Origin of the sequence: Marinobacter halophilus, assembly GCF_003007685.1 — a bacterium.
In the GTDB taxonomy this organism is placed as follows: Bacteria; Pseudomonadota; Gammaproteobacteria; order Pseudomonadales; family Oleiphilaceae; genus Marinobacter; species Marinobacter halophilus.
This window is the reverse complement of the sequence record NZ_PXNN01000011.1, coordinates 114,370-172,040: the sequence shown is the minus strand read 5'-3', so window position 1 is coordinate 172,040 and position 57,671 is coordinate 114,370. Positions and strand designations below refer to the sequence as shown.

Below are 57,671 nucleotides of genomic sequence, written 5' to 3'. Positions count from 1 at the left end.
CAGTTGTTTGGTGGCGACGAAAGCGGGCGCATGGTGCCCGCTCTCGGTGTGGCACTGATCATTGCCGCGTTTCTGATCAACCTGCTTGGCAACCGGATGGTTCAGGGTGTGGCCTCCGTTATCGGCGTTCTGAAAATCGGCGGCATTCTGATCTTCGGGCTCGTGGGCGTCTGGGTTGCTGACAGGGTCTCGGTGGAGGTCTCCAGCCCGGGAGAAGCCGGAACCATGGGCAGTTTTCTGGGTGCAACCGCACTCGGGATACTGGCGTTCAAGGGCTTTACCACCATTACCAACAGCGGCTCCGAAGTAAAAGACCCCAAGCGGAACGTAGGGCGCGCCATTGTTATTTCCATTGCGGTCTGTGTGGTGATTTACACCCTGGTCGGTTTTGCCGTCGCCAGCAATCTGTCGCTTGCCGAGATTATCCAAACCCAGGACTATTCACTTGCCGCTGCCGCGCGTCCGGCACTGGGGGAATATGCTGTCTGGTTCACGATTGCCCTTGCCATGATGGCCACTGCGGGCGGTATTCTTGCCAGCATTTTCGCGGTATCGCGGATGCTGGCCATGCTGACCGAAATGAAACTGGTTCCCCACAGGCACTTTGGCATGCCCGGCAGCATCCAGAAGCACACACTGGTCTACACCGTGGTGCTGGGCATTATCCTGACCGCATTCTTCGACCTCTCGCGGATAGCCGCACTGGGTATCGTGTTCTATCTGATCATGGATATTGCCATTCACTGGGGTGTGCTGCGCTATCTGCGCAAGGACATCAAGGCCAATGTCTGGGTGCCAACTGTGGCTATCCTGCTCGATTTGCTCGCCCTTGGCGGCTTTGTTTGGGTCAAACTGAATACCGATCCTTTTGTTATCGGTGTGGCGGTTGTCACCATGATCGTGATCGCGGTCGCGGAGCAGATCTTTCTGACAAAATCCGGGGAAGCCGCAGGTTCGGATCATGAAGAATCCCATAAACATCATCACTAGTTTCGAGTATCAGACACGGAGGATATGCACATGATGGATGCGAATATGTATGGCCATACGATGTGGGGTGGGCACTGGCTGTGGATGCTGATGATGGCCGTTGTTGTGGTCGTCCCGGTCTGGCGCATATGCCAGCGCGCGGGGTATCCGGGTTGGATGGGCGTTTTGATATTGATTCCCTTTGTAAACCTTTTGCTGCTTTATTTCCTGGCGTTTGCCAACTGGCCGGCAAACAGGATGGGAGATGGTAATGACTGAACATCAACATGATCATCACGACCACGAGCATTCCGGCAAGCACACCGCCAAGGATCCGGTCTGCGGCATGTCGGTGGATCCACATACGGCGGAGCATCGCAGCCAGCACGGTGGTAAAACCTGGTATTTCTGCTCGTCCCGCTGCCAGTCCCGCTTCGACGAGAACCCGGAACAATACCTCGGTGAAGAGCAAAAACGGGAAGAGCCGGTAGCGCCGGGCGCCATGTATACCTGCCCCATGCATCCGGAGATTCGCCAGCAGGGGCCGGGAGACTGCCCCATCTGCGGCATGGCTCTGGAGCCAGAAGAAGTGAGTGTGGATGATGGGCCTTCCGAAGAGCTCACGGACATGACCCGCCGGTTTTGGATTGGCTTGGTTCTGGCCTTGCCGGTATTGATACTTGAAATGGGTGGGCACCTCATCGGGCTCGACCATGTTGTGGCCCCTCAGACCTCCAACTGGATTCAGCTGGTGCTGGCAACGCCAGTGGTTATCTGGTGTGGCTGGCCCTTCTTTGTCCGGGGCTGGAAATCGGTGGTCAGTCGTAATCTGAACATGTTTACGCTGATCTCCATTGGTACCGGGGTAGCGTTGATTTACAGCCTGGTGGCGACGCTCGCACCCCAGATCTTCCCGGATGCCTTCCGGCAGGGCGATGGCTCGGTTGCCGTGTATTTCGAGGCGGCCGCGGTCATCGTGGTACTGGTGTTACTGGGGCAAGTGCTGGAATTGCGCGCCCGTGAGAAAACCTCGGGCGCCATCAAGGCTTTGCTGGATCTGGCGCCTGCGACTGCCCGGAAACTGGACGACGACGGCGGTGAGGCCGATGTGTCGCTGGATCAGGTCAAGGTTGGCGATCGCTTGCGGGTTCGCCCGGGGGACAAAGTGCCGCTGGACGGTGAGGTACTTGAAGGCAGTTCCAATGTGGATGAATCCATGGTGACTGGTGAGCCCCTGGCCATCAGCAAGAAGGCCGGCGACCAGATGATTGGTGGCAGCATCAACCAACAGGGCAGCTTTATCATGCGGGCCGACAAGGTTGGCCGGGATACCATGCTGTCTCAGATCGTGCAGATGGTGGCCAGCGCCCAGCGAAGCCGCGCACCGATTCAGGGCCTGGCAGACAAGGTAGCAGGTTACTTTGTACCGGCCGTGATCCTGATTGCCATTATCGCCTTTATTGTCTGGTCGATCTTCGGGCCAACGCCGCCCATGACATTCGGCCTGATTGCTGCCGTGAGCGTGCTGATTATTGCCTGTCCCTGTGCCCTGGGCCTGGCAACCCCTATGTCGATCATGGTCGGTGTCGGGCGAGGCGCCCAAAGTGGTGTGCTGATCCGCGACGCGGAAGCTCTGGAGCGTATGGAAAAGGTCGACACCGTCGTGGTGGACAAAACCGGCACTCTGACCGAAGGCAAACCCCAGGTAACCAAACTTGTCCCGGCTGAGGGATTCAGCGAGGAAGAGCTGATGCGCTTTGCTGGCGGCCTGGAGAAAGGTAGTGAGCACCCGCTGGCGCACGCCATTTTGGATAAAGCCAAAGTGATGGAGTTGCAACTGCCGGATGCGGAAGGCTTCGATTCCCCCAATGGCAAAGGGGTGACCGGCAAGATAGATGGGCAGCAGGTACTGATTGGCAATCGCCTGCTGATGGAGTCGGAAGAGGTCGATACCGCTGATTTTGAGACTGAAGCAGAGCAGCTTCGCAAGGACGGGGCAACCGTGATTTTCGCAGCTGTCGACGGCAAAATTGCTGGTCTGATCGCCATCGCGGACCCGGTCAAGGAAACCACGGAAGCGGCCATTTCAGCGTTGCAAAAAGAGGGCATCCGGGTGGTCATGTTGACCGGCGATAACCGTACCTCGGCCGAGGCGGTTGCCCGCAAACTGCATATTGATGAAGTGGAAGCGGAAGTCCTGCCGGAAGATAAAGGCAAGATTATCCAACGTCTGAAAGACGAAGGCCGTGTTGTGGTCATGGCGGGCGACGGTGTTAACGATGCGCCGGCCCTGGCAACGGCGGATGTAGGTGTGGCCATGGGTACCGGAACGGATGTCGCTATTGAAAGTGCCGGTATTACATTGTTGCGCGGCGATCTGATGGGGATTGTGGAGGCGCGCCGGTTGTCTCTGGCGACCATGCGCAATATCCGGCAGAACCTGTTTTTTGCCTTTATCTACAATTCCGCCGGCGTTCCCATTGCGGCAGGGGTTTTGTATCCGTTTTTCGGCATACTGCTGTCCCCGATTTTTGCCGCAGCCGCCATGTCGCTGTCCTCAGTCAGCGTGATCGTGAATGCGCTGCGTTTGAGGGTGGTCAAACTCGATCAATAACCATTGAATTTCTGATCATTGGAGAAAACCATGTCATACACGATTAATCGAATTATCAAAGATGCCGATTTTGAGGACGTAGACCAAAGAGCGCGTCAAGCGCTTGCCGACCACGGCTTTGGGGTGCTGACGGAAATTGACGTTAAAACCACCATGAAGAAAAAGCTGGACAAGGACATGCCGGCCTATCGAATTCTTGGCGCCTGTAACCCTGCCATGGCCTGGGAGGCCATCGGTGTTGAGCCGCGTGTGGGTGCCATGCTGCCTTGCAATGTCATTCTTCGCGAGGTGTCGGAAGGCGTAGAGGTCAGCGCGATAGACCCGGTGGTTTCCATGTCCGCCATTGATAATGACGAGCTCAAGCAGGTTGCCGGCAAAGTCAGGGATTCGCTTTCTGACGTTGTTCAGGCGATCTGAAACCTTAAAAACCTCCCGGTTGCTATTGCCGGGAGGTTTTCCACTTCTTAGGCTACAACTCTCCAGTTCAGCGGCCTGCTCAAAGCATCTTTTTCAGCTCACCATAGTCACCACCGGTCCGCAGCACCAGCGTGACGTCGTTGTCGTTCCGGTTGCGAAAGAACCAGCCGTGGTTACCGGTAAATGCGGCTTCCAGTTCGCCCTCATCCTCCGGAACGCCACGGCCCTTCTCGTAGGAGATGGACCGGCCACCGCCGTCGCCGTGAGTGTCGAAGTTGACCGGCCCGCCTTCCGTTGCCCAGGCAAAGCGGGCGACAGCGCCTTGGTTCATCGTAAGCTTGAACTCCGTGCCTTGGCCCGGCGTCAGAACAAAGCGGACTTCGTCCTGCCATTCGGTTTCTGCAGCAGGTGCTGGCACAGGTTCTGTCGGTGTTGGCTCGGCTTCAGCTGCAGGCGCTGCGGCTGTCTCGGTGACAGGTTCAACCGGTTCTGGCGTGCTCACCTCGGCATAGGATTGAACGGGCATCATCTGCGCCGCCGCATCAGCCGCTGCTTCTTCGGCAAGTTGTTCCTTGATTTCACCCATCTCGGTCAAGCCCAGAACGCGGCCTGCGCCGGTGGGATCCAGGGCGTACTCGGCGGGCATCACCACCGTGACCAACAGCACCAGCGCCACGAAGGCGGCGATGATGGTAGATCGGATCAGCCTGGCCGTGCTGGGCAATTCGTTGCGTGTAGGCATATCGGTGTTGTACATAAATATTCTCCAGAATCAGGCGACAAAATAACCAGTGAGCTGATAACCGATGAGCAGGAACCCGGCGCCCATCATGGCCACATTGGCGGTGTAGGCGTGACGGAAGAAGCCATCGGTTTTACGCCAGAAGCTCATCACGATCAGGATCATGGCCAGGGCAATGAGCTGGCCAATTTCCACACCCACGTTGAACGCGAGCAGGTTTGGTGCCAGACCATCCGGCGAGATGTCGTACTCGATGATTTTTGAAGACAGGCCAAAGCCGTGGAAGAAACCGAAAATCAGTGTCGCGGCCTTGGTGTTGGGCTGGAAGCCGAACCAGCGTTGATACGCACCCAGGTTATCGAGCGCCTTGTACACCACCGAGAGACCAATGATGGCATCAATGAGGTAGCTGTTGATGCCGATATTGAAATACACACCCAACAGCATGGTGGTGGAATGCCCCAACGCAAACAGGCTCACGTAAATCGCGATCTGTTGCATGCGGTAGAGGAAAAAGACCACGCCCAGAAGGAACAGCAGATGATCATAGCCGGTGACCATGTGTTTGGCCCCCAGGTAGATAAAGGCAATCAGATTTATCCCGGTGATTTCCTGAATATAGCCTTTGTCGCCCTCGGCAACGGCATGGGCCAGTACCTCGGCGCTCATCCCGAGCAGTCCGAGTGTCAGGAAAATCCAGAAGAGGCGGTGTCCGCCGCCGGCGGCGGTGCGCCCGCGCCGACCGTCATCAAGCAACGTTGAGCACATCGTGACTCCCATTGTTTTATGTTAAAAGCTGCGGTGCGCAGAGATTGCATGGTCGCAGACGATACCCTTCCTCGCGTAGGGATAGAAATTAAATGTGGAAAATGTTCCCAGCCACGATACCTTTAGACTTTGGCTACTCAGCCCCGACCGGGGCCAAAAGGAGAAGACTGCAATGGCATGGCTGATCACCAAATACGCCATCACCGCCGCCCTGGTGGTGCTGATTTCCGAAGTGGCAAAACGCAGCGATAAGCTTGGTGCGTTGATTGCCGCGCTGCCGACCGTGACGGTACTGGCGATGATCTGGATGTACCTGGAGCATCAGTCCGGAGACAAGATTGCCAATCATGCCTGGTACACCTTCTGGTACGTGCTGCCCACGCTGCCCATGTTTCTGGTGTTTCCGTTCCTGTTGCCACGGTTCGGGTTCTGGTGGTCACTGGCGGCCAGCGCGGTGCTGACCATGATCTGTTTCGTCTCGCTTGCGCTGGTCCTGAAGCGTTTCGGCATCGCGTTGATGTAGTGTCAGGGCCGGAATCAGAATGATCGCCTTGAAATGTTGAGGCAGATCAATATTGATCCATTCGAAATAATTCTTTCAGTTAGAGTTCAGTTTGCCTTCCTATGATTCTCCGCATTGTCTGATTCAGCGGAGAATCCATTGTGCGCCACCTTAAATGCCTTTCGAAACCGGTCCTTGCCCTGGTGCTTGCCGCCACCGGTTCGTCCTTGTGGGCCCAGCCGAGGCTGGACCTGGCGTCTGCCCTCGAAACCGCTGTCCGGGATGACCCCTGGCTGCAAGGCAGTGTTTATCTGGAACAGGCCCTGCAGGAGGAAGCCGTGGCCCAAGGCGCCCTGCCAGATCCGCGCCTGACGCTGGGCCTGGCCAACCTGCCGGTCGACACCTTCGATCTCGGCCAGGAGGCCATGACGCAGGCCACCGTCGGTTTTACCCAGCGCTTTCCCCGGGGCGACAGCCGTCAGCTGGCGCAAGACCAGAAATCACAAATGGCGGCAATCCAGCCTTTCCAGCGGGACAATCGTCGGCTCAAAGTAACGGAAACGGTGACCCACCTCTGGCTGGATGTCTGGCGCGCCCAGCAAAGTGTGCAGTTGATTGAGGCAAATCGCAGCTTGTTCGACCAGCTGGCCGATGTCGCCCAAGCGGGCTACCGGTCCGCCACGATGGGCTCAAGGCAGCAGGATGTGATTCGTGCGTCGCTGGAACTGACCCGGCTGGACGATCGGTTAACCGCGCTGAGTGCAGAGCTGACCTCAAGCCGGGAGGCGCTGGCTGAGTGGATTGAGGATCGCTCCGCCCGGAGGCCCGTTGCCGAAGACGTGCCGGCCCATTTAATGGACGCGCTGCCGGACCGCTGGGCCACCACCGAGGCTGAAGTGCTGATTCGCCATCCGCTGGTGCGCGCCACTGATGAGCTGATTGATGCGAGGGCTCTGGATGTGGACCTGGCGCGCCAGGCCTACAAACCGGAGTGGTCGGTGTCCGCGCAATACGGGTACCGGGACCGGGCACCCAACGGCCAGAGCCGGGCCGACATGCTCTCCGTGGGGGTCGGTTTTGATCTTCCGCTTTTTACCGGTAACCGCCAGGACCGAACCCTCAATGCCTCTGTAGCCCGGGTGGAAGCCGGCAAAACAGAGCGCACGCTCCAGCTGCGCCAGCTGCAGGCCCGGGCGCGCAGCGCGCTGGCACGCATTGAGCGGCTGGACGACCGGATCAACCTCTACCGGCAGGCCCTGCTGCCCCAGATGGAGCAGCAGGCCAGTGCCGCCCTGACTGCCTACAACAGCGACGACGGCGATTTTGCCGAAGCCGTGCGCGCGCGCATCTCGGAGCTCAACGCCCGGATCGAACTGATCCAGATGATGGCCGAGCGTGCGAAGTCCCTCGCCAGTTTCCACTACCTCACCGCAGATGCTGGCAACACCGCCCGCTTTTCATTGATTCGCTATCAGGACTGATAATCATGGCCAATTTCGTTCGCCCATTGGGCTTTCTCTTGCTTGGCGGTTTTGCCGGCGCTGGTGCCACCTGGTGGCTGGCCGCCGGCTCTGACCATTCGGTTGAGGCGGCACACTCACAGGCCCGGGAGCCGCTATATTGGGTGGCACCCATGGATCCTGACTTCAGAAGGGATAAACCCGGCAAGTCGCCCATGGGGATGGATCTGGTCCCGGTTTACGAGGAGGGCGGGTCGGCCGATGACCCAGCGGGCACAGTCCGGATATCACCAACCGTGGTGAATAATCTGGGCGTTCGCACAGACGCGGTTATTCAGGGACGACTGCCCGTCAACATCACCACGGTCGGGCACGTTCAATACAACGAAGATGAGATGGCGCACGTGCACCCCCGTGTTGAGGGGTGGATTGAAGCGCTTTATATCAAGGCGGAAGGAGAGCCTGTTGAACGTGGTAAGGCTCTGTATTCACTGTACTCGCCGACGCTGGTAAACGCCCAGGAGGAGCTGGTTCTGGCGTTGAATCGTGGCAATCAGGGCCTGATTCGTGCCGCTGAAGAACGTCTGCTGGCGCTGAAGGTCCCGGCCAGTCTGGTCCGAAGTCTGAAAGATAGCCGTGAAGTGCGCCGGACCATGACGGTGCATGCCCCGGCCTCCGGGGTGATTGAAAGCCTCAATGTGCGGGAGGGCATGTTCATCAAGCCCGGCGATCGGGTGGTGACCATTGCCGCTCTGGATGAGGTCTGGGTTATCGGTGAAATGTTCGAGAGCCAGATCGCCGCGGTAAAACCGGGCGACCGGGTGGTGATGACGCTCGACTACATGCCCGGCCGCCAGTGGCGCGGGCAAGTGGATTATGTGTACCCGGAGATCAACACCGCAACCCGGACGGCCCGGGTCAGGCTGCGCTTTGACAATGCCGACGGCACCTTGCGTCCGGGCATGTTCGCCCGGCTCAACATCCAGGGTGAACGGGGCGACAGGCGTATGTTGGTGCCACGGGAGTCGGTTATCCGCACCGGTCAGAGTGACCGGCTGGTGTTGGCTCTGGAGCAGGGCGCGTTCAAATCCGTCAACGTCAGCGTTGGCCGGGTAGGTGAGCAGTATGTGGAAATTCTTCAGGGGGTAAGGCCAGGCGACACGGTGGTCACCTCCGCCCAGTTTCTGATCGATTCCGAATCCAGCAAGACTTCTGATTTCCTGCGCATGTCGCCCCGATCGCCGGCGCCCGCTGCCACGGAGCACTCGGGCATGAGTCATGAAGGAGGCCACTGATGATTACTGCGCTGATTTACTGGTCAATCCGCAACCGGTTTCTGGTGCTGATGGCCACGGTGTTGCTGACCGGTCTGGGCCTGTATTCCCTGAAAAACACCCCGGTGGATGCATTGCCGGACCTGTCGGATGTTCAAGTGATCATCAAGACCAGCTATCCGGGCCAGGCGCCTCAGGTGGTTGAGGATCAGGTCACCTATCCGCTGACGACGGCGATGCTGTCGGTGCCGGGGGCCCAGACGGTCCGGGGCTATTCCTTTTTTGGCGATTCCTACGTCTATGTGATTTTTGATGAAGACACCGATATGTACTGGGCCCGCTCCCGGGTGCTTGAGTACCTGTCGCAGGTTGCACCGAACCTGCCGGAGCAGGCGCGGCCTCAACTGGGCCCCGATGCCACCGGCGTGGGCTGGGTGTATCTGTACGCGTTGGCGGATCGCACCGGCCAGAACGACCTGAGCCAGCTTCGAAGCCTTCAGGACTGGTTCCTCAAGTACGAACTGCAGACGGTACCCGGCGTCTCCGAGGTGGCAACACTGGGTGGCATGGTCAAGCAGTATCAGGTGCAGGTCAGCCCGGAAAAGCTCCGCACCCTGGGAATTCCCTTGTCGCATATCGAAACCGCCATCAAACGCGGTAATCAGGAGGTGGGCGCCTCGGTGATTGAAATGGCCGAGGCCGAGTACATGGTGCGAGCCTCGGGTTATATCCAGTCACGGGAAGACCTGTTGTCAATTCCGCTGGGGCTGGACGTCAACGGTACGCCGATATTGCTGAAAGATGTGGCCAGTGTCGAGGTGGGTCCGCAAATGCGCCGCGGCATCGCCGAGCTCAATGGCGAAGGTGAGGTAGTCGGCGGCATTGTGGTGATGCGTTTCGGTGAAAACGCGCAGGAAACCATCCAGGGCGTGAAAGCGAAACTTGAATCCTTGCAGGGCAGCCTGCCGGAAGGCGTTGAAGTGGTGACGGTGTACGACCGCTCCGGTTTGATTGAGCGGGCGGTCAACAACCTCTGGAGCAAGCTGCTGCAGGAGCTGCTGGTGGTGGGGTTGGTGTGCGTGATCTTCCTGTTTCACGTGCGCTCATCACTGGTGGTCATGGTCAGTTTGCCGGTCGGCATTCTGACCGCCTTCATTGTGATGTACTGGCAGGGCATCAACGCCAACATCATGTCGTTGGGTGGTATCGCCATTGCCATCGGCACCATGATTGATGGCGCCATCGTGATGATCGAGAACATGCACAAACACATGGAACGCACGCCGCTGACCCGGGAAAACCGCTGGCAGGTGGTGGCGAAGGCGTCCGCCGAGGTGGGGCCGGCGCTGTTCTTCTCATTGCTGATTATCACGGTCAGCTTTGTGCCGGTGTTCGTGCTGGAGGCGCAGGAAGGCCGTATGTTCTCCCCGCTGGCGTACACCAAAACCTACGCCATGGCCGCCAGCGCCGCCCTTGCGGTTACGCTGGTGCCGGTGCTGATGGGCTATTTCGTTCGTGGCAAAGTGCTGGCGGAACACAAAAACCCGGTCAACCGGGTTCTGGTTGCCCTCTACATGCCGCTGCTCAAGGGTGTGCTGAAGTATCCGGCCAGCACCCTGCTGGCGGTGGTGCTGATCCTGGCGATTGGGCTCTGGCCTGCATCTCGCATAGGGAGCGAGTTTATTCCTCCGCTGGATGAGGGCGACCTGATGTACATGCCGACCACCTACCCGGGCATTTCCATCGGTAAGGCCCGGGAGTTGCTGCAGCAAACCGACCGGCTAATTGCCACCCTGCCAGAAGTGCAAACGGTCTTTGGCAAAGTTGGGCGAGCCGAGACAGCCACCGATCCGGCCCCGCTCACCATGATTGAGACCTTTATCCAGCTCAAGCCGCGAGACCAGTGGCGGGAGGGCATGACTACCGAGAAACTCAAAGAGGAACTGAACAGTCTGATCCGGTTTCCCGGGGTCACTAACGCCTGGGTGATGCCCATCATCACCCGTATCGACATGTTGGCGACCGGCATCAAAACCCCCGTTGGCATCAAGGTTTCGGGCCCGGAGCTGTCGACCATCGAGGCCGTGGGCAAACAGCTTGAAACAATCCTGGCGCAGGTGCCTGGCACCGCGTCGGTCTACTCGGAGCGGGTTGCCGGCGGGCGTTATATCCAGGCCGACATCGACCGCGTCCGGGCCGCCCGTTATGGCCTGAACATTGCCGATGTCCAGCAGGTGATCGCTTCTGCGGTGGGCGGGATCAATGTCTCCCAAACTATCGAAGGGCTGGAACGGTACCCGATCAATCTGCGTTACCCCCAGGACTACCGAGATTCGCCGGAGAAGCTCAAGCAGTTGCCGATAGTAACGCCGGCCGGACAGCGAATTGCCTTGTCAGATGTGGCCGACATCCGGATTGAGGATGGGCCGCCGGCGATCAAGAGCGAAAATGCCCGGATTAATGGCTGGACCTTTGTCGATATCGAAGGTGTCGATGTGGGCACCTACGTACAGCAGGCCATGGCCGTGGTGGAGGACCAATTGCAGTTGCCGGCAGGTTACTCGGTCGGCTGGTCCGGACAGTATGAATACATGCTCCGGGCCAAGGAAAAGCTGACCTACGTGGTACCGCTGACTTTGGCGATCATTGTGATCCTGTTGTTCATGAATTTCCGGCGCGTTGCCGAGGTGGCCATTATCCTGGGCACACTGCCGTTCGCGCTGATTGGCGCGGTCTGGTTCATGTACCTGCTGGGTTACAACTTCTCGGTGGCGGTCGGCGTCGGTTTTATTGCCCTGGCCGGTGTGGCGGTGGAGATTGGCGTGATCATGCTGGTGTATCTGAACCAGTCGTACCAGTCCATGCTGGAAAGCTGCCAGGAAAAGGGCCTTAGCCCGCGCCGCGAAACCCTCAGGCACGCGGTGCTGCACGGTGCCGGTTTGCGGGTTCGCCCGATCATGATGACCGGTACTTCGATCATTGTCGGGCTGCTCCCCATCATGCTTGGCGGCGGCACCGGTTCCGAAGTGATGGGTCGTATTGCGGCCCCCATGGTGGGCGGTATGATCAGCGCGATGCTGCTGGCATTGCTGGTGATCCCGGTGCTTTTCTACCTCTGGAGACGGCAGGGACTTGCAAAGGAGTGATCTGAATCAAATCGGGCGCGGTCGGTCTGTTTCAGTTAAACGGGTTTCAGGCTCAGTTCAGTTTTATGGTCTTTACTGTAGAGGGTATCGACAATCATTGAGTAAAGGAGGATCTCATGAACAGATTCACTCGTTTAATCGCCTGTTCCGTTCTCGTATCTAGCCCTCTTCTGGTCTTCGCCCAGGGCAACTCCGGGCAAATGCCTCGAGGCGGCATGATGAATCAGGAACAGTCACAACAGATGCATCAAAACATGTCGCAGATGCAGGAGATGATGCAGGAAATGCGCAATGCAGAGTCGGACGCCGAGCGCCAGCGCATTCGTGAAAAGCACATGGAGTCCATGCAGCAGCACATGCAGATGATGCGTGGTGGCATGATGGGTCAAGGCCAGGGTATGGGGCAGGGCCAAGGCATGATGGGTCAGGGCCAGATGGGAAATGGTCAGGGCATGATGGGCAATCAGTCTCGCGATCAATCTGACGGTGCCGGCCCTCGAACAGGTGGTGCCGGCATGGACCCTGAACAGCGTATGGAGATGATGGAGCAACGCATGCAACAGATGCAGCTGATGATGGAGCAGATGCTGGAGAGCCAGGCGCAAAGCCAAAAAGGGCGTTAGTCGGGCTTACTCCGACGAAAGCGTTTGAGTTTTAAAAGACCCCCCCGGCGGCTTTCTGTTGCCGGGGGGTCTGTCATTGCGCATAGTCGTCATGTCTCCCGGATTGGTGTGGGGCGGACAAAAGAGGCTGTAGTCTCTGGCGTTCTGTTAAGGCTCTGGAGCATACACCGCTGCCTGTCGGGCAGGTTTCCGGCCTCAAGACAGTCTGTGTTAGGCTTTTGGGAACTTTAACAGGGGGTTAGCGAACCAATACTCTGTGTTAACAGCGGAAATGGAGAGCCTATGCAGCCAGCATCACCTGTCGTCACCTTTGTGCTCCGTGGTGCGGCCCTGTTTGTGGTGTGGTGGGCGTTGACCCTTGGCGAGGTGTCTGGCCTGGGTTTTGGTGCTGTTGTTGCGGTTCTGGTGGCCTGGTTGTCCCTGCGCCTGTTCCCGCCGTCCGGTTTTCGTCTCCGACCCCTCGGATTGTTGCTGTTTTTTGGCTATTTTCTCTCCCGATCGGTGGTGGCGGGGCTGGACGTGGCCCGGCGGCTGTTGTCACCGGCCTTGCCGGTGCATCCCGGTGAAATTATCCTGACCCTGCGTTTGCCTGAGGGCAGCCCCCGCTGGCTGCTGGCCAATACCCTGTCTTTGATGCCCGGCACCCTGAGCGCGCTGCTTGAGGGTGACCAACTGACGCTGCATTGCCTGGATACGCGAGATCCGGTGGAGCGTGATGTGCGAGAGACCGAACGCCAGGTAGGCCGGGTTTTCGGTCTGACATTTGATCATGCCAGGGGAGCGGCCCTGTGACCCTGATCCTTAATGCCGTTGCCGCCTTCTTGTTATTGACGCTATTGATTGCCCTGATCCGGATCTGGCGCGGTCCGGCGCCGGCCGATCGGATGCTGGCGTCGCAGTTGTTCGGCACCACCGGCGTCGCCTTGTTACTGCTGCTGGCGCACGCCCAGGCCATGCCAGCGCTGATGGATGTGGCACTGACGCTGGCGGTGTTGTCAGTGCTGGCGATTGTCGCGTTTGTGACCCGGGTGGTGCGCATTGATCGGCCGTCTTCAGGACGCAAGGCGGGTGACCAGCCGGAGACACACCATGATTGAAACCACGGTGTTTGCCATGCAAGTGCTACTGCTGGTTATGGGTTGCCTGTTTTTTGCGGTGGGCACACTGGGCCTGTTCCGATTCTCCGACACCCTGTCCCGCATTCATGCCCTGACCAAGGTCGATAACCTGGGTCTGGGTTTCATCGTGCTGGCGTTGTTGCCGCTGGCGCCGTCTTTGGCCGGTGGCTTAAAAACAGTATTGATCTGGGCCGCGGCGCTGGCGGCCAGTGCCACCTCAGCCCACCTCATTGCCCGCGCGGTTCATGTTCGCCCCGAGCCCCCTGAGGCAAAGGAGTCCGCTGATGATTGAGTGGGCGCTGGACGGTTTGCTGGTGTTGGCGCTGCTGGTGACCGCGGTCGCCACGTTGGCGTCCCGGGATCTGTTCCGGGCGGTGGTGATGTTTATCGCCTTTGGCCTGCTGATGGCGCTGGTATGGGTTCGCCTGCAGGCGCCGGACATTGCCCTGGCCGAGGCCGCCATTGGTGCCGGCCTGACCGGTGTTCTGCTGCTGGATGCGGCCCGCCATCTGGGCTATGGTCGGGCTGATCCTTGCGAAGGTCAGGATAGCGACGATGGTCAGGCAGGGCCGTCACGATGATGCGGTTTTTGGGTGTCGCCATCATGGTGGCCATTTGCCTGGCGTTTGCCGGTGGCCTGGCGCTGACGGTGTGGCAGATCGCCGGCACGCCGGCACCGGTCAACCTTCCGCACTTGCTGGCTGAGAATCTGGACGCCAGCGGGGTAGATCACCCGATTACCGCGGTGCTGCTGAACTTTCGCAGTTACGACACCCTGCTTGAAATAGGCGTGCTGGTCATTGCCGGTATCGCCGGCATTTCCATGGCCAAAACCACCTCGCTCGAAGACCCGGACTTGCGCACCTCGGATTCCTTGTTGTACGCCCTTCAGCGCTGGTTTGTACCGTTGATGCTGGTGCTCGCCGGCTATCTGTTGTGGGCGGGTTCTGATCGCCCCGGTGGTGCCTTTCAGGCCGGGGCGGTATTGGCGGCATCCGGGGTGATGATGCGTCTTGGCGGTATTCCGATGGACTTTTTGCGTCCCGGCATGTTGTTGCGGTTTGGCCTGGCGCTCGGGTTTTCCGTGTTCCTGCTGGTGGCGGTGGCCAGTGCGCTGGCTGGCAGCGCGTTTTTGGCGTATCCGGAGGCCTTCGCCAAGCCGCTGATTCTGATTATCGAAGTCGTGCTGACCTTCTCCATTGCCATGGTGTTGCTGGCACTGTTTGTGTCGGCCCCGGTCAACCGGACAGAAGAGCCGGAGGAGGGCGAAGCCGGATGACACCCTCACTGCTTTATGCGTTTGCGGGCGTCGCCCTGTGCAGTATTGGCCTGTTCGGTTTTGTGCGGATTCGGCACCTGCTGCGCAAGCTGATGGCCTTTAACCTGATCGGCTCCGGGGTGTTCCTGCTCATGGTGGGTCTGGCTCAGCGCGGCGGGCAGCCCGATCCGGTACCCCAGGCTCTGGTGCTGACCGGCATTGTCGTGGCCATCGCGGCCACAGCTTTGGCGGTGGTGCTCATACGCCGCTATTACCATTTGTCGGGTCAGACCACGCTGGCCGAGCCCCGGGCAAAGCGAGCTAAACCGCCGGCTCCGACAGCCAACCGTGAGGGGTCGCCCGAATGACCCTGGGGTTAATGGCCGGTCTGCTGTTCACGCCCCTGGCCTGGGCGGTGCTGACCCTGTTGGTGGATTTCCGTAAGGGCCGGGTGGTGACCTGGCTGGGTATGGCGGTGCAGATGCTGGTGTCACTGGGCTTGTGGGCGGTGGTTGCCAGCGATGGCGGCTTTCTTTACCTGCTCGGCGGCTGGCAGGCCCCGCTCGGCATCGAATTGCGGGTGGATGGCCTGGCCGTCACCTTTGTCTTGCTGACGGCGGTGGTGGCGGCGGCCTGTGGCTGGCACGCCAGTATCTATCTGGACCCGGACAAAGCCTGGCACCGCTATTTCTGGCCCTTGTTCTGGTTTCTCTGGGCCGGGCTGAATGCCGTCTGGCTCGGTGGCGATCTGTTCAACCTGTATGTGGGGCTGGAGTTGATCAGTCTTGCCGCGGTGGGTCTGGTGGCCCTGGGCGGCCAGGCGGACGCGCTCCGGGCGGCGATTCGTTACCTGATGGCCGCATTGCTGGGCTCGCTGGCGTATCTGTTGGGGGTGGCGCTGATCTACGGCCAGTTCGGTACCCTGTCGCTGGCCGGTGTGACGGCACTGCTGAACAGCGCTGAGGTACCGGCAGGCCTGAGCTTTGCTTTGGTGTTGATGCTGCTGGGCCTGGCCCTGAAAACCGCCCTGTTTCCGATGCATGGCTGGCTGCCGCCGGCTCATGGTATTGCCAAATCACCGGTCAGTGCGCTGTTGTCGGCGCTGGTGGTGAAGGCCTCGTTCTATATTGCCGCCCGGCTCTGGCTGGACCTGGGTGGCCATCTTGGTAGTTATGCGTTGGCCCAGTTGATTGGCGCCCTGGGCGGCATCGCGGTGATCTGGGGCAGCTGGCTGGCATTCCGTCAGGTGAAGCTGAAGCAGGTGGTGGCTTACTCGTCGGTGGCGCAGATCGGTTATCTGTTCCTGCTGTTCCCGCTCACCTGGGGGGTAAGCGATGCCATCTCCCTGCAGGCGCAACAGGGCATCACCTTGCAGGTAATCAGTCACGCCCTGGCCAAGGCTGCGATGTTCCTGTCCGCCGGCAATCTGATTATGTCGGTGGGCAGTAATCGGGTGGATGCGCTGGCCGGGGTCAGCCGGTTTCTGCCATTTTCGTTGTTTTCTTTCGGGCTGGCCGGGGTGTCCCTGATGGGTTTGCCGCCGACCGGTGGCTTTGCTGCCAAGTGGTTGTTGCTGCAGGCCAGCCTGGCCAGTGGTCAATGGTGGTGGCTGGGCGTTCTGCTGGCTGGCGGCCTACTCTCTGCCGCGTATGTGTTCCGGGTGTATCAGGCCTCGTTCATCGACGATACCGACATCGATCATTTCTTCCATCCTTCAAGGAGCCTGGAGGTGATCCCGATGATACTGGCGCTACTGTCCCTGGGTCTGGGCCTGATGGCGGAGCCGGTATTGTCGGTGATGTCGCTGCCGTTTGAAGCAGGGAGAGGCCAATGACCCTCAGTACTCTGATGCCGGTGTTCGCGTTGCTGACCTCGTTGCTGGCATCGGTGGTCATCTTTGCGTTGCCAGAACGAGGCTATCGCCTGCGCACTGTGATCAACCTGGCGGCGGCCGGCCTGAAAATCGTGTTGGTTGGCGTGATGATTTGGGGTGTGGCGCAAGGGCGGGAGTACGAGTTTGCCTTCAACATGGTCCCCAGTGCCGAGTTTGTGCTGCGGGCCGATGCGTTGTCGATGCTGTTTGCCGGGCTGTCAGCGCTGTTATGGTTGCTGACCACGATCTATGCCGTCGGCTATCTGGAAGATTCGCCCAACCGCAGCCGGTTTTTTGGTTTTTTCAGTTTGTGCGTGGCCAGTACCATGGGCATTGCACTGGCCGGCAACCTGTTTACTTTTTTCCTGTTCTACGAAATGCTCACCCTCTCCACCTACCCACTGGTGGTGCATCGCGGCACCCCAAAGGCTCTGCGGGCAGGCCGGAACTACCTTGTCTACACGCTCACCGGGGGGGCGGTACTGCTGCTGGCCATTGCCTGGTTGCATGGCCTGGTGGGCGATCTACGCTTTCAGGAGGGCGGCCATTTCGCTGGTGTCGACCCATCGTTGCACGGGCCTTTGACCATCATTTTTGTGTTGCTGATCACCGGTCTGGGTGTAAAGGCGGCGCTGGTGCCTCTGCATGGCTGGCTGCCCCAGGCAATGGTCGCGCCGGCGCCGGTCAGCGCCTTGCTGCACGCAGTGGCGGTGGTCAAAGCCGGTGCCTTTGGCATCATCCGGGTGGTGTTTGAAGTCTATGGCCTGGAAGCCGCCGAGGCCATGGGCCTGCTCACCGGGCTGGCCCTGGTTGCCGCCTTCACCATCATTTATGGCTCGACCCGGGCCCTGTACCAGATTGATCTGAAGCGGCGGCTGGCGTTTTCAACGATCAGTCAGGTTGCCTACATCGTGTTGGGTTTGTGCCTGTTCGGGCCGCTGGGGGTGACCGGTGGCCTGGTACATCTGGTGCACCAGGGCATCATGAAAATCACGCTGTTTTTCTGTGCCGGCAACTACGCCGAAACCTTGGGGGTGCATCGGATCGACGAACTGGACGGCGCCGGTAAACGCATGCCGGGCACGTCGGTGGCGTTTACTCTGGGCGCCTTTGGCATGATCGGGGCGCCACCGTTGGCCGGCTTCATCACCAAGTGGACCATGGGCTCTGGTGCGCTGGCGGTGGGCATGGATTGGGTAGTGGCCGTGCTGGTGCTCAGCAGCCTGCTCAACGCCGCCTATTTTCTGCCGATTGTGCACCGGCTCTGGTTTGCCGAACAGCACCAGGCCTGGCCCCACGAGCGCCGATGGGGCCGCCTTGAAACCAGCGCCTGGTTGCTCTGGCCGCCGCTGATTACCGCGGTGCTGATGGTGCTCGCGGGCATCCTCGCCAATGTGCCCTTCAGTCCGCTCAGCTGGGTTGAACTGATTGTGGCGCGGGAGGCGGCGCTCTGATGTTTGCTTCTGCGCCTTTTGTCTTGTTGGCAGTCCTGCTCCCGCTGGTCTCGGTACTGCTGGCTTTGCGTACCTCCTGGCAGCAAGCCTACCGCTATTGCCTGCCAATATTACCGATGCCGGCACTGTTGGTTGGTCTGTTGGCCGGGTCGGACTGGGGGCTGGAATTACCGGGCCTGCTCCTTGGCGGTTTATGGGGCGTGGATGAGCTGCGGCGCGTCTTCTTGCTGCTGACGGCGGCCCTCTGGCTGACCTGCGGTGTGTTTGCCATCGGCTACCTGAAGGATCATAACCTGCGCCGGTTCTGTGTATTCTGGGCACTGACCCTGGCCGGTAATCTGGGGCTGGTGATGGCGCAGGACGTGGCCAGTTTCTACAGTTTTTTCGCACTGATGACTTTTGCCGGTTATGGCCTGGTGGTGCATGAAGGCACCGAGCAGGCCAACCGCGCCGGCAGGGTGTATCTGGCCATGGCGGTGGTGGGCGAAATGGCCATTCTCGCGGGCCTGCTGATGGCTGTGCAGCTGGCGGGCAGTGGCTTGCTGATGGATCTGCCGGCAGCTATCGCCGTGGCCGACCGGCGCTGGCTGATCATGCTGCTGTTGTTGGCAGGATTCGGGGTGAAGGCCGGTTTGCCGTTGCTGCATTTCTGGCTGCCGCTGGCCCATCCGGTGGCCCCGACCCCGGCCAGTGCTGTGCTCAGTGGTGCCATGATCAAGGCCGGCTTGCTGGGCTGGCTGGTGACCTTGCCGTTCGGGGAAGTGTCGTTGCCGGCCTGGGGTGATGCGCTGGTGATGGTCGGAGCCGTAGGCGCTCTTGGCGGCGCCGCACTGGGTCTGCTACAAGCGCGCCCGAAAGCAGTGTTGGCATATTCCAGCATCAGTCAAATGGGGCTGATGACCCTGATGGTGGCCGCGGCACTGGCCAGTAGTGAACATTCAGTGGTTATCTTTGCGGTCGTAGCCCTGTATGTGCTGCATCACGGCCTGGCCAAGGGCAGCCTGTTCCTGTCAACGGCCATGGCTCTGCCACCCGGGCGCTGGCAACGTTGGGCTATGTGGCTGTTCATTGCTTTGCCTGGTCTGGCGCTGGCGGGGCTGCCGTTTACCAGCGGCGCCATGGCAAAACTGGCGATGAAGGATGTGCTGAAGCCGTCGGGCCTGGGTTTCACGCTGGCAGCTTACTTGCCGGCCCTGATGACCGCCGGTGCCATTGCCACCATGTTGTTGATCTGGCGTTTTCTTTGGGCTTTTGGCGCGGATGCCCGAACCGGCACCAATTCCCCGGGGCTCTGGCTGGGCTGGGCTTCGGCGACTGTCTCGAGCCTGTTGCTGTTCTGGTGGTTGCCATTACCGCCCGGTTTGCCCGTCAAACCCTGGTTTGCGGTTATGCAAGCACAGGCCTGGAGCCTGCTTTGGCCGGTGCTTGTGGCCACGCTTCTGGCTGGCGTGGCCTGGCAGATTGCCCAGCGGCGTAAGTAAACGCCCCGTGTCCGGGCGACGCGCATGCATACCGCCTGTGATAAAGTGGCGCGAGTGATTTCATTCTGGTAACGGAGGCCTTTGTGCTGGAACGCCTGCAAAATCGGTTGGGTCTGCAGACGATACCCGGAATCTTTTTTACTTCCGCGGGTATTGCAGCGCTATTCGTTGTTCTTGCGGTTCCCTTTGATCAGCAGGTTGCTGACAGCTTTGGTGTTCTGACTGGCTGGGTCGCCCGCAACCTTGGCTGGTTTTATATTCTGGCGGTCAGTTCGCTATTGATCTTCCTGCTTGGCCTGGCGGTGAGCCGCTATGGCAACATTCGTCTGGGCGCCGATGACAGCCGTCCTGATTATTCCAACCTGACCTGGTTCACCATGCTGTTTGCCGCCGGCATCGGCACTATTCTGATGTTCTGGGGTGTGGCCGAGCCGGTTTCCCATTTCGCCAATCCACCGTTTGAAGGCGTGCAACCGGGCTCGGAACGGGCCGCCAGCGACGCCATGACGGTTGCGCTTTACCACTTCGGCCTGCATACCTGGACCATCTTTGCCATGCCAGGGCTGGCGATCGGCTACTTCGCCTATCGGCACAACCTGCCCATGCGTATCAGCAGCCTGTTCTATCCGATACTCGGGGAGCGGGCCTTCGGGCCCTGGGGCTGGGCGGTGGATGTCATTGCCGTGCTCGGCACTCTGTTTGGCGTGGCGACCTCCCTGGGGCTGGGGACACTGCAGTTGAACAGTGGTCTGAACTATCTGTTTGGCATACCGTCCACCGGTCTGGTTCAGGTAATCTTGATTGCGGTCATTACCAGTATCGCCGCTACCTCGGTGGCTCTCGGGCTGGATAAGGGGGTGCGCCGGCTATCCCAGCTCAACATTGTGCTGGCCATTGCGTTGCTTGCGTTCGTGCTCACTGTTGGGCCAACCGTATTCATTGCCGAAGGGATGGTTCAGAGCGTGGGGGACTATCTTGATGCCCTGCCTTGGTTGGCCTTCTGGACTCAAACGTTCACCGAAACCGACTGGCAACGGAAGTGGACCCTGTTCTACTGGGCCTGGACCATTTCCTGGGCGCCTTATGTCGGCATTTTTATCGCCCGGATTTCACGGGGGCGGACCATTCGTGAATTTGTCGCCGGTGTTTTGTTCGCCCCCACCGCCTTTACCCTTGTGTGGTTCGGCATTTTCGGGTTGTCTGCCATCCAGGTCGAAATGAGTGGTCAGGTAGCGCTGGCCGAGCAGGTGCAGCAGGATCCTTCCGTCGCCATTTTTGCGTTTCTGGACGCACTTCCGCTGGCCGGGGTGGCATCCGCTCTGAGTGTGGTGATCATCGTTATTTTCTTCACCACATCGTCAGATTCGGCCTCGCTGGTGATTGATATGCTGACCCGGAGGGATGATCAGCCCTCCCTGGTGCGTCAGCGGATTTTCTGGGCGCTGGCGCAGGGCGTCATTGCCGCTACCTTGTTGCTGGCCGGTGGGCTGGACGCCCTGCAGAACGTGATCACCTCACTCGGGCTGCCCTTCTGCATCTTGTTAATTTTCATGGCGGTGGCGCTGTTCCGGGCGCTTCAGGCCGATTACCGCGGCTACAGTATGGATGAACTGGTCCAGGGACGGGCCTTCCCGGAAGTGGAGGCTACTTCCGACACCAAACAGGAGAGCGAGTATGTATCGGAAACTGTTGATCGCCATTGATCCGGAAGACGACGGCGAGGGTAAGCGTGCCCTGGAAGCCGCCATGGATCTGTTGGCCGAGGATGGTGAGTTGCACCTCGCCAGTGTTTACAGTCCGGGCGGAGGTGGGTTCTTCCCGCATGTAACGGAAGCTGCACCGGAGCAGAAAGAGGCTGAGGTTCGGGAGGTGCTGGATCTACTTGTACGAAAATATCTGCCATTGAACCGAAACGCGAGCTTGCATGTGATCGCAGGCAGCGCCGGCGAAAAGCTGGTGGGGTTGGCGGGCCAGCTCTGTGCCGACCTGATGCTATTGGTATCCCGCGGAGGAGGTGGTTACTGGCCGTTGCGCCGGGCGACGGTGGAGCATGTCTCGGTTAACTCACCCTGTCCGGTACTTGTGCTGCCGTCGCTGGAAAAGGTCGAGCCGGGAAAAGGTGAAGAAAACAGCTAAGCGATGCCCATGACTGACAGAACGGTAAATGACGGTTCCCCTGCTGTATTTATGCATCGGCTTTGGCTGTTCTCACGCCAGGTATTGCGCCACTTTTTTCGCAACCGGGGGATTCTGCTGGCAGGGGGGGTTGGTTACAACGTTCTGTTATCAGCGGTGCCCCTGCTAGCCATGCTGGGGGTTCTGCTGACGCGCGTGGTGGAAGAGGAACAGCTGCTGGAGGTTATGTCGATCCAGGCTCAGCACTTTGCGCCCGCCCACGCGGACGTGTGGTTGGAGGCGGTGCGGGCGTTCATGGAATCGCGGGATATCATCGGAATTGCGGGTCTTCCGGTGCTGCTGTTCTTCAGTTCGTTCGCTTTCCGGATGCTGGAAGACTCGATTGCCATTATCTTCCACCGCCCGGATAATCCCCGGCGCAGTTTCTGGCTCTCAGCCGCGCTGCCCTATGCCTTTATGCTGGTGCTGGGTATTGGCCTGCTTACGTTAACCTTGCTGTTTGCTTTCATCGATACGCTTTACCAGGCGCCGGGCATTCTGCTTTACCTTCTCAGCTTTGTCAGCGTCTTTATTATGTTCAGCGCCATCTACAAGGTGCTTCCCACTGTACGTATATCGCCACGTAGGGCCGTGGTTGGCGGGCTGGTCGCGGCCATTCTGTGGGAAGCGACCCGGCTGGTCATGATGTACTACTTCCTCAATATCTCATTCGTCAATGTGGTCTACGGATCACTGGCAACCATTATTGTCCTGCTGATCAGTCTGGAGGTCGGCTCCATCATTCTGCTGTTGGGAGCCCAGGTTATTGCAGACCTGGAGCTCAGTGAACGAGCAGGTTTGCCGTGGTATGTCAGGCTGGACTGACGGCAGCCAAGGTCAATGCTCAGCGTGAAGCTGGGGTCGGGCTGGCGGCCACTCCGGTACTGCTAACGCAGTCAGTCAAATAGCGATAACTGATCATCCCTTGCATTCTTCGCACCCGCTGGCCGCTTCTGCACGGGTCCTTTACGGCTGCCATGCTGCTTTAGTACGCGGCTGGTTTCTTGTTGGCTGACATGCTGCTTGCGAAAGTCTCCGACCGCCTTGCGAGCCGCGCGGGCTGCCTGCTCATGGTCGCAGACCGGAGCAATGTAGGTGTTGCCACCGAACCGCGTCTTCTGGGCGGGCGTCATCAGCCATGGGGTGTGGATCATTTCGGTGGGTACCCCGGCCAGTTCCGGAATCCAGCGGCGGATGAATTCACCGTCCGGGTCCAGTTTCTGGCTTTGCAGCACCGGGTTGTAGATCCGCAAGGCATTAATGCCGGTCAGGCCCGATTGCATCTGGGTCTGGGAGTAATGAATGCCCGGCTCGAAATCGGTAAACCATCGCGCCAGGTGCAGGGCCGGGTCACGCCAGTGCAGCCATAACTGATAACTGGCCACCGCCATTAGCATCGCCCGCATCCGGAAATTGAGCCAGCCGGTGTGTTGAAGGCTGCGCATGCAGGCATCCACCAACGGCCAGCCAGTCTGGCCTTGCCGCCAGCGCTGTAGACGCTCCGAGTGATTCGGTCCGGTTTTCAGGCCTTCCAGTTCCCGGTGCATGGCGCGAAATTCCAGCTCCGGCTCGTCTTCCAGTTTCTGGATAAAGTGACAATGCCAGTGCAGGCGAGAGCGGAAGCTGGTCAGACTTTTCTTTTTGCGCGGCAGACTGTTGCGGTGCTCGCCGGCCGCTTTGGCGCCCTGATACACCTCGCGCAGACTGACGGAACCGTAGGCCAGGTGCGGACTCAGGCGCGAGCAGGCCCGGACAGCCGTAAGCGGGCTGGAGATGTTGTACTGATAGCCGACACAGCGCCGTTCCAGGAAAGATGCGAGCAGTTTTTCGCCCCGCAGGCTGCCGCCCGCCTGCCGGTCCGGACAGTGGTCGGGCAGGGCGAAGTCTGGTGCGGAGGTGTCCTGTTGTGGAAGCTGGCCTGTGACGATGCCCGGAATCACCGTCGGGGCACTCAGCACCGGTTGGCGCATCAGCTGGCTCCAGGCTTTGTCCCAAACATCCCGGTCTTTCAGCCGGCGCACCACGCCAAACTGGTTCCACTCCCGGAACTCCACCTGATGTTCAGAACACCAGCCGATAACGCGCTGGTCGCGTTCGAAGGTCCATTGCCCACCGGTTTCCTGGTGGCAGAACACGCGCTCAACCGAGTGGCTTGCCTTGAGCTGCTTGAGCGCGTCATCAACCGACCCACGCATCACCACCAGTTGGCTGCCGGTTTTGCGTAGTTGCTGGTCGAGGTCGTCCAGGGAGTCCCGGATAAAGTGCCACTGGCGAGCGCTGGTGTCGGGCTGCTGCCAGTAGTCGTCCTCAATCACGTATAACGGAATCACCGGCTCTCCCAGGGCGGCGGCGGCCACCAGTGGGGCATGATCGCGGGTACGAAGATCCCGCTTGAACCAGACTACCGTAGTCATGATTGCCCACTCCGGGAGCGCCGGCAGCGCTCGCTGCAGTAGCGGACGTTGTCCCAGTCTTTTGCCCATTTCTTGCGCCAGGTAAACGGGCGCTGACAAACCGGGCAGATTTTTTCAGGCAGGTGAGGTTTTTTGTGCATTGGCGGTTTTTACGTTTTACTTCAGAAGCAACTTTGGAAGATATACGTGACTGATGTGTGGAAGGTTTTCTTATGGCCAGATTCAATGAAGGGTTACGCCCCCATCGGTGCTGATCTTTGACTGGCACGGCACCTTGGTGGACACGCTGGACGCCATGTACCACGCGGTGGATGACATGCTGCCGGACTTCCAATCCCTGGGCCTGATGGAGTGCATGGTAGCGCCGGAAGACAGCAAAACCCCGGAAGACGCCCGGTTGGTGGCCTACGTTCGGGAGTTCGCGAAATTGCATCCGAAGGTTAAAGCTGACCGAAAAATCTCCCGCACCGACATCTTTGAAGTGCTGTTTGGTGACGATCAAGACGCCAAGCAGATTGCTCACAAGGCGTTCAATCACCATTATCGGACTCACTACGGCACCGTAAAAGCCTTTGAGCCGAGAGTCCGGGAGGTACTGCAAGGCCTGCACCGGCTTGGCATTCAGGTGGGTGTGATCACCAGCCGGGATCGGGAGTTCTTCGAGCACGAACTGGCGGCGGTGCAGAAACTGGATTATCCGCCGGGCCCCAGTGTGTGGTATGTGGGGGATTCAACCACCGATGTGATCGCCGCCAAACGAGCCGGGATGACCTCGGTGTTTTTTAACGGTGCGCAGTGGGATCTGCCCTGGCTGAACCGGATTTTCCCCGGCACTCACAAACATCCGGACAAACCGGACGTGGTGGTGAATGACTTTTCAGAATTCTGGGCGTTGGTGCTGGCGTGCGAGGTGGGGCCACCTTGAGTGATTACTCAGAGGCCTAAAACGGCGCGGTTTCCGTCGTTCTTTCTCGGGCGGACTGATCGAAGTTGTGTAATGCCTCTTCGATGGCAAGGCCCAGTACCAGTACGCCCTCAACGCCGTTGTTCGGTTCGTGCAAGGGTATCGGCACGCTGACCGTGATCTGGAACTGTGTGGTGGAGGCGTCGTACCGAATCGGGGAGATCCAGAGATCGGCTTTGCGCTCGAATCCCCACGCGGTTTCTGCGGCAACTTCCTGAAACTTGGGCTCGTCGCCCTGCCAATAATCCGAAGACAACTGGCTCATAGCCACCAGGGCGCCCTTGTGATCGGTCAGCAGAATCTCGGTGACCATTCCGGCATGATCCGCCTTCCAGCGCCTCAGGTTTTCTGACGCCGGCAGAGCCAGAATCTCGCTGGCCAGGGGTGTCGGTTGCTGGGGTGCCAGCGCCTGCCAGATGGTGTCCTCGGTAAGTATGTCAGTGAAGGTGTCAAACCCTGGTCTCTGATGGATCGCCTGGGCCAGGTCCACTTCGCTCATAAGGTCCAGGATCAGGCGATTGGCGACAATGGCAAGGTGTTGTTGTTCCTCTTGCGTCAGTTGCATGTGCGCGCCCATGCAATCTGGCAGTTGCCGGTTGAACCGGGACAGAAAGTCGGGGCGTTTAGTGGCAAAGTGGTTATTCAGATACAAATGCAGGGGGGCATAGCGCAGGAACGTGCTTTCAAGTGACCGCCCCAAAGATGGCCAATCCTGCTGGAGGGCCGCCATGACTCGCTGGTCCATCAAGGCGAGGTCGATCCTGTTGCGCCTGAGAAGGGCCGGCAACTGTTCGGCAAAGCGCACGGAAATGGACGGTTGAAAACCGTTCTGTATGAGCCAGGCTTCCTCATTGCTGCCACCGATAACGCCGATTTTTGCGGTGGCGGGTTCGGGGCGCGGACCCTGGTAAAACCAGTACCATTTTTCGAGGGCCACCGGGTGGCTGATCACGGCGGCTTCGTCCATTTCGGGGGACGGGTCGACGGCAAAATAACCATCGACCAGATTGCGCTGCAGGGTATAGCGGGCGCGAATCTGGGGCATCAGGCGAATGTGGATGCTGGCGCCGGCTCGGTCCATGGCACAGCGCACGGTGTCTACGGTCTCACCGATGACCTGGGGGCCATCAGGCGAGGGGTTGGCGTGCTGATAGGGTGGAGAATTAAAGGTGTATAAACTGACAACGATCTCATCGGCTGCGGCAGCCCGACAGACCACTGCAAGCAGTACGACAACGGTAAGCGCCCTGACAGACATGTCTTGCTCCAGCATCCAAGTTGCTGACAATGAATCAATGCCAGAAGCATAGCAGTCATATGGCTGCTTTTCCGTAAGCCTGCTTTTTTGGCCTGTTAAAGCTGTTCAATGTTCTTCAGCAGCCATTCACCGCGACTGAGAATGGCTTGCCGCCGTTCGTCCGGCTGCTTGTCCCAATTCCTGTACATCATGGTCATCCGCGGATTGTTGGCAAAATTATCCCGATGGCGGTCGATGAAATGCCAGTATAAGGCGTTGAATGGGCAGGCGCGTTCACCAGTGGCATCCTGCACCCGATAATGACAGTTCTGGCAATGATCCGACATACGATGGATGTACTTGCCACTGGCGGCATAAGGCTTGGAACCCAGGTAGCCGCCATCGGCATGCATTACCATGCCCAGGGTGTTGGGCAGCTCGACCCAATCGAAGGCATCAATATAAACAGCCAGGTACCAGTCGCAAATCTCCTCAGGTTTGATGCCTGCCAGCAGGGCAAAGTTACCGGTCACCATCAAACGCTGGATGTGGTGGGCATGGGCGTTGCGGGTGGTGGCATCGACTGCTTTGTGCACGCAGCGCATTTTGGTGTCGCCGGTCCAGTAAAACCAGGGCAGGGCGCGGGTATTGCCGAGCCGGTTTTCGCGGGCATAGTCGGGCATGTGCAGCCAGTAAATACCGCGCACGAATTCGCGCCAGCCGATGATCTGGCGCACAAAGCCTTCTACCGCATTCAGCGGTGCCCGGCCGGAGTACCAGGCTTGCACGGCCGCTTCGCAGGTGGTCACTGGGTCCAGCAGCCCGGTGTTCAGGTAAGGCGACAGAATGGAATGGAACAACCAGTCTTCTTTGTCAGACATGGCGTCCTGATAGTCGCCGAAGCAGGGCAGGGCAAAATCGATGAAGTGTTCCAGCGCCTGCTCTGCCTGCTCGCGGGTGACCGCAAAATGAAAGTCCTCGGTGGTGCCAAAGTGGTCGGTGAAATAGTCATTCACCAGTTGCAGAACGTCACGGGTAATGGCGTCCGGTTCCTCCCGGAAAGGCGCGGGCGCGGGCGGTTTGCCGGTCCACTTTTTGCGGTTGCTGGCATCAAAATTCCACTGGTCGCCTTCCGGTTTTCCGTCCGGAGTCATCAACAGTCCGGTTTTCTTGCGCATCTCGCGGTAGAAGAATTCCATGCGCAGCTGTTTGCGCCCTGTGGCCCACTGGGCAAACTCTTCTTTTCGGCAGACAAATCGGGTGTCCGGGCGGATTTCAACCGGTATGCCCAGCCGTTCATGCCACTGGCTGATCTGGGAGTGCAGCCGCCACTCACCGCATTCGGTGGTGATCAGCTTCTCCGGTTGATGCTCACCCGCGAGCCGGGCCACCACGCCCTCCAGGGACTGCTCGGGGTTGTCCGGATGATAGCCCTGGTAATGCACCCGCCATCCGTCTTGCTCCAGTTCTTGGGCAAAATGGCGCATGGCGCTGAAAATGAACGTCAGCTTTTTCTTGTGGTGATTGGTGTAGCTGGCCTCGTCGTAAACTTCAGCCATGACCACCAGGTCGTTGTCTTTGTCCGCTTGTTCCAGGGCAGACAGCTGGTGGCTCAGCTGGTCGCCGAGAATTAGAATCAGGTTGGCCATGCAGTCAGCTCCGGTCACGGGGTTTATCCTTAAGGGGTAGGCACAATACGCCATCGGCGCAAGGGTGGTTCAGTGCTCAGGCTGATACACTCCAGATGATACGCATCAAGTGGTGCCCGGGGCTCATAGGGCATAATGAGCGCATTCCGGCTTGCCGATCATTTCCGACCTTAGAGTTCTTACTATGGCTTCCAAGACCGCAGCAGAAAGCAACCTGCCCGCCTTTATCTGGGATGAGGCGCTGATCCGCCGCTATGATCTGAGCGGCCCCCGTTACACCTCGTACCCGACAGCGGTGGAGTTTACCCAAACCTACGGCATTGATGACATGGTCAAAGCTGCTGGCCGCAGCAAGGCTGCCGGAGGCCCCATCTCACTGTACACCCACCTGCCGTTCTGCGCGCACCTCTGTTACTACTGTGCCTGCAACAAGGTGATCACCAAAAAGCGCGACAAGGCCATGCCCTATGTCGAGCGGGTGCTGAAAGAGGCGGCTATCCAGTCCAGGCTGTTTGGTGCGGACCGGCCGGTGCAACAGCTGCACTGGGGCGGTGGTACACCGACTTTCCTGCCAAAGGATGTGATGCAGCACTTGATGGCTGGTTATGGTGAATTATTCAATCTGCAGTCCGGCGACGACCGTGATTACAGCGTCGAGATCGACCCACGGGAAGTGGACCAGGACACCCTGACGACGCTTTGGGAACTGGGCTTTAACCGCATCAGCCTGGGCGTGCAGGATGTGAACCCGGTGGTGCAGAAAGCGGTAAACCGCATCCAGCCCCGCGAAATGACCGAGGCGGTGCTGAATGAAGCGCGCCAGCTGGGTTTCCGCTCCATCAACCTGGACCTGATCTACGGCTTGCCGCACCAGACGCCGGAAAGCTTTGCCGAGACCCTGGATTCGGTGATCGAGCTGTCGCCAGACCGGCTCTCGGTGTTCAGTTATGCCCACCTGCCGGATCGGTTCTACCCGCAAACCCGGATTCAGCAGGACACCCTGCCGAGCCCGCAGCAGAAACTGACCATTCTGCACAACACCATCAACCGGTTGCTGGACGCCGGCTACGAATACATTGGCATGGACCACTTTGCCAAGCCGGACGACAGTCTGGCGGTGGCCCAGCGCGAAGGCCGGCTGCACCGGAACTTCCAGGGCTACACCACCCATTCGGATTGTGATCTGGTGTCACTGGGGGTGTCAGCCATCGGTCAGACCGACGATGCCTATTTCCAGAACAACCACGATCTGCCGTCCTGGGAAGCCGCCATTGACGCCGGCCAGCTGGCGATCATCCGGGGCGTTGGTCTGAGCCGGGATGACCGGATCCGTCGCTGGGTGATTGGCCAGTTGATCTGCCAATTCCGCCTGGATCGCACGCAGTTTACCGATCAGTGGGGCGAGGACTTCAATCGCTACTTCACTGATGAACTGAATCGCCTGACCCCGATGATTCAGGATGAGTTGATTGCCGACTCCGGCTCTGTCCTGCAAGTTCAGCCGGCGGGCCGCCTGTTGATTCGGGCCATTTGCCAGATTTTTGATATGTACCGTAAAGAGGGTGCCAGTCAGCGCTTCTCGCGGATTATCTGATCCCCGTTTCGGGGATTTGAACCAACAAGGGCTGCCATCTGGCAGCCCTTGTTGGTTTATGGCGGAGCGATTAACCGGCAACTTTGAATTCATTGGCCAGGTCTTGTAGCTGGCGAGCCAGTCGTGCCTGCTCCTGGGTGACCTGGGTAATCTCCTGTGAACCAGTCAGGGTCAGGATGGCGGCGTTACTAACGGACTCCATATTACCCGCCAGTTCCCGGGTAACCGCGACCTGTTCCTCTGACGCGGTGGCAATCTGGGTCGCCATGTCGGAAATGCCGTTGACGTCCATCAGGATCTCAGCGAAAGTTTTCTCCATTTCGGAGGCTTGTTCGCTGGTCTGATCCGCCAGTTTATGGCTGGCAATAATGGAACGGCTGGCGCTATCGGTGATGTTCCTGAAGCCGTTGATGATGTCCTCAATCTGAGTGGTGGATTCGTGAGTCTGGCGCGCCAGGGTACGAACCTCATCCGCCACCACTGCGAAACCCCGGCCATGCTCGCCGGCCCGTGCTGCCTCAATGGCCGCGTTCAGGGCCAGCAGATTGGTCTGGTCGGCCACTTTCCGGATCACCTCCATCACTCCGCTGATGGAGCCGCTGCGTTCTTCCATCTCTTCGATCACCTGGTTCACTTCCTGAACCGATTTTGCCAGGGTGCGGATCTGGGACACGCTGGCGTGCAGCACCTGTTCCCCGGTCTGGCTTCTCTCCATGGCCCGGCTGGAGGCATCGGCCACCTGCTGGGTATTGCGCGAAATTTCCTCAGACGTCGCCGACATCTCTTCGGTGGCAGCCGCCACCTGCTCAATCTGCTGTTGCTGGTTTTTGATCTGGCCCGAGTTCTGGCCGGCGGTTGAGCTGGTTTCCTCGGTGGCGGTGGCCAGTTGCACGCTGGCTTTGTCGATCTGCAACAGGGCTTCGCTGAACCGGCCGAACAGTTCGTTAATGGCTTTGGCAATGGTGCCGGTTTCGTCCTTGCTGGAAACCGGAATGTGTTGGGTCAGATCCTTGTTGTCCATGGCGTAGCGAACGCCAGACAGCAGGGCTGACACCTGAGTGTGGATGGCATGGATGATTACCATCATCAGGATGATAACCAGAACAATGGCGCCACCGGCAATCGCAAACGCGCCAATCAGGGCGGTTCTGGCAGTGGCGACCGCTTCGGCAGCGGCCTCTTCTACCTGGGCCAGCATCTGCGAGCGGGTGCTGTTGATGGCCTCGATACGCTGAGTGGCGCTACGGAACCATTCACCAGGCTCAAGGGCGTACATCCCGGAAGGGCTGCTGAGCAGGGTTGCACGCTGCGCCTGAAACTCCCGGCTGACCGGGAGCTGCGCCAGTTGGGCAATGTCTGCCCGGATGGCTGAGCCTGCCGGCAACAGACTGGTGGCAGCGTTAAGGTAGGCATCCTGTTGTCCGCTCATGCCGGTAACGCGGCCCAGGGTGGCCAGATCAAAATCGCCGGACCGAATTAATGCGGCACCGTTGGCGCGCTCTCGGCCTGCCATCTCGGCGGCTTCCGCCAGGGCAGAGTAACTGTTGATCTGCCGGGTGAGGTTCGCATCAGTTGATCGCCGCACCAACAAGGGGACGCGGTCTACCATTTCCATGATCATGGCGGTATAGCGGGTGGCCGATTCCGCCCCGTTAATACTGCGCATATCGATAGTCTCGCGCAGGTCGTTTAACCCGGCCAGCTGTTGCTCGAGGCGTGAGATACTGGCTTGAATCTCATCGTCAAATTCAGCGTCGGATGATAGTGCCTCAAGGCCCGTGCGGTAGTTGCGCAGGCTGCGGTCGGTGTCCTGGCGCTGTTCGTTAAGGTCGCGACGGGGTTGTTGCTCACCGTTGGAGCCCGCTGCACTGGACAGCACCACGGCTGAACGGCCGCGTTCCTTTTGTAGGGATTCCACAAGCGGGTCGCCCAGCTCTGCCAGGCTCACCATGGCCTGCAGTTGGCGCATGCTGCTCAGATCGTCAGCATTGCGCGAAATACTGAACGCGGCAAAGAAAAGGATCACCAGCAATGCCGGTAGCACCAGAGTGATGAGCTTGCCTCTCATGGACAGGTTGTTGAGGAATAACATGGGAGATCCTTTTCACTGAAATGTGTGGCTATTGTGGGCCAGTGTCACCGGCGTGAGAATTCGCAGGTTGGGGTAGCTGTGGAGGTAGTCTCAGCTCTGTAAGCTGTTGTAAAGTGTTGTTAAGTTAATGATTTATATCAACAAACTAAAGGGTATAGGTAATGGTGCGGAGAGTACCACCTCAGAGGTAGCTCAAGCCCTTGGTGTGCCAGCGAACAGACCGGGCCAGGGGCTGGCGCTAGTTTGATCATGAAACCATAATCATGAGAGGGCGTCGCCCTACACGCTCGTGGTTTGATGATGGGCCTGACAGGAGCAAATCGTTATGCTGGAAACAATTGCCGTCATTCTCGTGGTGCTTTGGATTTTAGGTTTGGTAACGTCCTATTCCATGGGCGGGTTTATTCATATTCTGCTAGTGGTCGCGATTGTCGTCATTCTGGTGCGGGTAATCCGGGGGCGAAGTTTGTAACCTTCTGATTCTCAAGCTGATAAAGGTCAAGGCATGTCCTGTGGGAGTGGCGGTATGGTAACGCCACTCTTGCAGTGGAGAATGCCATGGAACTTGTCTGCCCTGCCGGTAGCCTGCCCGCACTGAAAACCGCCGTGGATAACGGCGCAGACGCGGTCTATTTCGGTTTCCGCGACAGCACCAACGCCCGCCAGTTTGCCGGCTTGAACTTCAATGAAAAGCGCGCAGGGGAGGGCATTGACTACGCCCACGCCAAAGGCAGTCGGGTATTTTGCGCCATCAACACCTACCCGCAGCCAGACGGCTGGGAGCAGTGGAAAGGTGCGGTGGACCGTGCCGCAGGATTGGGTGTGGACGCCATCATCCTGGCCGACATGGGCCTGCTGGATTACGCCGCCAACAAATACCCTCATATCCCAAGGCATCTGTCTGTGCAGGGCTCTGCCACCAGTCATGAGGCCTTGTCGTTCTACAAGGACAACTTCGATATCCGCCGTGCCGTGCTGCCCCGGGTGCTTTCGCTGGATCAGGTCAGGAACGTGGCCAAACACAGCCCGGTCGAGCTGGAGGTGTTTGCTTTCGGCAGCCTGTGCATCATGGCCGAAGGCCGGTGCTATCTGTCTTCCTATTTAACCGACGAATCCCCCAATACCCGGGGCGCCTGCTCGCCGGCCAAAGCCGTGCGCTGGCAGGAGACGCCGCAGGGGCTGGAATCGCGCCTGAACGATGTCCTGATCGACCGCTATGGCCCTGGCGAATCTGCCGGTTACCCCACTTTGTGCAAAGGTCGCTTTGAGGTTGAGGGCAGCGTCTACCACGCCATTGAGGAGCCGGTCAGCCTGAATACCATGGATTTGCTGCCGGAATTGCAGCAGCTGGGCATCAGTGCGGTGAAGATTGAAGGCCGTCAGCGCAGCCCGGCCTACATTGCCGATGTCGCCCGCACCTGGCGCCAGGCGCTGGATGAATTGAGCGCTCACCCGGACAGGTTCACGATCGACGCCGAATGGCGCAACACTCTGGCCGGTCTTTCCGAAGGTGGCCTGACCACCCTGGGCGCGTACCATCGCAAGTGGAAATAAGGTTCTGCGATCATGATGAAGCTATCCCTCGGGCCGATCCTGTGGTTCTGGTCCAAACAAAGCGTTTTCGATTTCTACGCCAAGGCCGCCGAGTGGCCGGTGGATACCATCTACCTGGGCGAGGTGGTTTGCTCCCGCCGCCGCGAACTGAAACCGGATGACTGGCTGGAACTGGCCCGGGATCTGAAGGCCTGTGGCAAGAATGTGGTGCTCTCCACCCTGACCCTGGTTGAATCGGAAGCCGACTTGCGGCGATTGCGCCGGTTCTGCGAGCAGGACGAGTTTCTGGTCGAAGCCAACGACCAGAGCGCCCTGCAGGTGGCGATCCGCAACAACCTTCCGTTTATCACCGGCCCGTCCATGAACATCTACAACACCGCCACTCTGAAGATCCTGGCCAAACAGGGGCTGCAGGGCTGGAACCTGCCGGTAGAGCTAGGCAAGGAAACCTTGGGGCAGTTGATCAGCGAACTGGAACGCGAAGGCCTGGATCTGCCCGCCGAGGTGTTCTCCTGGGGCTTTCTGCCCCTGGCCTGGTCATCGCGCTGCTTCACCGCCCGCCATTACAATCTGCCCAAAGACAACTGCGAGTTCCGCTGCCTCGAGCATCCGGATGGCATGGAGCTGCGTTCCCGCGAAAATCAGGAGCTGTTCCGTCTCAACGGCGTTTCGACCCTGTCTGGCGCCCGCTATGACCTGATGCGGGAGCTGCCGGATATGGCGCGCATGGGGGTGTCGACCATCCGGTTGAGCCCGGAACATCAGGGTATGGATGAAGTAATACAGCGCTTCGATCAGGTGCGTCGTGGGGAATCACCGGCTACCAATCCGCTGCAGCTGGTGGAGGCACCACCGTGCAACGGCTACTGGTACGGCAAACCGGGGATGGAGCTGGTGGGCAAATAGAGGTTCGTAAAACCATTTCAAGGCTGGTTCCGCATCGTGCTTCATTTCACCACTCAAGCCTCGGTCAGTTCAGCGTTGGTAGGTGCAGGCTGCTTCTACCTGCATATCCGTGTTTCGTTCATAAAGAACTAAAATAAATAAATGTTATCGTTGAGTTCTAATTTAGACCGCTATATAGTTTCTGTGTCCTGGAAAACCACAATATGTTGTGTTTGTGGTGGGAATCCGGTGAAACTCCGGAACTGACGCGCAGCGGTATTGGGGAACGAGCGTGGCACATTGACACTGGCGGCACGCCGGGAAGTCGCCACGCAAGGCCGAATCTCACGATTCACGCTCCTGAGTCCGAAGACCTGCCAGGGCAACATGCACTGCACCTTCGCGACTCAGGGTGAACAGTTGGTCAAGCCTCGGCCCTGGTTGCCCATGCGTGATCTCCTGTGTTCGCGAAGGTTCTACAGACCTGACGCGATTCCAGGAGGAACAACATGCTCGCCAAGACCACCTCAGAAACTGCCGATCCGTCCTTGCTGGACATCTCGGCCACCGTTAGTGAATACCTGCACCGCAGCGACTGGCGGGTAAACGCCAACGCCAACCAAGGCTACTCCCTCGGCGGCCTGATTCTGAACACCGCTGGCAAGGTGATTGCCAACTACTGGCTGAACGAGGTGTATACCCCGGAAATCGGCCAGGCCCATCGTGATGCTGACCTGCACATTCATGATCTGGATATGCTCAGCGGCTACTGTGCCGGCTGGTCCTTGCGCACGCTGCTGCACGAGGGCCTGAACGGTGTGCCAGGCAAGGTGGAAGCGGGCCCGCCAAAGCACCTCTCAAGCGCCATCGGCCAAATGGTCAACTTTCTCGGCACTCTGCAGAACGAATGGGCTGGGGCCCAGGCCTTCAGCTCCTTCGACACTTACCTGGCGCCGTTTATCCGCAAGGACCTTTTGGACTACTCCACCGTGCGCCAGTGCATCCAGGAATTTGTCTACAACCTGAACGTGCCATCCCGCTGGGGCACTCAGACGCCTTTTACCAATATCACCTTCGACTGGGTGTGCCCGGACGACCTGCGGGAACAGATACCGATTATTGCCGGTGAGGAAATGCCGTTCAGCTATGGTGATTTGCAGGTCGAGATGGACATGATCAACCAGGCCTACATTGAGGTGATGACCGCAGGCGACAGCAAGGGCCGGGTGTTCACCTTCCCGATCCCCACCTACAACATCACCCGGGATTTCAACTGGGAATCCGACAACGCCCTGCGATTGTTTGAGATGACGGCCCGTTACGGTCTGCCGTACTTTCAGAACTTCCTCAATTCCGACCTGGAACCCAACATGGTGCGCTCCATGTGCTGCCGTCTGCAGCTGGACCTTCGGGAACTGCTCAAGCGCGGCAATGGCCTGTTCGGCTCTGCGGAACAGACCGGTTCACTGGGAGTGGTTACCGTTAACTGTGCCCGGCTGGGCTACCTGTATAAAGGCGACGAGCCGGCGCTGTATGCCCGCCTGAATGAACTGATGGATCTGGCCCGGGACAGCCTGGAAACCAAACGCCAGAAGATTGGCCGGCTGATGGTGGAAGGCTTGTTTCCTTACACCAAACGCTATCTGGGCACCCTCAGAAACCACTTCTCTACCATCGGTGTGAATGGCCTGAACGAAATGATCCGCAACTTTACAGGCGATCAGGAGGATATCAGCAGCGAACAGGGCCGGGCCTTTGCGCTGGAGCTGCTGGACCATGTGCGGGAGCGGATGAAGCAATACCAGGAAGAAACCGGCCATCTATATAACCTGGAAGCCACCCCGGCCGAAGGCACTACCTACCGGTTCGCCAAGGAAGACCAAAAGCGGTTTGCTGACATCCTGCAGGCAGGCACTCCGGACGCCCCCTATTACACCAACTCCAGTCAGCTCCCGGTGGGTTACACCGATGATCCGTTTGAAGCCCTGACCCTTCAGGACGAACTGCAAACCCGCTACACCGGCGGCACCGTTCTGCACCTGTACATGCGCGAACGCATCAGCGATGCCGCTACCTGCGGCCGCTTTGTGAAAACGGTGCTGGAGAATTACCGGCTGCCGTACATCACAGTCACGCCCACTTTCTCGATCTGCCCGGTGCACGGTTACCTGAACGGTGAACACGAATTCTGCCCGAAATGCGACGAACTGTTGCTGGCCGGGCAGTCACAGTCGGCAACGCCCGGCACTTTCCCAACAAGTGAAGAAGGAGTTCAGCATGGATAACCAGAAACTTCCCGATGACAGCCAACGCCAGCGCTGCGAGGTGTGGACCCGGGTAATGGGCTACCACCGCCCGGTCTCGGCCTTCAACAAAGGCAAGCAGTCTGAGCACCGCGAACGCACCCACTTCCGGGAGCGTTGAAATGACTGCGGATAGCCTGGTGATCGGAGGCATGGCTGCCTTCTCCACCGTCGATTATCCGCAACACCTGGCGGCAACCCTGTTCCTGCAGGGCTGCCCCTGGCGTTGCCATTACTGCCACAACCCGCATTTGATACCACTGCAGCCCGGTGATGAAACAATCACCTGGCAGCAGGCCCGCCGGCACCTGAAAAGCCGACAGGGATTGCTGGAGGCGGTGGTGTTCAGTGGCGGCGAACCGACCATCCAGAAAGCCCTGCTACCGGCCCTGCAGCAAACCCGCGAACTGGGTTTCCGCAACGGACTGCACACCGGTGCCCCGCACCTGAAGTTGCTGGAGCCGCTGCTGCCCTGGCTGGACTGGGTAGGGCTGGATATCAAGGCCTTGCCCTCCGATTATGAAATCATCACCACCAATCGCCACGCCGGACCGGAGAGCTGGGCCGCCATTGAGGCTTTGCAGAAGGCCGGTGTGGATTTCGAATGCCGGATGACCTGGCATGGAGCTCTGCAGTTACCGGAACAGGTGATCACTGTGGGGGTGCGGCTGGCGGATCAGGGCGTCCGTCGGTTTGCCGTGCAGATTGCACGAACTGACCAAATGCTGAATGACTTCATAGGGGCAGGGTACCTGAGTGCGGAAGACAAGCAGCGGGTACAGAATACACTCACGCCATTCTTTGAAACCCTGAATATCCGGGACTAGGCTGGAAAGTTCACGCATACATCAGAGAGCGTGCCTATGGAGATTCGCCTGAAAAGAGCGTACGACACCGCCGCCCGCTCAGACGGTCCACGCATACTGGTGGATCGCATCTGGCCCCGGGGGGTGGCCAGGGAAGATGCCAACATTGCCCACTGGTTGAAAGGGCTGTCACCGTCTACGGAATGGCGCAAATGGTTCAACCATGACCCGGATAAATGGTCGAAGTTTTGCGAGCGCTACCTGAAAGAGCTCCAGTCCGACGATGCCGCCAAGGATACCGAGCACAACAATGCCGTGGCACTTCGGAATTTTGTTCTGAACGACCGGTGTTGAATGTGTCCGCCAATGGTGCTGCCGAGCTGGTGCGGTTTGCGCACCGGCTTTCGGCCAGTGTCATGATTGATGTTGCTGAAAAGTGATTTGTGTCATTGCCAGTGAGGGATAATCGGTAAATGGTATGTCTTTATTTCCTCAAAGAGGTGCGCTATGACAATTAATGAAGGTCTTCGTCTGATGGCAGGCGTGTTCACCCTGATCTCCATCCTGCTCGCCCACTATGTAAGCCCCTATTGGCTGCTGTTTACCGGCTTTATTGCCCTTAATCTCATTCAGTCTGCGTTCACCAAATGGTGTCCGGCCATGGTGATCCTCAAGAAGATCGGCCTGAAAGAGGAAAAACCGGTTAACTGACCGGCCTTTCGGGAAATGTGCAGGCTGCGCCCCTTATCGTTTGCTGATGATCATCGGCAGGTAACTGAAGCCGCCAGTCGGGAATCCCGCCCGTTCAGGCTGATCCCCGAGCGCAGGTTCCAGTGTGTCGACAGCGGAAAGAAATTCCTCCATCAGTACCCGGAGCTCCATCCTGGCCAGAGGCGCCCCCGGGCAAACGTGAACGCCGGCGCCGTAAAGCAGATTATGGTCACGGTTCTTGCGTGGGCAAAATGCATCGGGGTCGCCAAAGGCTTCCTCGTCCCGGTTGGCGGAGGCCCACAGAATGGTGATTGTCTCGCCTGCCGGAATCTTTCGGCCGCCGATCTCTACGTCCCTGGTTGTTACCCGGCGATTCGACATCAGTGGCGCGTCCAAACGCAGTATTTCATCAATCGAGTCTGACAACTCACGGGTATCGTTGGCAAGGCTCTGCCTGAGGTCGGGGTGTTCGGCCAGGTAGCTCAGGAGAATGGATACGCTGGCGCTGATGGTGCCCAGTTCACCAACTGTCCAGTTCCGCAGAAGGCTTGTGAGCTCTTTATCGGTCATGGCGCGGCCATTGACGGTCTCTTCCATCAGCGAGGTGGTGACGTCTCTCGGGGCGTTGGCTCCGGCCTGGCGTCGGGTTTCCAGCAGATCGTGAATATAGCCGTCAAACTCATGGGCAACTTCAGCCATGGCCTGCCGGTCACGGGCGAGGGTGGCCTGGTGATTTTTCAGTACCCATTCTCTCAATGGTTCGTGCAGGGAGTCGGGCCACCCCATAAACGCGCACTGTATCTGCAGGGCAAAGGCTCGGCTGAACCTTTCGACCACATCGAAGGGCTGACCGTCGGGCAGGCTATTGACAAGGTTGCGGGCAATGCTCCGACAGGCTGGCTCGAATTCGCTCATTGCCTGTTGAGAGAAGTAGGGCTCGATTACCTGTCGATAGGGGGTGTGTTCAGGTGGGTCCATGCCATTGGGGACCGAAAGATGGCTGGATGCCGCACTGCTGAATGTCTGGTGATCTTCCAGAACCCGCATGACATCGTCGTGCCTGAAGAGAGACCAGTGCTGGTAATCACTCCAGGCGACCGGGCACTGAGCGCGCATGCTATCGTAAGCCCGTATCTGATCACCCAGAACCTCGTCGGCGCGGGGGTTCCAGTCAGGTTTGCGCGGATTGTTGGCCATTGCTAATCCTCGGGACAAAAACGAACCCCCAAGGTTATCAGTTGGTCAGCCTGGTTTCTTGAAGATAAGTCAATTTGTGTCAGGTCAAATGGCATAAATCAAGATGTGAGGTCTTCAATTGTTCTTATTGTGTTTGTTCAATGCCTTTGTCAAATCAACGGTTGTATCGTTTGGGCCGTAATGTACATGGCAGACTGGAGGTAGAAGCCGGGATCTACTGTACGCTGGGCGTGCGTGCGGGTTCACTGAGCCGCTACGGATTCGTACATGTCGGTAATTGCTTCCATTTTCTCCAGAATGGATTCAGTCGTTACTTGAATGATGAACGGAACATAGCGCCCATCTTCGCTTAGTTGGAATCCGGAGTGTGAGAACCTCCATTGGGCAACCACGTCGTCCAGCGAATTATTGATTTCGTCGGTGTTGATGTGGGAAGCGGTGAGATGTTGCAATGCCTCATCGAAATCGCTGATCGCTTGTTCAAACGATACTCTCAGTGGCTTATCGTTTACTTGCCAGCTGTGGGCGGTGTACAACATGCCAATTCTTTGCGATAACATGCGTTGGCGTCCGGACAGGTTTATCAGCTCACCCTTTTTGTTGCCGGAATGAACTTCGAACAACGTGGCGCTTTCTTCACACAAACTGAGGAGACGAGTGCTTTTCTCAATCATCGCAAGCGCTTGGCTACGCTCTGGTCTGGCTATCGCCCACCCACGAAAAGAGTTCCATTCTTGGCGAATATTCTGGAGAGATTTGGTGATTTCTGCCGTGGGCGAATAGCGTTCCAGTTCACCTAGTTGTTCTTCGAATAACGCAACACTGGCATCTAGTTGTCTTTGAGCTTTGTCGCTAGCAACATTTTGGCCAATCAGCATATAGGATTTCGTAATGCGCTGTGTCAGCATCCGCTGCTTGCCAGCCTTGTTGATTGCCGAATCGATGGTGAGAATTTCTGCGGCATTATCCTCGGGCAAAGCCAGAAGCGCTCCAGAGAGTGTCAGCATTAGCACCAAGGAAATAGCCTGTTTTTGATAGCGGCGCCAGACATTACTGTTCCGTTCGGGCCTTTTGCAAAGGAACTGCATGGTATAATCCTTTGTTACTAACACGAGACGAAATCCAATGGCTTTTGAACGGCTGGCGTCTGTGCTGGAATGATGATCTTTCTATGCTAACAGTCGTTACGAAAAGCATCTTTGATAATCATCATCGACGTTTTTCCAGCTCTTGGGATGCTGAGTGTCAACATTAAACCTTCATTACAGAGGGTCCTTTGTTGTGGTCTTGAGTTCAGGTCAGAACCGGCCGGTTACCTTCGCCACCATGCCCCGGCCCGGTGACAGGATGTCGCCATCGGTCAGGTGTTCACGGTAGCGCTTGTCCAGCAGGTTATTACCCTCAACAGACAGTTCCAGATTGCTCAGGCTGCCAGTGGCACCAAAGTTCCATCCCAGCTCCAGATCCACGGTGGCGTAACCCGGCGTGGTGTTTTCGGTGCCGTTCGAAAAGCTGTCTGCGGTACGGTCCTGCTCCGCAACGGCACGTACCTGCCCGTGCCAGTTGAAACCCGGGCGGTTCTGCTGACCGAGGCCAAGGGTTAGCTCTTGTGCCGGCATCTGGTACAGGGGTTCATCATCCTGTTTGTTCTCACCCCTCAGCCAGGTCAGGCTGCCGTCCAGGTCGATGGCGGGCGCGCTGGCGTTCAGCACTTCCAGCGGCATCACGAAGCCGGCTTCGGCTCCGTAGATCACCACCTCATCCAGGTTTTCAGTCTGTTTGATGGGCAGGTTATTCGTGGGGTGGTTCTGACCGGTAATTCGCCCGGTAATAAAGTCATCGATGCGGGTGTAGAAAGCCGCTACCTGATACTGCCCCAAACGACCGCGACCCTTCAGGCCAATTTCAGCGCTGCTGGATCTCTCTGGGTCCAGTTGCGGGTTGCCCCGGTGGAAGAAGCCATCACCCCTCGCCGCATCTTCAAATCGCTCACGCATGTCCGGTGCCCGGTAGCCGGTTCCGAGGTTAATATAGGGATTCACCATGTTACTCAGGTTGTAGATGGCACCTGCGGACCATGAGATATTTTCCGCTTTATTTTCAAGCCCTGACGTTTTTGCTGCAGGGCCATTGCCCACCACTCGGGCGTCACCAGTCACCCGGTCATAGCGGGCGCCAAGCTGGATGTTCCAGTTGCCAGCCATAATGTCGTCCTGCAGGAACACACCATGGCTTTCAATTTCGCCGTCCCGGAAAGGGGAGTTAGCGACAGCATTGTCCGACATGGGCGGGTTGTAGGTGAAGCGTTGCGGGTCGCCGGTCATCTCCCAGCCCTCGGCACCCACGGTAACCAGATGGTTGTCACCCAGGGGCAGGCGGTACTGTGCTTTAACACCATCGGTACGGAAGGTTACATCGTTCCACACCTGATTGCGGTCTTTGATATCCCACCAGGCGCGGATTTCACGGTTCACTTCCTGTCGGTAGATGCTGGTTTCCAGGGTGCCATTCCCGATCCCGGCATCGTAACCCAGTTCGATCAGGGTGCGCTTCTGCTCTGGCGAGTGGATGGTGATGGTGCCATTACCACCGGGGCCGGGTTTTGCAGACCCCGGATACCAGACATCCCGGTCTTCATGGTTCTGAAGGTTGAGGGTGAGTTTCTGATTGTTGGTCACTCGAAAGGCGTATTTGGCGAGAAAAGAGTTGGAGCGGAAACCGCTGTTTTCCACTTTGCCATCGGGAGTCTCATAGTCATCAACATCCTTGGCTGCAGCACCGAGTACCAGGCCGTGATTGCGGCTGGACAGTTCCACCAGGGCACCACTCGCCAGGCTGCCGTCAACGGTGCCGGTACTTCCCGAGAAGCGACTGCCGGCCTTGGCCTGGTCCGAGAAGGTAGCTTCAGGTGTCAGCAGATTGATGGCCCCCCCCATTGCTCCGCTACCATGCAGAACCGACGCCGGTCCTTTCACCACTTCCACGGTATCCAGCAGGCTCATGGAGGCGAGAGAGGCAAGAGCGCCCTGGGGTTGGGCTGAGTTCAGGCGTACACCGTCCACCAGAAGTACCACGCTTTCTTTTTTCAGTCCCCGGATAACCGGGTTAGCACCCCAGGCGCCGCCGTCACCCTGGACCGCAAGTCCCGGTTTCCCGCGGAACAGGTCACCGGCCGTTTTCGAGGCGGCGGCCTCTCCCGTCTCCAGTTGCTCCGTAGTGCTGGCCGTTTCAAGAGTGTCCGATTCATAGCCTTTCGCAGTGATCACCAGTTCCTGAAGCGAGGCCTCCTGAGCTTGAATGGCCGTGCTCATGCCGGTGGTGGTAGATAAGCTGAAAATGGCGACTGCGAGGCGGTTGCGGGTTATTTGCACGATGTTCTCCGGTCGATTCAAAAGTTAATGAGGATTGATCGTGAATATAGCAGTAATGCGAACGGTTATCATTTGACTTCAATCAATGGTTCTTTTGTTCTTTCGCGGTAAGGTTCGGATCAAATCAATCGAGCGGGAAGCCATGGGGCGTTTTATTAGTACCAGCCTGAGCTGGGGTGGCAGTCTGACTGGCATTTTGTTGTTTGTAGCTTTATGGGAGTGGGGCAGTCTGGCCTACGGCAGCTTTCTGCTGCCGGGCCCACGGGACGCGCTGGCCGCCATTATGAACTTCTGGCAGCAGGGGGAGCTGTGGGTAGCAGTCTGGGCGACCACCTGGCGAGCCATGGCAGGGTTTGCACTGGCGGCCCTGCTGGGGTTGGTGCTGGGCCTGCTGGCAGGGCTGTCCCATACCCTCGGCCGTGCCCTGGAACCGGTTTCCACGGTGTTGCTGGGCATTCCCCCCATCGCCTGGATTGTTCTGGCAATCCTCTGGTTTGGCAGTGGCTCGCTGGCGGCCATTTATACGGTGGCCGCCACCACATTGCCGGTCACCTTCGCCGGAGCCCAAATGGGTGCCCGAACCCTCGACCACCGGCTCCAGGAAATGGGCGATGTATTCCGGGTTCCCCTCAGCATGAGGTTGCGGGATTTCTACCTGCCACACATTGTCTCCTATGTCTTCCCGGCGTTGATCACTGCTCTGGGTGTGGCCTGGAAGGTCACGGTAATGGCCGAGCTGTTTGCCTCAGAGGAGGGTGTGGGTGCCGGAATGGCCCTGGCAAGAGTGAATCTGGATACCGCCGGCGCCATGGCCTGGATTGTGGTGGTCGTGGCCTTGTTGCTGGTGGCCGAGCACGGTTTCCTGCGGCCGCTGCAGAAGAAGATAGAACCCTGGCGGCAGGTTCGCGGCCCTGCCATGCCGGGTTAACAGGAGCCATTCATTATGCTGGCATTAGAGAGAGTTTCACTGGACCTGGGCCCGAACCAGATTCTTTCAGACATTAATCTCACCGTTTCCGCGGGCGAGTCAGTATGCCTGGTGGGCCCCTCTGGTTGCGGAAAAACCAGTCTGCTGCGTCTGGCTTCCGGAGCTGTAGAGGCAACGTCCGGGCAGGTTGTCAACAGTTTTGCCACTACTGCGGCGGTCTTCCAGGAGCCTCGCCTGCTGCCCTGGCAGCGAATGCTCGACAACATTGCACTGGGCCTCAAGGCTCGTGGCGTTGGCCGGGGTGAGCGGCTGGCCCGGGCCCGGGAGTTGGCAGACCGGGTAGGCTTGGCAGACCGCTACGAGCATTTTCCCCATGAACTATCCGGAGGCATGCAGCAACGGGTGGCGCTGGCTCGGGCGCTGGCGGTCGGAGCAGATTTCCTGTTGCTGGATGAACCCTTCAGTGCCCTGGATGTAGGGCTGCGCAGTGAAGCGCAGGACCTGGTAGAGCAGCTGGTTGTGGATCAGGGGATTGCAACCCTGATGGTAACCCACGATCTGACCGAAGCCCTGCGACTGGCCCACCGGGTAGTGGTGATTTCCGGTTCGCCGGGCCATGTGGTATTCGAACATTGGGTAGACACCCCGTTCACCGAGCGGTCTCCGGCCTGGCTGTATGAAGAGGCCGGCCATTTGCTGCGCCAGCCCGTGGTCAGCGAGAGTTTTCTGTTCCATCCCGAACCGGAGGTAGCATGAGTCATCTGAATCGCCGTGAGCTGTTAAAACTGGCGGCAGGTTCTGCCTTGCTTGCCACGTTGCCATTGAGGTCGGTTTTTGCACAGCAGGCAGACAGGCTGGCGGCGGCCACCCCCTTTGGCTTACCACTGGTGATCCTGGCCCGGGCGCTGGATGATCCGGAGATAAGAGCGCTGATTCCCGAACGAGACCTGCGGGACTGGAAAGACCCTGACCAGCTTCGGGCCTGGCTTGCGAGAGCCGAGGTAATGCTCACTGCTACCCCCACCAATGTAGCGGCCAACCTCTACAACCGGGGCGTGCCGGTGGTCCTGATGAACGTGAATGTGTGGGGAACCCTGGGCATGCTTGGCCTACCGTCGCAAGGCAGGCTCGCGCGCATTGAAGACTTGGCTGGCCGCCATGTTGGGGTGCCCTGGCGGGGTGACATGCCAGACCTGGTGTTCCGGTATCTTCTCGAAAAGGCCGGCCTTGAACCGGGCCGGGACCTGAAAATAAGCTACCACTCCAGCCCCTTTGAAACGGTACAGATGTATGTCGCCCGGCGTCTGGATGCCGCAGTGTTGCCCGAGCCCATGCGGACAGCCACGCGGTTGCAGAGTGTCCAGTTCGGCCAGCAACCGAACGAACTGGACCTGCAGCAGGAGTGGGCAAGGCTGACGGGTGAGCAACCAGTGCTACCCCAGGCTGGCGTTCTGTGCCGCCGGGAGTTGCTGGAACAGCAGCCTGAACAGGTGGCCGCCATGCAGGCCGCCATCGCCAGGGCGGTTGCCTGGGTTGGGGACGAGCCCCAGGTTGCGGCCCGGTTGGGTGCCGACAAATCTCCGTTGAGCCAGGGGGTATATGAAGGAGCGATTGCCCGCACAACCCTGAAAATGGTGCCGGCAACCGAGGCCCGGCCTGCTCTGGAGACGTTTTTCTCGGCTCTGGCCGAGCTGTCGTCGGGCTTTATTGGCGGCAAGCTTCCGGATGCCGGCTTTTACTTGCCGGCATCCGCCTCCTGACCGGTTCCTGATTGCGAGAAACCATTGTTGTGAATAATTCCGGCTCAATGTTTGACCACCCCTGGCTGGCCTACGGCTTTCGGCCATTCTTTCTGTTGTCTGCGCTTTACGCCCCGGTTGCCCTGATCCCTTGGGTTGGTGCACTGTTGCAGCAGTTTACCCTGCCCATGGCGCTGCCACCGGTGGCCTGGCACGGCCACGAAATGCTGTTCGGATTTGCCAGCGCCGCTTTGGTGGGCTTTGTGCTTACCGCACTTCCTTCGTGGGCTGATGTGCCTCATCTGGCGGGCAGGAAGCTCGCAGCTCTGGTATTGCTGTGGCTGGCTGGCCGTGTTCTGTTCTGGTTGTCGGCCTTTGTACCCACTAGTGTGATAGCCCTGGTAAACCTGGCGTTCCCCGTGATCCTGATCGTCTGGGCTGTGCCGGCGTTATTGTCGGCTTCCGGTCGTCGCCACTTGAGCATTGGCTTTACCCTGACTGGCTATATTCTGGTGCAGGCGCTGTTTTATCTGGTATGGCTTTGGCCGGATGCTCTGACGGGTGTTTCGCAGATTGATTTACTGAATACCGCCGTGAATGTGCTGTTGATCCTCATTGCGCTCACTGCTTCGCGAATTGTGCGCGTGGTGGCGATGGCTGCCCGAAAAGAGGTCGGGCTCAGTGGCCCGGCCAGGCTGACTCCGGCCCGTGAACACCTGGCGGTAGCGGTACTGGTGTTATTTGTGATCGCCGATTTCCTGGCCCCGGGGCATGGAGTAACCGGCTGGATTGCCTTGGCAGCCGCCGCCGCGCAGGCCGACCGCCTCAGCGAATGGCCGTGGGGCAAGGCCATGGGGCGACTGTATCTGTTGTTGCTGACACTGGCATACACCTGGATGGTGGTTGGTCTGGCGATGGTGGGCATTGCTGCGCTCACAGACAGCTTACCCAGCTACACCGGCCGCCACACGCTGTCTGCCGGTGCTATGGGTACGGCTATTCTAGCGGTATTCTGTATTGCTGGCCTGCGCCATACCGGTCGTTCGCTAATTCTGCCCCGAGTAATCTGGGCAGCTTTGATTTCATTATTCGCGACTGCGGCCTTGCGCACTCTGGTGCCACTTCTGTGGCCGCAAAACTATCTGCTGGCAGGTGTGGGCCTGCCGTTCCTTTTCTGGGCGGCAACATACCTTTTGTATTTGCTTGGCTATGTGCGTTTTCTAATGACTGCGCGTGCTGATGGTTTGCCGGGTTAATTGACGGATCTCATAGGACAATTAGGGCTGCACTGGTAATAGTTGTCTTTTCACACTGGAGTCCGAGCAACGTGACCAAACACCGGGCGAAAGAGTCGGATGTCTTCGAAATTTTCCCGTGGAACCGTAACTTTGAAACCGGACTGGAAGACATTGACAAGCAGCACCAAGTTCTTGTCAAAATTCTGAATCGTCTGGCGTGGCATTTTGCTTCCAGCAACTCGGATCTGGATAGTTCACATCTGTTTGATGAGCTTCTCGCTTATGCCTCCTATCATTTCAAATATGAAGAGCGTGTCTGGGAGGAAGCGCTGGGCAAATCGGAAATGGTCCAAAGCCACCACGATTCGCACCAGATGTTTTTCGCTCGGGTCCAGATGCTTCGCCATAGTAAAGAGCCGCAGGAAGACGTCCTGGCGGAACTGTTTGATTATCTGACTCGCTGGCTGGCCTTCCACATTCTTGAATCAGACCGGCGTATGGCCCTGACCATAAGAGCCTCGAAGGCAGGCAAACCTGTAAAAGAGGCCAGAGACCAGGTGGACTCTGAACTCAGTGGGTCCGTATCCGTATTGGTAACCGCATTGTTGGAGATTTACGGGAAGCTTTCCGCCAGTGCTATTCAGCTTATGCGGGAAAAAATGGCCAGACACAAAGCGGAGGAGCAATTGCTGCGCCTGCAGAGTGAGCGCTTCAGCCAGGCTCTGGAGGACCAGGCAAACGATCATCAAAAACAGGTGGAATTTCTGGCTTACGCAGACCCTCTCACCGGTTTGTGGAATCGAAATGGCATTACCCGATTCATTCGGGAGATGCTCGATCGCGACGATCTGGAGAGTGATTCGGCCGCGTTGATTTCTATCGACCTGGACAACTTTCATGAGGTCAACGCGGCTTTCGGAGAGGCGGCGGCCGACCGCATGCTCGGATTACTGGCTCGCCGCTGGTTGGATGCCCTACCTCTCGATGCTGCCCTCGCCCGGCTTGGGGGAGACGAATTTGCGCTTCTTCTGCCGGATGCCAACCAGGTGGATTCCAGACTTCAGGCTCTTCAACTGACGGGCAGGCAGCCTTTCGATCTGGGTGGGGGCTCGGCATTCGTCTCATTTTCCGCGGGTATCGTACTTTTCCCGAGTAAGGACATAGGCGCCACGATTGAAGACGCAGATACACTTTTACGCCAAGCGGACCATACGCTCTTTCAGGCCAAGCAGGAGCACAAGGGAAGTTGGCTTTTCCTGTGTGCGGAGGAAAAAAGAGCCTACAGATCACTCCAATTACTGTTGTCAGATATCCGGAAAGGTCTCGAAAACAGGCAATTCAGGCTTTTTTACCAGCCCAAGGTAAACCTGAGGAGCGGCAAGCTAAGAGGGGTTGAGGCCCTGATTCGCTGGCAGCATCCGGATAAAGGGTTTTTGCCGCCCGCTGATTTTCTGCCAGCGATTGAATGCCACCCTGTGATGATTGAGTTGGGCGAGTGGGTATTGCTCGAGGCGCTGACACAAATGAAAGCTTGGGATCGTCGGGGAATTCATCTGAACATAAGTGTGAATGTCCCGGCCATTCAATTGCTGGCGCCGGGATTTGTTGAGCGACTAGGCGGGGTGCTGGCAGAGTTTCCTGACCAGAAGCCTGAACGCCTCGATCTTGAAATACTGGAAACAGCAACCCTGGGGGAGCTTGAGAGAGTTGTGAGCATCCTTGTGGATTGCAAACGGCTCGGGGTGACGTTTTCTCTGGATGATTTTGGCACCGGGTATTCGTCACTGTCTTACCTTAAGCGGTTGCCGGTGGATACCCTCAAGATAGATCGTGAGTTTGTAAGCGGTGCGGGCGATACCAATGAGAATCTATCGATCCTGAAGGGAATCATCGGCTTGTCAGGGGCTTTTGATAGAGAGTTGATTGCCGAGGGCGTCGAAACCGTCGAGCAGGGCGAAATACTGCTCAACCTGGGCTGTGAATTAGCCCAAGGCTATGCGATATCACCACCACTGACCGAAGAAAAACTGGCCGATTGGCTGGCCCACTGGAAACCGTTTCCTCAATGGACCGAGGCCTGAACGCCGCCTTTTATAAACGCAGTTACGAGAGGATCCCGCTTTGTTAACGCGACTTACCGAGTTCAGTCACGGAGCCGGGTGCGGCTGTAAAATTGCGCCGGACGTCCTAGACCGTATTCTTCACACGACGATTCCTGACTATCACGATCCGCGGCTTCTGGTCGGCAACGCCAGCCGGGATGATGCGGCCGTCATCGATGTCGGCAATGGCGTGGGGATTATCAGCACCACGGATTTCTTCATGCCGGTAGTGGATGACGCCTATGACTTTGGCCGGATTGCAGCTGCAAACGCCATCAGTGATGTCTATGCCATGGGTGGCAAGCCATTGATGGCCATCGCGATACTCGGCTGGCCGGTAAACCAGCTGGCACCGGAGATCGCCGCCCGGGTGATTGAAGGTGGCCGAGCGGTCTGTGCCGATGCCGGAATAGCACTGGCAGGGGGTCACAGCATTGACTCACCGGAACCGATTTTCGGGCTGGCCGTTACCGGTCAGGTGCCGGTAGACCGTATCGTCCGTAACGACAGCGCCAGGCCCGGCGACTTGCTGTACCTTACCAAGCCGCTTGGTGTAGGAATACTGACCAGCGCGCTGAAAAAACGACAAATTGACGAGACTGATCTGGCGGTCGCTGTCGAAACCATGTGCACCCTCAATAAAGTGGGTGAGGTCTTTGCTTCCGTGGACGGCGTGCATGCCATGACGGATGTTACCGGCTTTGGTCTCGCTGGCCATTTGCTGGAGGTTTGCCACGGCAGTGGAGTTGGCGCCATCATTAACCGCCACTCAGTGCCGCAGCTATCGAACCTCGCTCAGTATATTGATTCGGACTGTATTCCCGGTGGCACCCATCGGAATGCCGCATCGTTGGCTGGCAACTTTGAGGGCCTGACCGAACAGGACAAGGCACTGCTTTGCGATCCTCAGACCAGTGGTGGCCTGCTGGTCTGTGTGGCCGAGCAGGGTCGGGTCGGTTTTGAGAGCAAGGCCAGGGAACACGGGCTGGCACTCCATCCGTTCGGCCAGTTGCAGGAACGTCGTTCAGGTGAGGCCTGGATTCAGGTTATTGACTGAGTATCCAGCCAATTTCGGCCGGCACTGTCGGTTAGGGAAACAGCACGCGCCGGGGTGACAGGTCCCACTCCAGGCTATCCAGCAGATTTTTCAGCCCCAACCCAAGTTCGGTGTCGCCTTCAATAATCAAGCGGCGCTGGAAGAACAGCTGGTCCGGGTCTTGCCGGCGCTCGGCCAGGGTTTTGAACGCGATCAATGAGCCCCGGATGGTGGCTTCGCCGGGGCCATCAACGACCCTTAGCCGCCCGGCCCAGAAGCCGATGGTTGCGCCCGGCTGGCCACCGTTGATTTCCAGACGGACTCGGCGGCCTTCGAAATCGTCGAATTCGCCCTCTGCGATCGCTTTGGCAAACAGTCGGTTCAGCGGCGCTTCGGCGACTAATTGCTTGAGCGGCATAGGCACCTGGCGATCTATGGCCGCCAGTATGGGTGCTGGGGAGGGCATGTATTGCCTGGCCACCTCCAGAGATTGTTCCAACAGCGGGCTGTGCAACGAGGCAATGGGAGGGAATGGAAGGTTCACTGTTTACTCCGGGCGGTTAGCAACCGGCCCAGAGTAAAACAAATTCAGCGGGGGTGATTTGATATTACTCAGCTCCGGTGCAGGCCTTCTTCTACTGCCCACACGGCAACCTCTACCCGGGAGCGCAGGTTCAGTTTTTTCAGCAGGTGTTTGACGTGAACTTTTACCGTGCCGTCGCTGATGTCCAGCTTGCGGCCGATCATCTTGTTGGACAGGCCTTCGGCAATCAGTTTCAGGATGTCTTTTTCCCGTGGTGTCAGGCTGTCGAAATCCGGGCGCGCGGCCTGCTGTGGTTTATTGGATCGCAGGGCCTGAGCCAGCAGGGTGGTCAGCCGGTCACTGATCACCAGCTTGCCAACGGCGGCCTGGTGCAGCTGGGCGATCATGTCTTCCGGTTCCATGTCTTTCAGCAGGTAGCCATCGGCACCGGCGCGCAGCGCGGCGACCACATCGTCTTCCTGATCGGATACCGTGAACATGATGATGCGAGAGCTGACATTGTGCTCACGCAACTTCTTCAGGGCCTCGATGCCGTCCATTTCCGGCATGTTCAAGTCCATAAGGATCAGGTCTGGCTCGGTTTCAAGCGCCAGCTTGATGCCATCGGCGGCGTTGCTCGCCTCGCCGATCACGGCCATGTCGTCTTCCATACCAATCAACTGCTTGATGCCCTGTCGCAGCAAGGGGTGATCGTCTATCAGCAGTATGCTTGCGGGTGTTTCAGCCATGGTTTCTCTCATTTGATATCGGATTGCGGTTCAGGCCGTTGCAGATTCAGACGGAATCAGATTACGGCTTTTGGGCACAAATGTTAATTCGACTTCTACGCCGCCTTCGTCTCGGTTCTGGACCTGAACCTTGCCGCCCAGAGTGCGGGCGCGGTCCTGCATGATCACCAGACCGTAGTGATTCAGAGGCTGGCCGCCGCCAGGCAGGCCTTTGCCATTATCGCGGATGCTGGCCCGAACCTGGGGCGACTCGAACAGCACCTTGACGGAAATGTCCGTGGCATCGGCATGTTTGACCGCATTGGCTAGTCCTTCACGAACAATCTGCAGGGTGTGAATTTCTTCATTGGGCGACAGGGTTTGTGGCGGCAGGTTGTACTCGAACTCGACCGGCCTGCCCAGCCTTTCGGAGAACTCATCAATGGTTTTGCGCAGCGCGGTGGCCAGGTCAGGTGTGTCCAGCTTCAAGCGGAAAGTGGCCAGCAGTTCCCGTAACTGACGGTAGGCGCTGTTAAGGCCGGTGCTCAGCTCTTCCAGAATATTATCATGGGTGGGCTTTTGATCACCGGTGATGTTCAGGCGGCGCAAGCGGGTTACCTGCATCTTGAGATACGACAGCGATTGCGCCAGCGAATCGTGTAATTCCCGGGCAATCACGGTGCGCTCCTCTGCCAGGGTCAGCTGCTGCTCTTCGGTAATCTGCCGCTCAAGGAAAATAGCGGTGGCGAGCTGGTCGGTCAGGGTTTCCAGCAAGCGGCGCGCGGTGGCCGACAAGCCTTTGTCTGCGGGATACCAGACCTCCAGAGTACCCAGTAGCTGCCCTGGTGTGCGAATAGGCAATAATAAACGGCGGCCGTCGTTATTCTCCAGCGGCATCTCATCAAAAACCTCGGGAGTTACCAGGCAGGCATTGCAGTGGTGGTCGCGGCAGTAGAAAGGGCGTTTATCGGTTGCGGTGGTAATCGCTTCCACCGGCTCGGCGGATTCCTTGTCATGCAGAAACAGCCGGATGGGACCAATGCCAAGCAACTGCTCCAGCTCCTGCAGCATGGGGATGGCGCCGCTGCACAGGTCGTGATTGGCAAACAGACTGCGGCTGGCGGAGTGCATCACTTGCAGCGCCTGGTGGCTGATCTCCAGCTCCTCGGTTTTCTCGCGTGCCTTGCTCTCAAGCTCATAGTAGGTCAGGGCCAGCTCACTGGTCATCTGGTCAAACGCCAGGCCCAGTTGCGACAACTCGTCCGAACCTTTCAGGTTGGCTTTGTGAGAGAAGTCCTGGTCACTGACCGAATTGGCGATACTGACCAGCTTGCGCAGTGGGCGGAGCACGCGATTTTTCAGATCAAAGAACAACGCAATAACGATCAGGATCGAGAACACCATGCTGATGACCTGAATCAAGTGTAGCAGGTCGATGCGCGCTTCGGTGCGCTGCTCCAGCATGCTTACCAAAGAGTCTACTTCCGCGATGTAATCCTCAACCGCCACCACCATGGCGGTGGTGATGGGGCTGCCGACTTCGTGTTGCTCCAGGGCAGTTCGAAGCTCGCTTTCCCAAGTGGTCAACACCAGTTTGTATTGAAGCGCTAAAGGGTGATCGGCTGTATCGGGCACGGACCGGAGTATGGCTCGGTCCTGAAGGCGATTCTGATATTCGTTGATGCGTTCACGAATCGCCGCCGGCCCATCCTGGAAATCATCGGTGGCGGAGCGAGCGATCAGTTGGAATGCTCCCATGCGCAAGGCACCCGCCAGATTGATGGCAGTGGCATTTCCTTCGATGCTGTTGGACACCGCCAAGGTGGTCGACATGCTGACAATCGCGGTCAACACGATTGCACCGATGACAACGGCAAGCCGGTTAACGAGAGGACTTCTGGATCTCATGAAATACGTTCTGCCCGGTGTTTGCTGGAGGCGCGGCCTGGATCGCTGAATTATGGCGCCATGGCCTGCGTGATACTACCTCCTTGAGGATAGTCAATTACCCCAATGGTTAATACGCCATCATAGCCTTTGACCCTTTTATGGGCAAAAGATGAAACTGAAAGTTGGTTTTGCGGAGCAACGGCATGGAGCAGCAGGCACAACAGGACGACGACACACTGGATTCGCTGGCGGTGGTGATACCGCTGGCGGTGACCGGTTTTGTCATCGCCGCTGGCTGCTGGACCCTGTTTGCCGTTGCCGGTGTGCATCTGCGAACCGAGTTGGCGCTGTCTGATCTCCAGTTTGGGGTATTGCTGGCCATGCCGATGGCGGTCAGTGCGTTACTGGCGATACCCGCCGGGCTTGCTGCCCAACGATATGGTGCCCGCTCGATCATGCTCTGGTGCCTTTCGGGGTTGGCGGTGTGCATGGCATTGCTGTTGGGAGTAAGCAGTTTTTATGGCTATCTGATTGTTGCCGGCGGGCTTGGTCTGGCCGGGGGCTTTTACAGTGCGGGCTTGCAGTTTGTGGTCAGTCACTGTGACGTCAAGCGGCTGGGCTTGGTGTTGGGGGTATTTGGGGCTGGAGTCACGGGTGCTGGCTTCACCTATTATCTGGTGCCGCTGTTCCACAATGCCTTCGCCTGGCAGGGCGTTCCCTTGGCGTACCTGATCGTGATTTTGTTGGTGATTGCGTTGCTGCTGATGCTAACGGATCCGGATGTGCTAAGTGACGATAGGGCGACGGACATTTCACTCGCAAGGGTTGTCACCTTACTTCGCAGGGGCCGGTCTTTTCATCTGAGTGTCTATTTCGGCGTCGTGGCGGGCAGCTTTTTTGCGTTGGCATTATGGCTCCCGGACTTCCTGTCAGCCCAGTTCCAACTGCAACTTGATGCCGGGGCCAGAATGGCCCAGTGGTTTGTGATCCCTGGTGCGCTGGCCCAAATTTCGGGTGGGGCGCTTTCCGACCGCTTTGGCAGCTCCTGGGTGGCCAGTCGATCGTTGGCGCTGTGCCTGCTCGCACTTGCCATGCTCTCCTACCCCCCGATGACACTGTTCATTCGTGGCGTTGAAACCACGATCATCATTGAGTTTGCACTGCCGCTTGCCGTTGAACGCAGCTTTATTGTGGTTCTGGGGGTCGCCATGGGCTGCGCCATGGGCAGTCTGCAGCGCATGGTCATACTGGCCAATCGTGGCGAAGCCGCTTTGTTTGCGGGGCTGTTGCTGGTGATTGCCTGTTCTATCGCGTTCGTTTTGCCGGTGCTGTTTGGGGCCGTAAACCAGTGGCTCGGGGTACGGACGGCGGTGTTCATGATTCTGTTTGTGCTACTCAGCGCCAGCCTCATTATGTTTGCACGTGACGCCCGCCGGCAGGAGCGAAAAAGACTTCTCTATCCGGGGATACGAGCGCAGTACCCATAGGGTGGTACAGCCGGGTTATCTGGTAGTAACCCTGCAGATTTCAGGGTTTTTCTCCCACACAATGGTCTCAAATCGGAGCTACATCGGAACAGCGATCCGGCAAACGGGTTGATGGAGAGAGAGACCATGAGTCATTTAATCGACAAGCTGAGTTACTTTAAAAAGAAGCGTGAGCCGTTCGCCAATGGCCACGGCGAAACCCATGACGTCAACCGCGACTGGGAAGACAGCTACCGCCAGCGCTGGCAGCATGACAAAATCGTGCGCTCCACCCACGGCGTGAACTGCACCGGCTCCTGCAGCTGGAAAATCTACGTCAAGAATGGTCTGGTGACCTGGGAAACCCAGCAAACCGACTACCCGCGTACCCGCCCGGATCTGCCCAACCATGAACCCCGTGGTTGCCCCCGGGGCGCCAGCTATTCCTGGTACATGTACAGTGCTAATCGCTTGAAGTACCCGCTGATGCGCAAGAGCCTGATGAAGCTCTGGCGCGCCGCCCGTATTCAGTTCAATGACCCGGTGGATGCCTGGGGCTCGATCGTTGAAGATCCCAAGAAGACCGCCGAGTACAAGCCTCGCCGCGGCATGGGTGGTTTCGTGCGTTCCAACTGGGACGAAGTCAACGAGATGATCGCGGCCTCCAACGTATACACTGCCAAGAAGTTTGGTCCGGACCGGATCATCGGTTTCTCGCCGATTCCGGCCATGTCGATGGTGTCCTACGCCGCCGGCAGCCGCTACCTGTCTTTGATCGGTGGCGTGTGCATGAGCTTCTACGACTGGTACTGCGACTTGCCGCCGGCTTCCCCGCAAACCTGGGGTGAACAGACCGACGTTCCGGAATCTGCCGACTGGTACAACTCCGGTTATATCATCGCCTGGGGCTCCAACGTGCCCCAGACCCGGACTCCGGATGCCCACTTCTTCACTGAAGTGCGCTACAAGGGCACCAAAACCGTTGCCATCACCCCGGACTACGCCGAAGTCTCCAAGCTGTCTGACGAGTGGCTGAACCCGAAGCAGGGCACCGATGCCGCTCTGGGCATGGCCATGGGTCACGTGATTCTGAAAGAATTCCACGTCGACAACCCCAGCGCGTACTTTACCGATTACGTGCGTCGCTACACCGACATGCCGTATCTGGTGATGCTGGAGCCCAAGGACGACGGCAGCTATGTGCCGGGCCGCTTCCTGCGGGCCAGCGACCTGGTGGACGGACTGGGTGAAGAGAACAACCCGGAATGGAAAACCATCGCCATTGATGAAAACACCGGCGAACTGACTGCACCGAACGGGTCTATCGGCTACCGCTGGGGCCAGAAAGGCAAGTGGAACCTGAAGCAGACCGCCGACGGCAAAGACGTTGAACTGCAACTGTCTATGGTGCAGAAGCACGACGACGTGGTCGACGTGGCCTTCCCGTACTTTGGCGGCATTGAGCACGAGCATTTCAAGCACGTTGAAATCAGCGACATCCTCAAGCACAAGCTGGGCACCCGCAAGGTGCAACTGGCGGATGGCTCCGAGGGTCGCGTGGTCACCGTTTACGACCTGATGATCGCCAACTACGGCATCAGCCGAGGCCTGGGCGATGACGATGGCGCCACGTCCTATGACGAAGTGAAGCCCTACACTCCGGCCTGGCAGGAAAAGATCACCGGCGTACCCGCCGAGAAAGTGATCCGCATTGCCCGCGAGTTCGCGGACAACGCCAACAAGACCAAGGGCCGTTCCATGATCATCGTCGGTGCCGGTATGAACCACTGGTACCACATGGACATGAACTACCGTGGCCTGATTAACATGCTGATCCTGTGTGGTTGTGTCGGCCAGAGCGGTGGCGGCTGGGCTCACTATGTCGGCCAGGAAAAACTGCGTCCACAGACCGGCTGGCAGCCGCTGGCCTTTGGTCTGGACTGGCAACGCCCGCCACGTCACATGAACTCGACCTCCTTCTTCTACGCTCACTCCGGCCAGTGGCGCTACGAGAAACTGGGTGTGGACGAGATCTTGTCGCCGCTGGCGGACAAGTCCAAATTCGGTGGCAGCCTGATCGACTACAACGTGCGTGCTGAGCGCATGGGCTGGTTGCCGTCGGCGCCGCAGTTGAACCGCAACCCGCTGGGCATCGCCGCAGAAGCCGAGAAAGCTGGTCTGGACGTGTCTGACTACGTTGCCAAGTCTTTGAAAGAAGGCTCCCTGGCGTTTGCCAGTGAAGACCCGGAAGCGCCGGAAAACTGCCCGCGCAACCTGTTCATTTGGCGCTCCAACCTGCTGGGTTCCTCCGGTAAAGGCCATGAGTACATGCTCAAGTACCTGCTGGGCACCAAGAACGGCCTGCAGGGTAAGGACCTTGGCCACGAGGGCGGCGTCAAGCCACAGGAAGTGAAATGGCACGATGAGGCGCCGGAAGGCAAGCTCGACCTGTTGGTCACTCTGGACTTCCGTATGTCCACCACCTGTCTGTATTCCGACATCGTGCTGCCGACGGCCACCTGGTACGAGAAGAACGACCTGAATACCTCAGACATGCACCCGTTCATCCACCCGCTGACCGCCGCCACCGATCCGGCCTGGGAAGCGCGCAGTGACTGGGATATTTACAAAGGCATTGCCAAGTCTTTCTCCAAAGCTTCCGAAGGTCACCTGGGTGTTGAGAAAGATGTGGTCACCCTGCCACTGCTGCACGATGCGCCGGCCGAGCTGGGCCAGCCGTTTGATGTGAAAGATTGGAAAAAGGGCGAATGCGACCTGATCCCGGGCAAGACCGCGCCCAGCTTCATCACCGTTGAACGCGACTACCCGAACACCTACGCCCGCTTCACCTCCCTTGGCCCACTGCTGGAGAAACTGGGTAACGGTGGCAAAGGCATCAACTGGGACACCAAGAAAGAAGTCAGCTTCCTGAAGGAGCTGAACTACACCCATCTCGACGGCGCTAACGCTGGCCGGCCGAAGATTGAAAGTGCCATCGATGCGGCAGAAGTGATTCTGACTCTGGCGCCGGAAACCAACGGACAAGTGGCGGTAAAGGCCTGGGCGGCCCTGTCAGAAAAGACTGGCCTGGACCACACCCATCTGGCGAAGAACAAGGAAGAGGAAAAAATCCGCTTCCGGGACATTGTGGCGCAGCCGCGCAAGATCATCTCCAGCCCGACCTGGTCTGGTCTGGAAGACGAGCACGTGTCCTACAACGCCGGCTACACCAACGTGCACGAGCTGATTCCCTGGCGCACCCTGACCGGTCGTCAGCAGTTCTACCAGGATCACGTGTGGATGCGGGCCTTCGGCGAGAGCCTGCTGGTGTATCGCCCGCCCATCAACACCAAGGCGGTGGCGCCGATGC

Annotated in this window: 51 protein-coding genes, 1 pseudogene and 1 riboswitch (2 of these 53 only partly in view); of the genes and pseudogenes, 39 read left to right on the top strand and 13 right to left on the bottom strand. The window is 58.4% G+C overall.

Annotated elements, in window-relative coordinates:
* The 4 genes in view from C7H08_RS07170 to C7H08_RS07155 are tightly spaced (at most 30 nt apart) and all read left to right on the top strand, a layout consistent with a single transcriptional unit that may run on beyond the window.
* A protein-coding gene (locus C7H08_RS07170) for an APC family permease (RefSeq protein ID WP_106671063.1) crosses the window boundary here: on the top strand, positions 1 to 990 show its 3' portion. Its footprint begins 363 nt before the window's first position; 990 of the gene's 1,353 nt are visible here — the last part of the coding sequence; its start codon lies beyond the left edge, outside the window; its stop codon occupies positions 988 to 990.
* A 30-nt stretch (positions 991 to 1,020) separates the two neighbouring features.
* Entirely contained in the window at positions 1,021 to 1,248 is a 228-nt protein-coding gene (locus C7H08_RS07165) for a hypothetical protein (protein WP_106671062.1), read from the top strand.
* Entirely contained in the window at positions 1,241 to 3,583 is a 2,343-nt protein-coding gene (locus C7H08_RS07160; protein ID WP_106671061.1) for a heavy metal translocating P-type ATPase, read from the top strand. The genes C7H08_RS07165 and C7H08_RS07160 overlap by 8 nt, the downstream gene beginning before the upstream one ends.
* 30 nt (positions 3,584 to 3,613) lie before the next feature.
* Positions 3,614 to 4,000, top strand: a complete 387-nt coding sequence (locus C7H08_RS07155) for a DUF302 domain-containing protein (protein ID WP_106671060.1) — start codon at positions 3,614 to 3,616, stop codon at positions 3,998 to 4,000.
* A gap of 79 nt (positions 4,001 to 4,079) precedes the next feature.
* Here C7H08_RS07155 and C7H08_RS07150 read toward each other — a convergent pair whose 3' ends face one another.
* On the bottom strand, positions 4,080 to 4,757 hold the full coding sequence (locus tag C7H08_RS07150) for a hypothetical protein (RefSeq protein ID WP_106671059.1): 678 nt from the start codon (positions 4,755 to 4,757) through the stop codon (positions 4,080 to 4,082).
* A gap of 15 nt (positions 4,758 to 4,772) precedes the next feature.
* Entirely contained in the window at positions 4,773 to 5,510 is a 738-nt protein-coding gene (locus C7H08_RS07145) for a HupE/UreJ family protein (RefSeq protein WP_106671058.1), read from the bottom strand.
* 172 nt (positions 5,511 to 5,682) lie between these two features.
* Here C7H08_RS07145 and C7H08_RS07140 point away from each other — a divergent pair, with 172 nt between their 5' ends.
* The 17 genes from C7H08_RS07140 (at position 5,683) to C7H08_RS07060 (ending at position 22,699) form a co-directional block, all read left to right on the top strand.
* Positions 5,683 to 6,033, top strand: a complete 351-nt coding sequence (locus tag C7H08_RS07140) for a DUF3147 family protein (RefSeq protein ID WP_106671057.1) — start codon at positions 5,683 to 5,685, stop codon at positions 6,031 to 6,033.
* A 140-nt stretch (positions 6,034 to 6,173) separates the two neighbouring features.
* On the top strand, positions 6,174 to 7,493 hold the full coding sequence (locus C7H08_RS07135) for a TolC family protein (RefSeq protein ID WP_106671056.1): 1,320 nt from the start codon (positions 6,174 to 6,176) through the stop codon (positions 7,491 to 7,493).
* Between the two features lie 5 nt (positions 7,494 to 7,498).
* Complete coding sequence (locus tag C7H08_RS07130; RefSeq protein WP_106671055.1) at positions 7,499 to 8,767, top strand: efflux RND transporter periplasmic adaptor subunit; 1,269 nt, start codon at positions 7,499 to 7,501, stop codon at positions 8,765 to 8,767.
* Complete coding sequence (locus C7H08_RS07125) at positions 8,767 to 11,892, top strand: efflux RND transporter permease subunit (RefSeq protein ID WP_106671054.1); 3,126 nt, start codon at positions 8,767 to 8,769, stop codon at positions 11,890 to 11,892. The genes C7H08_RS07130 and C7H08_RS07125 overlap by 1 nt, the downstream gene beginning before the upstream one ends.
* 116 nt (positions 11,893 to 12,008) lie before the next feature.
* A complete protein-coding gene (locus C7H08_RS07120; RefSeq protein ID WP_106671053.1) occupies positions 12,009 to 12,515 on the top strand; it encodes a hypothetical protein in 507 nt (168 codons plus the stop codon).
* Positions 12,516 to 12,797: 282 nt separating this feature from the next.
* Positions 12,798 to 13,307: a Na+/H+ antiporter subunit E gene (locus tag C7H08_RS07115; RefSeq protein ID WP_106671052.1), complete on the top strand. Its 510-nt coding sequence runs from the start codon at positions 12,798 to 12,800 to the stop codon at positions 13,305 to 13,307.
* Positions 13,304 to 13,612, top strand: a complete 309-nt coding sequence (locus C7H08_RS07110) for an MrpF/PhaF family protein (protein WP_106671051.1) — start codon at positions 13,304 to 13,306, stop codon at positions 13,610 to 13,612. Before C7H08_RS07115 ends, C7H08_RS07110 begins: the two co-directional genes overlap by 4 nt.
* The gene (locus C7H08_RS07105) at positions 13,605 to 13,925 is read left to right on the top strand and encodes a cation:proton antiporter (RefSeq protein WP_227663136.1); all 321 of its coding nucleotides are present in this window, start codon (positions 13,605 to 13,607) and stop codon (positions 13,923 to 13,925) included. Before C7H08_RS07110 ends, C7H08_RS07105 begins: the two co-directional genes overlap by 8 nt.
* Complete coding sequence (locus tag C7H08_RS07100) at positions 13,918 to 14,214, top strand: Na(+)/H(+) antiporter subunit B (RefSeq protein ID WP_106671050.1); 297 nt, start codon at positions 13,918 to 13,920, stop codon at positions 14,212 to 14,214. The genes C7H08_RS07105 and C7H08_RS07100 overlap by 8 nt, the downstream gene beginning before the upstream one ends.
* On the top strand, positions 14,211 to 14,912 hold the full coding sequence (locus C7H08_RS07095) for an MnhB domain-containing protein (protein WP_106671049.1): 702 nt from the start codon (positions 14,211 to 14,213) through the stop codon (positions 14,910 to 14,912). The genes C7H08_RS07100 and C7H08_RS07095 overlap by 4 nt, the downstream gene beginning before the upstream one ends.
* Entirely contained in the window at positions 14,909 to 15,259 is a 351-nt protein-coding gene (locus C7H08_RS07090) for a sodium:proton antiporter (RefSeq protein WP_106671048.1), read from the top strand. Before C7H08_RS07095 ends, C7H08_RS07090 begins: the two co-directional genes overlap by 4 nt.
* On the top strand, positions 15,256 to 16,725 hold the full coding sequence (locus tag C7H08_RS07085) for a complex I subunit 5 family protein (protein WP_106671047.1): 1,470 nt from the start codon (positions 15,256 to 15,258) through the stop codon (positions 16,723 to 16,725). The genes C7H08_RS07090 and C7H08_RS07085 overlap by 4 nt, the downstream gene beginning before the upstream one ends.
* Positions 16,722 to 18,218, top strand: coding sequence for a complex I subunit 5 family protein (locus C7H08_RS07080; RefSeq protein WP_106671046.1), 1,497 nt, complete (start codon positions 16,722 to 16,724; stop codon positions 18,216 to 18,218). Before C7H08_RS07085 ends, C7H08_RS07080 begins: the two co-directional genes overlap by 4 nt.
* Positions 18,218 to 19,699 carry a complex I subunit 5 family protein gene (locus tag C7H08_RS07075; RefSeq protein ID WP_106671045.1) on the top strand — a complete coding sequence of 494 codons (1,482 nt, stop codon included), beginning with the start codon at positions 18,218 to 18,220 and terminating at the stop codon, positions 19,697 to 19,699. The genes C7H08_RS07080 and C7H08_RS07075 overlap by 1 nt, the downstream gene beginning before the upstream one ends.
* Before the next feature lie 83 nt (positions 19,700 to 19,782).
* Positions 19,783 to 21,402, top strand: coding sequence for a BCCT family transporter (locus tag C7H08_RS07070; RefSeq protein WP_106671044.1), 1,620 nt, complete (start codon positions 19,783 to 19,785; stop codon positions 21,400 to 21,402).
* A complete protein-coding gene (locus C7H08_RS07065; RefSeq protein WP_106671043.1) occupies positions 21,374 to 21,835 on the top strand; it encodes a universal stress protein in 462 nt (153 codons plus the stop codon). The genes C7H08_RS07070 and C7H08_RS07065 overlap by 29 nt, the downstream gene beginning before the upstream one ends.
* Positions 21,836 to 21,844: 9 nt before the next feature.
* The gene (locus C7H08_RS07060; RefSeq protein ID WP_106671042.1) at positions 21,845 to 22,699 is read left to right on the top strand and encodes a YihY/virulence factor BrkB family protein; all 855 of its coding nucleotides are present in this window, start codon (positions 21,845 to 21,847) and stop codon (positions 22,697 to 22,699) included.
* Between the two features lie 71 nt (positions 22,700 to 22,770).
* Here C7H08_RS07060 and C7H08_RS07055 read toward each other — a convergent pair whose 3' ends face one another.
* Together C7H08_RS07055 and C7H08_RS07050 are read right to left on the bottom strand one after the other, a co-directional pair.
* Positions 22,771 to 24,288 carry an FAD-binding domain-containing protein gene (locus C7H08_RS07055; protein ID WP_106671041.1) on the bottom strand — a complete coding sequence of 506 codons (1,518 nt, stop codon included), beginning with the start codon at positions 24,286 to 24,288 and terminating at the stop codon, positions 22,771 to 22,773.
* Positions 24,285 to 24,428, bottom strand: coding sequence for a DUF2256 domain-containing protein (locus C7H08_RS07050; RefSeq protein WP_106671040.1), 144 nt, complete (start codon positions 24,426 to 24,428; stop codon positions 24,285 to 24,287). The genes C7H08_RS07055 and C7H08_RS07050 overlap by 4 nt, the downstream gene beginning before the upstream one ends.
* Positions 24,429 to 24,535: 107 nt before the next feature.
* On the opposite strand from C7H08_RS07050, the gene C7H08_RS07045 reads away from it, so the two are divergent.
* A complete protein-coding gene (locus tag C7H08_RS07045) occupies positions 24,536 to 25,213 on the top strand; it encodes an HAD family hydrolase (protein WP_227663135.1) in 678 nt (225 codons plus the stop codon).
* 16 nt (positions 25,214 to 25,229) lie between these two features.
* On the opposite strand, the gene C7H08_RS07040 is transcribed toward C7H08_RS07045, so the two are convergent.
* Both C7H08_RS07040 and C7H08_RS07035 read right to left on the bottom strand, forming a co-directional pair.
* Positions 25,230 to 26,510 carry a substrate-binding periplasmic protein gene (locus C7H08_RS07040; protein WP_106671039.1) on the bottom strand — a complete coding sequence of 427 codons (1,281 nt, stop codon included), beginning with the start codon at positions 26,508 to 26,510 and terminating at the stop codon, positions 25,230 to 25,232.
* Positions 26,511 to 26,605: 95 nt separating this feature from the next.
* Positions 26,606 to 28,138 carry a cryptochrome/photolyase family protein gene (locus C7H08_RS07035; RefSeq protein ID WP_106671038.1) on the bottom strand — a complete coding sequence of 511 codons (1,533 nt, stop codon included), beginning with the start codon at positions 28,136 to 28,138 and terminating at the stop codon, positions 26,606 to 26,608.
* Positions 28,139 to 28,322: 184 nt separating this feature from the next.
* On the opposite strand from C7H08_RS07035, the gene hemN reads away from it, so the two are divergent.
* A complete protein-coding gene (gene hemN / locus C7H08_RS07030; protein WP_106671037.1) occupies positions 28,323 to 29,732 on the top strand; it encodes an oxygen-independent coproporphyrinogen III oxidase in 1,410 nt (469 codons plus the stop codon).
* Positions 29,733 to 29,802: 70 nt separating this feature from the next.
* Here the strand turns inward: hemN and C7H08_RS07025 are convergent, their stop codons facing one another.
* Positions 29,803 to 31,824: a methyl-accepting chemotaxis protein gene (locus tag C7H08_RS07025; RefSeq protein ID WP_106671036.1), complete on the bottom strand. Its 2,022-nt coding sequence runs from the start codon at positions 31,822 to 31,824 to the stop codon at positions 29,803 to 29,805.
* Between the two features lie 325 nt (positions 31,825 to 32,149).
* On the opposite strand from C7H08_RS07025, the gene C7H08_RS07020 reads away from it, so the two are divergent.
* The 8 genes and pseudogenes from C7H08_RS07020 (at position 32,150) to C7H08_RS06985 (ending at position 38,083) form a co-directional block, all read left to right on the top strand.
* On the top strand, positions 32,150 to 32,296 hold the full coding sequence (locus C7H08_RS07020; RefSeq protein WP_106671035.1) for a lmo0937 family membrane protein: 147 nt from the start codon (positions 32,150 to 32,152) through the stop codon (positions 32,294 to 32,296).
* A gap of 86 nt (positions 32,297 to 32,382) precedes the next feature.
* Positions 32,383 to 33,378 (top strand): ubiquinone anaerobic biosynthesis protein UbiU, encoded by a 996-nt coding sequence (gene ubiU, locus C7H08_RS07015; protein WP_106671034.1) that lies wholly within the window; start codon positions 32,383 to 32,385, stop codon positions 33,376 to 33,378.
* A gap of 12 nt (positions 33,379 to 33,390) precedes the next feature.
* Positions 33,391 to 34,284 carry a U32 family peptidase gene (locus C7H08_RS07010; RefSeq protein ID WP_106671033.1) on the top strand — a complete coding sequence of 298 codons (894 nt, stop codon included), beginning with the start codon at positions 33,391 to 33,393 and terminating at the stop codon, positions 34,282 to 34,284.
* Between the two features lie 172 nt (positions 34,285 to 34,456).
* Positions 34,457 to 34,659, top strand: a riboswitch (cobalamin riboswitch).
* Between the two features lie 146 nt (positions 34,660 to 34,805).
* Positions 34,806 to 36,548, top strand: a pseudogene (locus C7H08_RS07005) (ribonucleoside triphosphate reductase); the annotation flags it as partial.
* Complete coding sequence (gene nrdD / locus C7H08_RS18480) at positions 36,541 to 36,687, top strand: anaerobic ribonucleoside-triphosphate reductase (protein ID WP_048496192.1); 147 nt, start codon at positions 36,541 to 36,543, stop codon at positions 36,685 to 36,687. The pseudogene C7H08_RS07005 and the gene nrdD, both read left to right, overlap by 8 nt.
* A gap of 1 nt (position 36,688) precedes the next feature.
* Positions 36,689 to 37,393, top strand: a complete 705-nt coding sequence (locus C7H08_RS06995) for an anaerobic ribonucleoside-triphosphate reductase activating protein (protein ID WP_106671032.1) — start codon at positions 36,689 to 36,691, stop codon at positions 37,391 to 37,393.
* Positions 37,394 to 37,429: 36 nt separating this feature from the next.
* On the top strand, positions 37,430 to 37,726 hold the full coding sequence (locus C7H08_RS06990; RefSeq protein ID WP_106671031.1) for a DUF488 domain-containing protein: 297 nt from the start codon (positions 37,430 to 37,432) through the stop codon (positions 37,724 to 37,726).
* 153 nt (positions 37,727 to 37,879) lie between these two features.
* Positions 37,880 to 38,083 carry a YgaP family membrane protein gene (locus tag C7H08_RS06985; protein WP_106671030.1) on the top strand — a complete coding sequence of 68 codons (204 nt, stop codon included), beginning with the start codon at positions 37,880 to 37,882 and terminating at the stop codon, positions 38,081 to 38,083.
* A gap of 33 nt (positions 38,084 to 38,116) precedes the next feature.
* On the opposite strand, the gene C7H08_RS06980 is transcribed toward C7H08_RS06985, so the two are convergent.
* The 3 genes from C7H08_RS06980 to C7H08_RS06970 all read right to left on the bottom strand — a co-directional run bounded on the left by C7H08_RS06980 (position 38,117) and on the right by C7H08_RS06970 (position 42,651).
* Entirely contained in the window at positions 38,117 to 39,280 is a 1,164-nt protein-coding gene (locus tag C7H08_RS06980) for a cytochrome P450 (RefSeq protein WP_106671029.1), read from the bottom strand.
* Between the two features lie 242 nt (positions 39,281 to 39,522).
* On the bottom strand, positions 39,523 to 40,368 hold the full coding sequence (locus tag C7H08_RS06975) for a type IV pili methyl-accepting chemotaxis transducer N-terminal domain-containing protein (protein WP_106671028.1): 846 nt from the start codon (positions 40,366 to 40,368) through the stop codon (positions 39,523 to 39,525).
* A 210-nt stretch (positions 40,369 to 40,578) separates the two neighbouring features.
* Positions 40,579 to 42,651, bottom strand: coding sequence for a TonB-dependent receptor plug domain-containing protein (locus tag C7H08_RS06970; RefSeq protein ID WP_106671027.1), 2,073 nt, complete (start codon positions 42,649 to 42,651; stop codon positions 40,579 to 40,581).
* Positions 42,652 to 42,793: 142 nt separating this feature from the next.
* Between C7H08_RS06970 and C7H08_RS06965 the strand changes: the two genes are divergently transcribed.
* From C7H08_RS06965 to selD, 6 genes are all read left to right on the top strand, one after another.
* Positions 42,794 to 43,579, top strand: a complete 786-nt coding sequence (locus C7H08_RS06965; RefSeq protein ID WP_106671533.1) for an ABC transporter permease — start codon at positions 42,794 to 42,796, stop codon at positions 43,577 to 43,579.
* Between the two features lie 15 nt (positions 43,580 to 43,594).
* Positions 43,595 to 44,335, top strand: a complete 741-nt coding sequence (locus C7H08_RS06960) for an ABC transporter ATP-binding protein (protein WP_106671026.1) — start codon at positions 43,595 to 43,597, stop codon at positions 44,333 to 44,335.
* Entirely contained in the window at positions 44,332 to 45,339 is a 1,008-nt protein-coding gene (locus C7H08_RS06955) for an ABC transporter substrate-binding protein (protein ID WP_106671025.1), read from the top strand. The genes C7H08_RS06960 and C7H08_RS06955 overlap by 4 nt, the downstream gene beginning before the upstream one ends.
* Before the next feature lie 29 nt (positions 45,340 to 45,368).
* Positions 45,369 to 46,574, top strand: a complete 1,206-nt coding sequence (locus C7H08_RS06950) for an NnrS family protein (RefSeq protein ID WP_133169825.1) — start codon at positions 45,369 to 45,371, stop codon at positions 46,572 to 46,574.
* A gap of 71 nt (positions 46,575 to 46,645) precedes the next feature.
* Positions 46,646 to 48,637 carry a putative bifunctional diguanylate cyclase/phosphodiesterase gene (locus tag C7H08_RS06945; protein WP_106671023.1) on the top strand — a complete coding sequence of 664 codons (1,992 nt, stop codon included), beginning with the start codon at positions 46,646 to 46,648 and terminating at the stop codon, positions 48,635 to 48,637.
* A gap of 40 nt (positions 48,638 to 48,677) precedes the next feature.
* Positions 48,678 to 49,715 carry a selenide, water dikinase SelD gene (gene selD, locus C7H08_RS06940; protein WP_106671022.1) on the top strand — a complete coding sequence of 346 codons (1,038 nt, stop codon included), beginning with the start codon at positions 48,678 to 48,680 and terminating at the stop codon, positions 49,713 to 49,715.
* Between the two features lie 31 nt (positions 49,716 to 49,746).
* Here the strand turns inward: selD and ubiT are convergent, their stop codons facing one another.
* From ubiT to C7H08_RS06925, 3 genes are all read right to left on the bottom strand, one after another.
* Positions 49,747 to 50,238, bottom strand: coding sequence for a ubiquinone anaerobic biosynthesis accessory factor UbiT (gene ubiT, locus C7H08_RS06935; RefSeq protein WP_227663134.1), 492 nt, complete (start codon positions 50,236 to 50,238; stop codon positions 49,747 to 49,749).
* A gap of 68 nt (positions 50,239 to 50,306) precedes the next feature.
* A complete protein-coding gene (narL, locus tag C7H08_RS06930) occupies positions 50,307 to 50,966 on the bottom strand; it encodes a two-component system response regulator NarL (protein WP_106671021.1) in 660 nt (219 codons plus the stop codon).
* Between the two features lie 30 nt (positions 50,967 to 50,996).
* The gene (locus C7H08_RS06925) at positions 50,997 to 52,853 is read right to left on the bottom strand and encodes a histidine kinase (RefSeq protein WP_106671020.1); all 1,857 of its coding nucleotides are present in this window, start codon (positions 52,851 to 52,853) and stop codon (positions 50,997 to 50,999) included.
* A gap of 185 nt (positions 52,854 to 53,038) precedes the next feature.
* Between C7H08_RS06925 and C7H08_RS06920 the strand changes: the two genes are divergently transcribed.
* On the top strand, positions 53,039 to 54,322 hold the full coding sequence (locus tag C7H08_RS06920) for an MFS transporter (protein WP_106671019.1): 1,284 nt from the start codon (positions 53,039 to 53,041) through the stop codon (positions 54,320 to 54,322).
* A gap of 126 nt (positions 54,323 to 54,448) precedes the next feature.
* Positions 54,449 to 57,671 carry the 5' portion of a nitrate reductase subunit alpha gene (locus tag C7H08_RS06915; protein ID WP_106671018.1) on the top strand. Its footprint extends 521 nt past the window's final position, so 3,223 of the gene's 3,744 nt are visible here — the first part of the coding sequence; its start codon is at positions 54,449 to 54,451; its stop codon lies beyond the right edge, outside the window.

Coding starts and splice junctions, on each gene's coding strand:
- C7H08_RS07165 (WP_106671062.1), top strand. CDS start 1,021: ATGATGGATGCGAATATGTATGGCCATACGATGTGGGGTGGGCACTGG.
- C7H08_RS07160 (WP_106671061.1), top strand. CDS start 1,241: ATGACTGAACATCAACATGATCATCACGACCACGAGCATTCCGGCAAG.
- C7H08_RS07155 (WP_106671060.1), top strand. CDS start 3,614: ATGTCATACACGATTAATCGAATTATCAAAGATGCCGATTTTGAGGAC.
- C7H08_RS07150 (WP_106671059.1), bottom strand. CDS start 4,757: ATGTACAACACCGATATGCCTACACGCAACGAATTGCCCAGCACGGCC.
- C7H08_RS07145 (WP_106671058.1), bottom strand. CDS start 5,510: ATGTGCTCAACGTTGCTTGATGACGGTCGGCGCGGGCGCACCGCCGCC.
- C7H08_RS07140 (WP_106671057.1), top strand. CDS start 5,683: ATGGCATGGCTGATCACCAAATACGCCATCACCGCCGCCCTGGTGGTG.
- C7H08_RS07130 (WP_106671055.1), top strand. CDS start 7,499: ATGGCCAATTTCGTTCGCCCATTGGGCTTTCTCTTGCTTGGCGGTTTT.
- C7H08_RS07125 (WP_106671054.1), top strand. CDS start 8,767: ATGATTACTGCGCTGATTTACTGGTCAATCCGCAACCGGTTTCTGGTG.
- C7H08_RS07120 (WP_106671053.1), top strand. CDS start 12,009: ATGAACAGATTCACTCGTTTAATCGCCTGTTCCGTTCTCGTATCTAGC.
- C7H08_RS07115 (WP_106671052.1), top strand. CDS start 12,798: ATGCAGCCAGCATCACCTGTCGTCACCTTTGTGCTCCGTGGTGCGGCC.
- C7H08_RS07105 (WP_227663136.1), top strand. CDS start 13,605: ATGATTGAAACCACGGTGTTTGCCATGCAAGTGCTACTGCTGGTTATG.
- C7H08_RS07100 (WP_106671050.1), top strand. CDS start 13,918: ATGATTGAGTGGGCGCTGGACGGTTTGCTGGTGTTGGCGCTGCTGGTG.
- C7H08_RS07095 (WP_106671049.1), top strand. CDS start 14,211: ATGATGCGGTTTTTGGGTGTCGCCATCATGGTGGCCATTTGCCTGGCG.
- C7H08_RS07090 (WP_106671048.1), top strand. CDS start 14,909: ATGACACCCTCACTGCTTTATGCGTTTGCGGGCGTCGCCCTGTGCAGT.
- C7H08_RS07085 (WP_106671047.1), top strand. CDS start 15,256: ATGACCCTGGGGTTAATGGCCGGTCTGCTGTTCACGCCCCTGGCCTGG.
- C7H08_RS07080 (WP_106671046.1), top strand. CDS start 16,722: ATGACCCTCAGTACTCTGATGCCGGTGTTCGCGTTGCTGACCTCGTTG.
- C7H08_RS07075 (WP_106671045.1), top strand. CDS start 18,218: ATGTTTGCTTCTGCGCCTTTTGTCTTGTTGGCAGTCCTGCTCCCGCTG.
- C7H08_RS07065 (WP_106671043.1), top strand. CDS start 21,374: ATGTATCGGAAACTGTTGATCGCCATTGATCCGGAAGACGACGGCGAG.
- C7H08_RS07060 (WP_106671042.1), top strand. CDS start 21,845: ATGACTGACAGAACGGTAAATGACGGTTCCCCTGCTGTATTTATGCAT.
- C7H08_RS07055 (WP_106671041.1), bottom strand. CDS start 24,288: ATGACTACGGTAGTCTGGTTCAAGCGGGATCTTCGTACCCGCGATCAT.
- C7H08_RS07050 (WP_106671040.1), bottom strand. CDS start 24,428: ATGCACAAAAAACCTCACCTGCCTGAAAAAATCTGCCCGGTTTGTCAG.
- C7H08_RS07040 (WP_106671039.1), bottom strand. CDS start 26,510: ATGTCTGTCAGGGCGCTTACCGTTGTCGTACTGCTTGCAGTGGTCTGT.
- C7H08_RS07035 (WP_106671038.1), bottom strand. CDS start 28,138: ATGGCCAACCTGATTCTAATTCTCGGCGACCAGCTGAGCCACCAGCTG.
- hemN (WP_106671037.1), top strand. CDS start 28,323: ATGGCTTCCAAGACCGCAGCAGAAAGCAACCTGCCCGCCTTTATCTGG.
- C7H08_RS07025 (WP_106671036.1), bottom strand. CDS start 31,824: ATGTTATTCCTCAACAACCTGTCCATGAGAGGCAAGCTCATCACTCTG.
- C7H08_RS07020 (WP_106671035.1), top strand. CDS start 32,150: ATGCTGGAAACAATTGCCGTCATTCTCGTGGTGCTTTGGATTTTAGGT.
- ubiU (WP_106671034.1), top strand. CDS start 32,383: ATGGAACTTGTCTGCCCTGCCGGTAGCCTGCCCGCACTGAAAACCGCC.
- C7H08_RS07010 (WP_106671033.1), top strand. CDS start 33,391: ATGATGAAGCTATCCCTCGGGCCGATCCTGTGGTTCTGGTCCAAACAA.
- nrdD (WP_048496192.1), top strand. CDS start 36,541: ATGGATAACCAGAAACTTCCCGATGACAGCCAACGCCAGCGCTGCGAG.
- C7H08_RS06995 (WP_106671032.1), top strand. CDS start 36,689: ATGACTGCGGATAGCCTGGTGATCGGAGGCATGGCTGCCTTCTCCACC.
- C7H08_RS06990 (WP_106671031.1), top strand. CDS start 37,430: ATGGAGATTCGCCTGAAAAGAGCGTACGACACCGCCGCCCGCTCAGAC.
- C7H08_RS06985 (WP_106671030.1), top strand. CDS start 37,880: ATGACAATTAATGAAGGTCTTCGTCTGATGGCAGGCGTGTTCACCCTG.
- C7H08_RS06980 (WP_106671029.1), bottom strand. CDS start 39,280: ATGGCCAACAATCCGCGCAAACCTGACTGGAACCCCCGCGCCGACGAG.
- C7H08_RS06975 (WP_106671028.1), bottom strand. CDS start 40,368: ATGCAGTTCCTTTGCAAAAGGCCCGAACGGAACAGTAATGTCTGGCGC.
- C7H08_RS06965 (WP_106671533.1), top strand. CDS start 42,794: ATGGGGCGTTTTATTAGTACCAGCCTGAGCTGGGGTGGCAGTCTGACT.
- C7H08_RS06960 (WP_106671026.1), top strand. CDS start 43,595: ATGCTGGCATTAGAGAGAGTTTCACTGGACCTGGGCCCGAACCAGATT.
- C7H08_RS06955 (WP_106671025.1), top strand. CDS start 44,332: ATGAGTCATCTGAATCGCCGTGAGCTGTTAAAACTGGCGGCAGGTTCT.
- narL (WP_106671021.1), bottom strand. CDS start 50,966: ATGGCTGAAACACCCGCAAGCATACTGCTGATAGACGATCACCCCTTG.
- C7H08_RS06925 (WP_106671020.1), bottom strand. CDS start 52,853: ATGAGATCCAGAAGTCCTCTCGTTAACCGGCTTGCCGTTGTCATCGGT.
- C7H08_RS06920 (WP_106671019.1), top strand. CDS start 53,039: ATGGAGCAGCAGGCACAACAGGACGACGACACACTGGATTCGCTGGCG.